Source organism: Halomonas sp. BN3-1, assembly GCF_003056325.1.
Lineage (GTDB): Bacteria > Pseudomonadota > Gammaproteobacteria > Pseudomonadales > Halomonadaceae > Halomonas > Halomonas litopenaei.
Window position 1 is genome coordinate 226,901 of the sequence record NZ_PYVV01000006.1, and the last position, 50,835, is coordinate 277,735.

Here is a 50,835-nt window from a genome sequence, read left to right on the forward strand (position 1 = left end):
GGCGTTCGACGAAAGCGCCCTGGCGCGCGACAGCATCGAGCTGGTGGTGCAGGTCAACGGCAAGCTGCGCGCGCGCCTCGAGGTGCCCGCCGACGCCGACAAGGCCGCCGTCGAAGCGCTGGCACTGGCCAACGACAACGTCCAGCGCCATACCGACGGCAAGACCCTGCGCAAGGTGATCGTGGTGCCGGGCAAGCTGGTCAACATCGTCGCCAACTGACAGCTCGCGGCGGGCGTCTCGCCCGCCGCGTCAGACTGTCGGTGATACCAGGACATGATGCCGAAGGCTGTGCCTTCGGTTTTTCCCTCACGCTGGACAAGGAGTTCCCATGCAGCGTCGTCACTTCCTTGGTCTGACCCTGGCCTCCGGCGCCGCCCTGCTGCTCGCGGGCTGCGGCTTCCACCTGCGCGGCGTCGGCGGCGAGGTGCTGTCCCTGGACAGCCTGGCGCTCGACGGTGCCGACACCCCCTTCGCCGAGCAATTGACCAAGCGTCTGGAAAGCCTCGGCACCCGCGTCGACGAGACCGCGTCGCTGCGTCTCAACCTGGGTGGCGAAGACGTCAGCATCCGTCAGGTCGGCGTGCTCGACACCGGCTCTCAGGACCAGCAACTGGTGCTGCGGATTCCCTACTCGATCCAGCGCGCAAGCGATGGCGCCTACCTGGCCGATCGCCAGGCGGTGGAGGTGCTCGAAGAGTTCTCGATCACCGACGACAACCTGCTGTCCCAGGATGAGCTGCGCACGGATGCCCTGGAAAACGCCCGCCGCGAGGCCGTACGCCAGATGATCGACCGACTGCGCGCCATCGAGGAAGTCTGATTCACCCATGAAGGTCTTTGCCGACAAGCTGCCGGACGCGCTTTCCAAGTCCGTACCCCCTGTCATCATCGTCGCCGGTGATGAGCCTCTGCAGCACATGGAGGCCTGCGATCAGGTCCGGGCACGTGCGCGCGAGTCGGGCGTCGAGGAACGTGAGGTGCTCCACGTCGAGGCCAACTTCGCCTGGGGCCGCCTCACCGAGTCCGCGGCGAGCCTGTCGCTGTTCGCCTCGCGCAAGTTGATCGAGCTGCGTCTGGGCAGCGCCAAGCCGGGCCAGGAAGGCGGCAAGGCGCTCAAGGAGTACGCCGAACAGGCACAGGGCAGCGACAACATCCTGCTGGTCAGCTGCGCTAAGCTCGACGCCCGCGAGCAGAAGAGCGCCTGGTTCAAGGCGCTCGACAAGCTGGGGCTGTTCGTTCCGGTGTGGCCGGTCGACCCTTCCCGGCTGGGTTTCTGGCTGAGGGACCGCGCCCAGCGCCACGGTCTGTCGATGTCGCTGGACGCCGCCCGGCTGCTGGGTGAACGCACCGAGGGCAACCTTCTGGCCGCCGACCAGGAACTGCAGAAGCTGGCCTTGATGCTTCCTCCCGGCGCTCAGGTATCCCCCCGTGACGTCGCCGGAGGGGTCGAGAACAGTGCCCGCTACGACGTCTTCACTCTGGTCGATGCCTGCCTGAAAGCCGAGCGCGAGCGCGTCCTGCGTATCCTCGCGGGACTGGCCGCCGAGGGTACCGAGCCACCGATCATCCTGTGGGCCCTGACCCGCGAGATTCGCACCCTGCTGTCGCTGCATCAGCACCTGGACCAGGGCCAGAGCTTCGAGCACGCCTGCAAGGCCCAGAAGCCTCCGATCTTCGACCGTCGGCGCCCCGCCTACCAGGAAGCCATCCGTCGCCTGCCACTCAAGCGTCTGCACAAGCTTCTGATGTTCGCCCAACGCCTGGACCTGTCGATCAAGGGCGCAGCGGACCTGCCGCTGGAACAGGGCATTCAGGACCTGGCGCTGACCCTCGCTGGCGGTCGTGGACTGCTGGCAGAAATGGCCTGGTCCTATCGCGTGGCGCCGTAGCCGACGATTCGTCTTCCTTGCTCTCGCGTGATGTGGCCTGGCGTCACCCCTGTGACGCCAGGATGGGATAGGTCAGCCCGGCCAATGGGGGTATGACCCCGCACTGCGGGTACTCTGCGCATAGAATAGGGCAAGCACCTGCATCATTACCCCTTGGGCGCCCAGCGCGTCTGGTCGCCAGCGACCGCGAGTGCCCCCATCATGCCCCGTGTCTTCCCGCTGGTTCTGGCCGCCGGCGTCACCTTGCTTTCGACCGCCAGCGCCCTGCTGTTGCTCGGCTACCTGAGCCAGGTGCGCCAGCCCATGGGCGTTGTCCGCGACGCCCTCATCATCGAAACGGCACGGTCTCAGGAAAATGTGGCGAGCATCGCTTCACTCAAGCAGTTTGCCGGCATCGACAACTCGCCCCGGGCTCACGAGCTCACGCAAGTGGCCGATACCCTCCAACACCGTCTGCGGACGCTGGCGGGCACCGCCACGCGGCTGCCCACCTCCCAGAGGGACAGCGTGGTCGGCTACCTGCAACGTGCCGAGCACTCGATCAACCTGATCGCTCCGTCACCTCTCTCCGACACCACCGCAGACATCGCCGACACCTTGCCGGGGCTCGCTTCGACCATCGATGAGCTGGCCATCTATCTGATGGAGACCGAGTCGCACCAGCGCAAGCTCGATCGACGCCTGGCATTGGTGGCCACCATCCTGACGGCACTGGTACTGATGGTCGGCACGGTGCTGTTTGTCGCCCTGCTGCGCCTGGAACGCCACAGCAACGCGCTGCGCTATCTGGCGATGACCGACGACCTCACCCAGCTCTACAATCGTCGCCAGTGGCTCGACCAGGCCCCCCACCTGCTGGCCCTTCGGCGCCCGGCGGATAGTCCAGTGGCGCTGATGCTGCTGGATCTGGACAACTTCAAACGCATCAATGACGGCTACGGCCACCCCACCGGCGACAAGGTATTGAAGTCCTTCGGCGAGATGCTCAAGCGCGTGGCCAGGCGCAGCGATCTAGCGGCGCGTCTGGGGGGCGACGAGTTCGCCCTGCTGATGCCCCAGGCGGACGCCCGCAACGCCGAAACCGTCGGCGAGCGAATTCGCCACGAAACCGAGCACTTCGACCTGACCCAACCGGCGGCCGGCGCCAACCTTACGGTCAGTATCGGCATCGCCGTCTCAAGCCACGCCGATGACGACTTCTCCACCCTGTACCGGCGGGCCGACCAGGCGCTCTACCAGGCCAAGCATCAAGGACGCAATTGCATCCGCCTGGGCTAGAGAAACCAACAACCTGCATGAAATTCCTGTACCACCTTCGTTATACTCCTGTTGTCGCCAACGCATCCGGCGGGCAGGATGCCACTGGATGCATGTCGCCATCACCAAGGATCGAACAATTCCCGACACCATCAACAAGGAAGCCCCCATGACTTCACGACTGCGCCGCTTGCTGTGTACTGTTCTGATGCTGTGCCTGACCCTGGGTGCCGCCAGCGCCGGGGCCGCCACCTCGGTCCCGCTGGCCTCGACCAACGACGTGCTGGCCTCCCAGCAGAGCCAGGACGCCCGAGAACGCATCCATCAGGTACTGGCCCGCGATGACGTACGCCAGCAACTCGAACTCCAGGGCGTCGATCCCGGTGAGGTCGAGGACCGCGTAGCCGCCCTGTCCGACGCCGAAGCTCAGCAGATGGCCGACCAGCTCGACCAGATGCCCGCCGGCGCCAGCGTCATTGGCGTGCTGTTCGCGGTCTTCGTCATCCTGCTGGTCACCGACATCTTGGGTCTGACCGACGTCTACCCGTTCACCCGCTAAGGACATGCGCGTGATGCGCTCATTCGTCTCGAGCGCCCGCCTGGCGGGCGCTCTTTCGTTGGTGATGTGGCTCACGGCCTGTGCCAGCGCCCCCGAACTGGACCACAGCGTCACCGCTACGCTGCCCCAACGCCAGCTCCTCGAAGACGTCCCCTTTCACCCCCAGCGTGACTACCAGTGCGGCCCGGCCACACTGGCCATGGTGCTCAACCATGCAGGGGTCGACGTCGGCGTCGATCAACTGATCCCCGAAATCTACGTGCCCAGTCGCAAGGGCAGCTTCCAGCCCGAGATGCTGGCCGCCAGTCGCCGGCACGGGCGAATCCCGTTTACTCTGGCGCCACGCTTCGCCTCGCTGCTCGAAGAGGTCGATGCCGGCCGCGCGGTGGTGGTACTGCAGAACCTGTCGCTGCCGGCCTTCCCGCTGTGGCACTTCGCGGTGGTCAACGGCTACGATCTCGAGAGCGAAGAGGTATTGCTGCGCACCGGCGTCACCCGTCAGGATGCCACCGATTTCGGGCGTTTCGACGCCACCTGGCAACGTTCCGAGCGCTGGGCCTTCGTGGCACTGACGCCAGGAGAGCTGCCGGTGACGATTGCACCTGAGGCGGCCATCCAGGCCACCTCGGACTTCGAACGGGTCCAGGGGCCAGAGCAAAGCCTGCCGGCCTGGCAAGCCCTGGTCGATCGCTTTCCCGAGGAGGCCATGGGGCACTTCGCGCTGGCCAACGCCTACCATGCGGCGGGCCAGCCTGACGCGGCCATCGACGCCTGGCGCAGCGCTGTCGCCAAGGATCCGTCGCTGGCGCCGGCCTGGTTGAACCTGGGTCTCACCCTGGCGTCCCAAGGAGATGACGAAGGGGCTCGAGAAGCGCTCAGGCGTGCGGCTTCGCTTGACGGGCCCTGGCAGCAAAGCGCCAGGGAGGCGCTGAACGAACAGCAAGGAGGAGCTCGATGAGCTACGACATCGTGTTCAAGGGCGTCTACCAGGCGCCCGAGCCCGACGACGGCGCCCGAGTACTGGTCGACCGCCTGTGGCCCAGAGGACGCAGCCGCGAGTCCCTGGCGCTTACCGAGTGGTACCGGGAGGCCTCACCCAGCAATGCCCTGCGACGCCAGTATCAGCTCGAGGAGATCAGTTCCAGGGTCTTCGAGATTCGCTATCGCGGCGAGCTACGCGACCACCCCGACCGGCTGTATCCGCTGATGCGCCTGGCCCGGCGTGGCCGCTTGACGCTGGTGACCGCGGCACGCGATGTCGACAGCACCCATCTGCCCGAGCTGCGCCAGCGCCTGCTCGAGGCATTGCACCAGGAAGATCAGGAAGACGCCCTGCCCTCCTCGCCGCCTTGCTTTGCCCACGAGAGCGGCCACTAGAGCTCAGGCACCGGATCCAGCAGGCGCCAATAGTCCGACCCCAGACAAGAAAGGTGCCCAAGGGCACCTTTCTTGTCGGTCGTACTGGCCGGCTCAGAACACCCGGTTGAGGCCATTCTGGGCGGCCACCCGGTAGGCCTCGGCCATGGTCGGATAGTTGAAGGTGGTGTTGACGAAGTACTTCAGCGTATTCGCCTCCCCTTCCTGCTGCATGATCGCCTGGCCGATATGGACGATCTCCGAGGCCTGGTCGCCGAAGCAGTGGATGCCGTAGATCTCCAGGGTATCCTGATCGAACAGGATCTTGAGCATGCCGACGGTATCGCCGGTGATCTGGGCGCGGGCGGTGTCCTTGAAGAAGGCATGGCCGACCTCGTAAGGCACCTTGGCCTCGGTCAACTCGCGCTCGGTGCGACCAAAGGAGCTGATCTCGGGGATGGTGTAGATCCCGGTGGGCACCTCGGTGACGTAGCGGAATTCCCGGTCCAGCAGCTCGTCGCAGGCGTTCAGTCCCTGATCGTAGGCGGCGCTGGCGAGGCTCGGCCAGCCGACCACGTCTCCGGCGGCGTAAATGTGGGGCAGCGCCGTGCGATAGTGCTCGTCGACCTGCAGCTGCCCGCGGCCGTTGGCGGTGAGACCGATGTTCTCGAGGCCCAGCTGGTCGGTATTGCCGGTGCGGCCGTTGGCCCACAGGAAGGCGTCGGCACGCAGCCGCTTGCCCGACTTCAGATGCACCGTGACGCCGTTCTCATCGCCCTCGACGCGATCGTACTCCTCGTTGTGGCGGATCAACACACCATGCTTGCGCAGATGGTAGGACAGCGCATCGCTGATCTCGTCATCGAGGAAGGACAAGAGGCTGCCGCGGTTGTTGATCAGATCCACCTTGAGTCCGAGCCCGGAGAAGATCGAGGCGTACTCGCAGCCGATGACGCCGGCGCCGAAGATGATCAGAGTACGCGGGGTGTGCTGCAGACCAAGAATGGTATCGGAGCAGTAAATGCGAGGGTGGCGAAAATCGATGTCCGCTGGACGATAGGGCCGTGACCCCGTGGCGATGATCACCTTGTCGGCTACCAGTTCTTCCTGGTTTTCACCACTGCCCCTTACCATCAGGGTGTGTTCGTCCTTGAAGCGTGCGATCCCGTGATACAGGTCGATGCGATTACGGGCGTAGAAGTTGGTGCGCATGGACACCTGCTGATCGATGGTCACCCGGGAGCGTTCACGCACCTTGGGGAACGAGAACCAGCGCGGCTCGCCGATATCCCGGAACATGCTGTTGGTGTTGAACGACATGATCTGGCGGACCTGATGACGCAGCGCCTTGGAAGGGATGGTGCCCCAGTGGGTGCAATTGCCGCCGACCCGCGCCTGCTTTTCGACCACCGCGACCCGCTTGCCATGCTTGGCCGCATTGATCGCTGCGCTCTCGCCGGCGGGCCCGGTGCCGATCACCACCACGTCATAGTTGTGGACTGCCATCGTGTCTTCCTTCTCCTGGAAACCGACCCGGATGTGAGATGCCGGGCACTGCTTATCATGAGGACGGCGCCTCGAGAGGCGCCGTCATGGTCAGGGGGCGTCGATGCTGCCGCTCAGCGACGAGTCGCGTCGTAGCCCAGGTCCAGTCCGCGATTCTCGTCGGATTGGCGGCGCTGACTGGTGGCACGCTTCTTCGATTCTTCCTCGCACACCTCATCCTTGCCGCCGCAGATCTCGCAGCCATCCTTCAGGCCAAGCTGGTTGAGCCCGCCGCAGGAGCCGGCGATGGGCTTGCGGCCAAGAATGACACCGATCGCCATGGCGCCGATGATCAGCAGCATGGCACCGAAAACGATAAGGTAGATGGTCATGATGGACTCCTCGCTGGATGGGGCAGGATGGCTCTGGTCACTTTCTCGCGAACACTTTGTCGCGAACACCATCGCCTGCCTTTCTCCCATTGGACAGCGGTTGGACAAGAGATATCCCTGGGCGGAACAACGAATGGCCGTCGCCATACGCCCGAGGCGTTGAAGGTACCGACTCGACAAGGTCCCGTGTCCTCCCAGGACAGTCAGCGGGGCATTCTCGAGTCGGCGCGACAATTATGCCAGATCTCCTCTCGCGGCAAAATCACAAGGCGTACAAACCAACGAGCCCCGCACGGGGCGGGGCTCGCAAGGTGCCCTTGGGCACACGGACAGGCGCGTGATCAGCCGCCGAAGTCATCCAGCATGATGTTCTCGGGCTCGACGCCGAGATCCAGCAGCATCTTGATGACGGAGGCGTTCATCATGGGCGGCCCGCACATGTAGTACTCGCAGTCCTCGGGAGCCGGATGGTCCTTGAGGTACATGTCGTAGAGCACGTTGTGGATGAACCCGGTCGGCCCTTCCCAGTTGTCTTCCGGCTGGGGGTCGGACAGCGCCAGGTGCCAGTCGAAGTTCTCATGCTCCTCGGCCAGCTTGTCGTACTCTTCGTTGTAGAAGGTCTCGCGCCAGGAGCGTGCGCCGTACCAGAAGGTCATCTTGCGCTCGCTGTTCAGACGCTTCAGCTGGTCGAAGATGTGGCTGCGCATCGGCGCCATGCCGGCACCACCACCGATGAAGACCATCTCGGCGTCGGTGTCCTTGGCGAAGAACTCACCGAAGGGCCCCATCACCGTGACCTTGTCACCCGGCTTCAGGCTGAAGACGTAGGTGGACATCAGGCCAGGCGGGTGGCTGGAGTTGGGCGGAGGTGTCGCGATCCGGATGTTGAACTTGAGAATACCCTTCTCTTCCGGATAGTTGGCCATGGAGTAGGCACGAATGACCTCTTCGGTGTTCTTGTGCGAGACGTCGAACAGACCGAATTTTTCCCAGTCGCCGCGGTACTCTTCCTCGATATCGAAGTCGGAGAACTTGATGTCGTAGGCAGGTGCCACCAGCTGCACGTAGCCGCCGGCACGGAAGGCCACTTCCTCGCCTTCCGGCAGCTTCAGGTTCAGCTCCTTGATGAAGGTGGCGACGTTGGGGTTCTCGATGACCTCGCATTCCCACTTCTTGACGCCGAACACTTCCTCGGGGACCTGGATCTTCATGTCCTGCTTGACCGGTACCTGACAGGACAGACGCCAGCCGACCTTCTTCTCGCGCAGGGTGAAGTGGCTTTCCTCGGTGGGCAGGATCGAGCCGCCGCCCTCCTCGACCCGGCACTTGCACTGGGCGCAGGAGCCGCCGCCGCCACAGGCGGAGGACAGGAAGATGCCATTGGCCGCCAGGGTGTTGAGCAGCTTGCCGCCGGCCTGGGTGGTCAGGGTGTTCTCGGGATCGTCATTGATCTCGATGGTCACATCGCCCGAGCTCACGAGCTTGGAGCGGGCCGCCAGGATCACCGCCGTCAGACTGATGACGATGATGGTGAACATGACGACGCCGAGCACGATGACTGTTGTATCAACCATGTCGGTTTCCTATTGCTAGGGTTAGGGCCTGCACCGAGGGCTAGCGCCCCCGGTGCAGGGCACTCAGAGCTGGATGCCGGAGAAGGACATGAAGCCCAGGGACATCAGACCCACGGTGATGAAGGTGATGCCCAGTCCCTGCAGGGAAGCGGGCACATCGCTGTACTTCAGTTTCTCGCGGATACCGGCCAGGGCGGTGATCGCCAGCGCCCAGCCGACACCGGCGCCCAGGCCATAGACCACGGACTCACCGAAGTTGTAGCTGCGCTCGACCATGAACAGGGTGCCACCGAGGATGGCGCAGTTCACGGTGATCAGCGGCAGGAACACGCCGAGGGCGTTGTAGAGCGCCGGCACGAACTTGTCGAGGAACATCTCGAGGATCTGCACCAGTGCGGCGATGACGCCGATGTAGGACAGCAGACCCAGGAACGACAGGTCGATGTTCTCGGCACCGGCGATGCCGGTCCAGGACAGCGCGCCTTCCGCCAGCAGATACTCGAGGATCAGGTTGTTCACCGGCACGGTGATGGTCAGTACCGCTACCACCGCGATGCCCAGACCGATGGCCGAGGATACCTTCTTGGACACGGCCATGAAGGTACACATGCCCAGGAAGAACGCCAGTGCCATGTTCTCCACGAACACCGAGGCAACGAAAAGGCTCAGATAGTGTTCCATGTTACACGGCCTCCTTCGGCTGGGTGTTTTCCTTCATCACGAACTCGTTGTCCTCGACCTGCTCCGGGTTGAGGCTGCGCAGCACCCAGATGATCAGACCGATGATGAAGAAGGCGGACGGCGGCAGCAGCAGCAGGCCGTTGGGCACGTACCAGCCACCGTTCTGCACGGTTTCCAGGATGGTCACGCCGAACAGGCTGCCGGAGCCGAACAGCTCGCGGAAGAAGCCGACGGTCATCAGGATGAAGCCGTAGCCCAGACCGTTGCCGACACCGTCGAGGAACGACAGCGTCGGGGTGTTGGTCATGGCGAAGCCTTCGGCGCGGCCCATCACGATGCAGTTGGTGATGATCAGACCGACAAATACCGACAGCTGCTTGGACATCTCATAGGCAAAGGCCTTGAGGATCTGGTCCACCACGATCACCAACGAGGCGATAATGGTCATCTGCACGATGATACGGATGGAGGACGGAATGTGATTGCGGATCAGCGAGACGAACATGCTCGAGAACGCCGTCACGAAGATCACGGCCAGACTCATGACCAGCGAGACGCTGAGGCTCGAGGTCACCGCCAGCGCCGAACAGATACCGAGGATCTGCAGGGCGATGGGGTTGTTCTTGAAGATCGGCGTCAGGATGACGCCCTTGGGAGTCGGTGCAGACATCGTCAGGCTCCTTCGCTGTCGTCAGAGGGGCTGGCGTCGGCGCTGGCCTGGCTGTCCACGCCATCGCGGAAGCGCGCCAGGTAGTGACCGAAGCCTTCCTCGCTCAGCCAGAATTGCACCAGCTTGGTCACGCCGCGGCTGGTCAGAGACGCGCCGGACAGGGCGTCGACCTCGGTGGACTCGCTGGCACCACCCTTCACCAGCTGGATGGCCGGCTCCATGGTGTCGCTCGAGGCGTAGATTTCCTTGCCTTCCCACTGCGCCTTCCAGCGCGGGTTGTCGACCTCGCCACCCAGGCCAGGTGTCTCGGCGTGGGAATAGAAGGTGATCCCGCCGATGGTATTGCCGTCACCCTGCACAGACAGGTAGCCGCGCATCAGGCCCCACAGGCCCTGGCCACGAATCGGCAGCACGATCTGCTCGGGGTTGTTCTCGTCACCGACCAGATAGATGGTGGAGTACTGCTCCTGACGGCCGAGACCGGCGATGTCCTTCTCCCCGGACAGGGTGCGCGACTGGGCCGGATCCTTGGCGGCCTGGAAGCCGTCATAGGTCTCGGGATCGACCTCATCGGTGTACTCCCCGGTGTCGAGATCGACGACCTTGGCGGTCACCGCCTGGGAGAACTCCTTGCCGACGTCCATGCCCGGTTCGTACAGGTCGGCCACGGCCAGGATGTTGGACTTGCGGTCCAGCTCCTGGTTGCGCTCCTGGCGCGCCTTGAGTCCCACCGCCGCCGTCGACACGATGATCGAGCAGACGATACACAGGGAGAAGGCGACCGTCAGGATCTTCTTGATGGAGTTGTTACCTTGTGCCATCAGGCGGTCTCCTCGGCCACGACAGCGGTGCGCTTGGCGCGACGCTTGATGTTGGCCTGAACAAAGAAGTGATCGATGAGCGGCGCGAACAGGTTGGCGAACAGGATCGCCAGCATGATGCCCTCGGGGAAGGCCGGGTTGACCACACGGATCAGTACCGTCATCACACCGATCAGGGCGCCGAAGATGAAGCGACCCGGGTTGGTCATGGATGCCGATACGGGATCGGTGGCCATGAACACCATGCCGAAGGCGAAGCCACCCACCACCAGGTGCCAGTACCAGGGCATGGCGAACATGGCGTTGGTGTCGGAGCCGATCAGGTTGAGAATGGAGCTCATCGCTACCATGCCGAGGAACACGCCGGCGACGATCCGCCACGAGGCGATCTTCATGCCGATCAGCACCACCGCCCCGATCAGGATGGCAAGTGTCGAGGTCTCACCCACGGAGCCGGGAATGAAGCCAAGGAAGGCGTCCCACCAGCTGTACTGGTCCTGCAGTGCGGCCATACCGCTCTGGTAGGCGGTAGACAGCGGCGTCGCGCCGGTGAAGCCATCGGCGGCGACCCACACGGCATCACCGGAGATCTGCGCCGGATAGGCGAAGTACAGGAAGGCACGACCGGTCAGCGCCGGGTTGAGGAAGTTCTTGCCGGTACCACCAAAGATTTCCTTGCCGATCACCACACCGAAGGTGATGCCGAGCGCCACCTGCCACAGCGGGATGGTAGCCGGCAGGATCAGGGCGTAGAGCACCGAGGTGACGAAGAAGCCTTCATTGACCTCGTGGCCGCGCTTGATCGCGAACAGCACTTCCCAGAAGCCACCGATGACGAAGGTCACCAGGTAGATCGGGAGGAAGTAGGTAGCGCCCAGCACGAAGTTGGACCACAGGCTGCCGGCATCGTGGCCACCGGCGAAGGTCAGCAGGATCATCTCGCGCCAGCCGCCCATGGAGTCGTAACCCGCGGCGATGGCCTCGTTGGCCTGCCAGCCAGCGTTCCACATGCCGAAGAACATGGCCGGGAAGGTGCAGAACCACACCGTGATCATCATGCGCTTGAGGTCGATGCCGTCACGCACGTGAGCCGTGGTCTTGGTCACGCTGGGAGGCGCATAGAAGATAGTGTCCACCGCCTCGTACAGCGGATAGAACTTCTCGTACTTGCCACCCTTGTGAAAGTGCGGCTCGAGATTGTCGAGTGTCTGTCGAATACCCATCATCAGGCCTCTTTCTCGATCATGGTGAGGTTGTCACGCAGGATGGGACCGTACTCATACTTGCCGGGGCACACGTAGGTGCACAGCGCCAGGTCTTCTTCATCCAGCTCGAGGCAGCCGAGTTCCATCGCCGACTCGATGTCGCCGACGATCAGCGAACGCAAGAGCTGCGTGGGCATGATGTCCAGCGGCATCACCTTTTCATACGCACCCACCGGCACCATGGCGCGCTCGGAGCCATTGGTCGAGGTGGTCGGCGCATAGTCGCGCAGGCCCTTCAGGCTCGACAGGTAGATACCCAGTACCGAGTGACGATTGGCACCCGGCGACAACCAGCCCATGAAGGCACGCTTGTTGCCCTCTTCCAGCAGGGTGATCTGGTTGTGGAAGCGGCCCAGGTAGCGCAGGCTGCCTTCGGCGGTGAAGCCGGAGAACACGCCTCCGCTGATGACGCGGGTGTCATCGGCAGACTTGATCTCGTGATCCAGCAGCTCGTCAGTGCTGGCACCCACACGGGTACGCACCAGACGCGGACGCTCGGCACGCGGGCCGCCAACGGCGACCACTCGGCTCAGATCCAGCTTGCCTTCACTGAACAGCTTGCCAAAGGCGATCACGTCCTGATAGCCGATGTGCCAGACGCGACGCTGCAGCGACACCGGGGACAGGAAGTGAATGTGGGTACCGACCAGGCCCGCAGGATGGGGACCGGCGAAGCTCTCGTGGTGGACGCCCTTGACCTTGGTGCCCGGAATCTGGGCATCGGTGGCGGTGCACAGGAACACCTTGCCCTCGGTCAGTCGTCCCAGCACCTTGAGGCCGTCCTCGAACGCCTCGGCCTGCTCGTTGATGACCAGCGACGGATCGGCGGCCAGCGGCTGGGTGTCGATGGCGGTGACGAAGATGTCGGTGGGTACGGCGTCGGGCGCCGGGGTACGCGAGAACGGGCGAGTGCGCAGCGCGGTCCACAGACCAGACTCCACCAGTTGGTCGACCACGGTCTGACGTTCGAGGGACTCGAGCGCATCGCGGCCATGAGCCGTGAAGGACTCGGCCTCGGCGCTGTCGTCGACCTCGATCACCACCGACAGGAGCCTGCGCTTTTCCCCGCGATTGATCGCCACTACTTCACCCGAGGCCGGCGAGGTAAAGCGCACGCCCTCGATCTTCTTGTCGGTGAACAGTAATTGGCCCAGCTTGACCTTGTCCCCCTCCTTGACCTCCATGGTCGGCTTCATGCCGATATAGTCGGTCCCCAGGAGCGCCACGTGGCGCACCGGTCGCGCATCCTCGATACGCTGCTCCGGCGCTCCCGTGATGGGGAGATCCAGGCCTTTCTTGACTTCGATCATAGACTCGCCCAGTTGATGGATCGTAGATAATGGACGGAGGTTCGGTGGAAATGAGAGGAATTCTTGTTATAAGCCACGCATCACCAGTCACGCCGAGGCGACATCGAACCACCCCGAAAAATCCCCAGCATTATAAAGACAAGCCAGTGGATTGACCACATGATCGAACGTCGCAGAACTGCGTGATTCTGCAAAACCGCTTCCATCCCAAACAGAAAAACCCCTTGCCAAACAAGGTTGGCAAGGGGTATTCGAACTACCTCAACGCGAGACTCTCGCCCCGCTCGGCACGGACTAGGCGTGACGCGGCAGCTTACAGAAGGCCACGTTGGAGATCTGCTGCAGGATACGAATCACCTGGCAGCTGTAGCCGAACTCGTTGTCGTACCACACATAGACCACCGCGTGGCGGCCCTGGGCGATGGTCGCCTTGGCGTCGACGATGCCGGCGTGACGGTTGCCGACGAAGTCGGTGGAGACCACCTCCGGCGAGTCGACGAAGTCGATCTGCTTCTGGAAGGCCGAGTCGATGGACATGCGGCGCAGGTAGTCGTTGAGCGACTCGGCGTCGGTCTCGCGCTCGAGCGACAGGTTGAGGATCGCCATCGACACATTGGGCGTCGGCACGCGGATGGCGTTGCCGGTCAGCTTGCCACCCAGCTCCGGCAGTGCCTTGGAAACCGCCTTGGCGGCACCGGTCTCGGTCAGCACCATGTTCAGCGGTGCGCTGCGTCCGCGACGGTCACCCTTGTGGTAGTTGTCGATCAGGTTCTGATCGTTGGTGTAGGAGTGAACGGTCTCGACGTGGCCATGCTCGATGCCGTATTCGTCGTTCATCACCTTCAATACCGGCACGATGGCGTTGGTGGTGCAGGACGCCGCGGAGATGATGCGATCATCCTGGGTGATGTCGCCATGATTGATGCCATAGACGATGTTTTTCAGGTCGCCCTTGCCCGGGGCGGTCAGCAGCGCCTTGGACACGCCCTTGCACTCCAGGTGCTGACCGAGGCCAGCCTCGTCGCGCCAGATACCGGTGTTGTCGACCACCACGGCGTTGTTGATGCCGTAGGCGGTGTAGTCGACATCGCTCGGCGAATCGGCGTAGATGACCTGGATCACGTTGCCGTTGGCGGTCAGGGTGCGGGTCTCCGGGCACACGCTGATGGTGCCGTCGAAGGGACCGTGAACGCTGTCACGACGCAGCAGGCTGGCGCGCTTTTCCAGATCCTTGGCGATATCGCCACGACCGCGCACCACGATGGCCTTGAGGCGCAGCAGGTTGCCGCCACCGGCCTTCTCGATCAGCACGCGGGCCAGGATCCGGCCGATCCGGCCGAAGCCGTAGAGCACAACGTCCTTGGGCTCGCCATTGCCGGCGTCAGGATCGTGACAGTCGACGATCTCGGCCAGCTGCTCGCGCATGAACGCCAGCGCATCGCCACCGCCCTGCTTCTTGAATGCCACACCCAGCTTGCCCACATCGACGTGAGCCGGCCCCAGATTCAGCTGGGTCATCGCCTGCACCAGCGGGAAGGTATCCTGCACCGACAACTCGGTACCTTCGATCTTCCTGACGAAACGATGGTCCTTGAGGATGCGGATGACGCTGCGGTTGAACAGCGAACGTCCGAACATGGTGGTGACCACGTTATTGCGACGATACAGGCTGCCGATCAGCGGGATCATCTGCTCGGCCACGGCCTGGTTGTCGTGCCATTGCTGGAAGACGATATCGGGTTGCTGGCTCACGAGAGACCTCTAAGTCTGATGGGGAAACGAGCGTATTATCAGCCCCCCCCTTGAAAGGGGCAATGACTGTATGGTCGCACCTCCTGTAGGCCCGTTACACAAATCGCGGTTTGACTACATGAGCGAGATCGGGCTGGTATGATGCCTGCTCGACCTCTGAACGCCAGCGAAACGACATCCTCTATGCCTACCTTTTCGCCGCTCGATCCGCCGCATCCCCAGGGCGCCCGTGACACCCTGTACCTCACCACGCCCGCCGGCAGCGCCAGCGCCCTGGCGCTTTCGCGCCTGGCTGCCGACGCGCCACTGCTGGTGATTACCCAGGATACCGCCGAGGCACTGAGGCTCGAGAACGAACTGGCCTTCTATGCCGACGTGCCGGTACTGCCCTTCCCCGACTGGGAGACGCTGCCCTACGACAGCTTTTCGCCCCATCAGGACATCGTCTCGTCGCGGCTGCGCACCCTCCGGCATCTGCAGGATGGTGTGCACGGCATCGTGCTGGTACCGATCAATACCCTGATGCAGCGTCTGCCGCCCGTGGACTATATCGCCGGACGGGTGCTGACCCTGGAGGTCGGCGCCACCCTGCAACGGGAGACCTTCCGCGAACAGCTGTCACGGGCGGGCTACCGGGCGGTGGAGACCGTCTTCGAGCCGGGTGAATACGCCCTGCGTGGCGCCCTGATCGATCTCTTTCCCATGGGCAGCGACCATCCGCTTCGCATCGACCTGTTCGACGACGAGATCGACACCCTCAGGAGCTTCGACCCCGACACCCAGCGCAGCCTAGACAAGGTCGAGCGGATCGACCTGCTGCCGGCGCACGAGTATTCGCTGTCACGCTCGGCCATCGCCTGCTTTCGTGAAGGCTTCGAGACCCTGTTCGACGTCGACCCACGCCAGTGCCCGCTTTATGTCGATGCGCTGAAGGGCATCCCCTCACCCGGACTCGAGCAGTATCTGCCGTTGTTCTTCGAGGCCACCGCTTCACTGTTCGACCATCTGCCCGCGGACACCCGCGTCGCCCTGATGTCCGGCTGCCGCGAAGCCGCCGAGCACCACTGGCAGGCGATCACCAGCCGCTACGAAAATCTCGGCGTCGATCCGACCCGCCCCCTGCTGCCGCCCCACCGTGCCTTCATCCCGGAAGCGGAACTGTTCGGGCTGATCAAGACCCACCCCAGGGTCGAGCTGACAGCAGACAGCGAGCATCCCCACGCCCATCCCTCGGATGCCAGCGACGCCCCCCAGGTGGCGATCAATGCCAGGGCAAAGGATCCGCTGGCGGCGCTCAGGGGCTTTCTGAACGAGCACGCAGAGCGCCGGGTGCTGTTCGTGGCCGAGTCCCGTGGGCGTCGGGAAGCGCTGGAGGAGACCCTGGCCCCCGCTACCGGTGCACTGGACGCCGCGGACGGATTTTCCGACTTCCTCGCCGGCAGCTCTCGCCTGGCCATCGCCGAGGGGCAGCTCTCCAGCGGCCTGTCGCTCGGCTCCCCCGCGGTCAGTGTGATCACCGAGACGGAACTGTTCGGCGAGATCGTGCGCCAGACCCGCCGCCAGGCCAAGGCCACCGACGACAACGAACTCGCCGTACGCCATCTTTCCGAACTCAAGGTCGGCGCCCCGGTGGTCCACCAGTCCCATGGCGTCGGCCGCTACCGCGGGCTGGAAACGCTGGAAGCCGGCGGCCAGGCGGCCGAATTCGTCAGCCTCGAGTACGCCGACGGCGCCAAGCTCTACGTGCCGGTGGACAGCCTGCACCTTATTTCCCGCTACGCCGGTGCCGACGATGAACTGGCACCGCTGCATCGACTGGGCTCGGAACAGTGGGAAAAGGCCAAGCGCAAGGCCGCCGAGAAGATCCGCGATACCGCCGCCGAGCTGCTCGACATCTATGCCCGCCGCGAGGCCCGTGAAGGCTTCGCCTGTGCCGCCCCGGATGAGGAGTACGCTCGCTTCGTCGCCAACTTCCCGTTCGAGGAGACGCCGGATCAGCGGGTCACCATCCAGGCGGTGATCCAGGACATGACCGCACCGCGCCCGATGGACCGTGTCGTCTGCGGCGACGTCGGCTTCGGCAAGACCGAGGTCGCCATGCGTGCCGCCTTTCTTGCGGTACAGTCCGGTCGCCAGGTGGTGGTGCTGGTGCCGACCACCCTGCTCGCCCGCCAGCATTTCGAGAACTTCCGTGACCGCTTCGCCGACACCGCGGTGGATATCGAGCTGCTGTCCCGCTTCACCAGCAGCGGCAGTCAGACAGACACCCTCAAGCGCGTTCGCGAGGGCAAGGTCGATATCGTCATCGGCACCCACAAGCTGCTGTCACGGAAGCTCGACTTTCCGGAATTGGGACTGGTCATCATCGATGAAGAACATCGCTTCGGCGTGTCCCAGAAGGAAAGGCTCAAGACGCTGCGTGCCGAGGTCGACGTACTGACCATGACCGCCACACCGATCCCGCGCACGCTCAACATGGCCATGAGCGGTATCCGCGACCTGTCGATCATCGCCACCCCACCGGCCAGACGCCTGTCGGTGAAGACCTTCGTCCAGCAGCGGGAAGAAGCTGTGATAAAGGAGGCGATCCTGCGCGAGATCCTGCGTGGCGGCCAGGTCTACTACCTGCACAACGAGGTCAAGACCATCGAGAGCGCCGCCGAGAAGGTCCGCGAACTGGTGCCCGACGCCCGCGTCGCGGTGGCCCATGGGCAGCTGCCCGAGCGCTCGCTGGAACGGGTGATGTCCGACTTCTATCACAAGCGCTTCAACGTGCTGGTGTGCTCGACCATCATCGAGACCGGCATCGACGTGCCCAGCGCCAACACCATCATCATCGAGCGTGCCGACAAGTTCGGACTGGCCCAGCTCCACCAGCTGCGCGGCCGGGTAGGCCGCAGCCACCACCAGGCCTACGCCTACCTGCTGGCGCCGCCGCCTCGCTCGATCACCCGAGACGCGGTCAAGCGCCTCGAGGCGATCGGCCAGGCCGAGGACCTGGGCGCTGGTTTCACCCTGGCCAGCCACGACATGGAAATCCGCGGCGCCGGCGAACTGCTGGGCGACGAACAGAGCGGCCAGATGGAAGCGGTGGGCTACAGCCTCTATATGGAGATGCTCGACCGGGCGGTGAAGGCCATCCGTGAAGGCCGCACCCCGAATATCGAGGCACCGCTGCAGGAAGGCGTCGAGATCAGCCTAAATCTGCCAGCGCTGATTCCCGACGACTATCTCCCCGATGTCCAGCAGCGTCTGGTGATGTACAAGCGCATCGCCAACGCCGACAACGAGGCCGAGCTCAAGGAACTGCGTGTGGAGATGATCGATCGCTTCGGACTGCTGCCCGCCCCGGTCAAGACGCTGCTGCGCCAGACCCGCCTCAGGCAGCGTGCCGAAAGGCTCGGTATCGTGCGCCTGGAAGCGGGCGCCGAGCGCGGGCGCGTGCTGTTCGGCGGCCAGACCGCGGTGGATCCACTGACGCTGGTGGGGCTGATCCAGGGGGCGCCGGAACGCTATCGACTGGAGGGCGCCGAGACCCTGCGCTTCCAGGCCGACATGGCCGTCGAGGAGACCCGCTTCGAGGCCGTCGAGGCGCTGCTGGACCAACTCAATCGAAAGACTCAGGCGGCCTGAGCCATCCCTTGCAAGGGACTGGCGCAACGCCGCATTAGCGGGCAATCTATGTACATAGGACACCGCAAATTCCGGCCGGGTTATCCCCGGCTTTCACCCATTATCGAGACTGCTGCAATGACTTCGACTTCACTTCGCCGGCCACTCGTCCGCCTCGCCACCCTGTGTGGCGTTGTGGGCGCGCTGGCGGCACCTCTGGCGGCGGCCGACGACCTGCCCCGGGGCCACTACCTGCTGCCCGAAGAAGGCGACCTGATCGGTGAGGTCTACACCGTCGAAGCCGACGAGGAAGACACCCTCATTGATATCGGACACGAGCACGGCATCGGCTTCAACGCCATCACCCGAGCCAACCCCGACATCAGCATCTGGTATCCCGGCGAGGGTACCGAAGTGACCATCCCGGCCCAGTTCATCCTGCCCGATGCACCGCGCAACGGCATCGTGGTCAACGTGGCCGAGATGCGCCTCTACTACTACCCGCCGGCCAAGGAAGGCGAGCCGCGTACCGTGCAGACCTACCCGATCGCCGTGGGCCGCATGGACTGGAAGACGCCGCTGGGCTCCACCACCATCACCCAGATGGTCAAGAATCCGTCCTGGTATCCTCCTGCCTCCATTCGCCGCGAACACGCCGAGGCCGGCGACCCCTTGCCCGGCGTGGTGCCGCCCGGACCCGACAACCCCATGGGCACGCGCAAGATGCGCCTGGGCATCCCCGGCTACCTGATCCACGGCACTAACAAGCCCGAGGGCGTCGGCATGCGCGTCACCCACGGCTGCATCCGCATGCTGCCCGACGATGTCGAGAATCTGTTCGATCAAGTCGCGGTGGGCACTCCTGTCCGACTGGTCAACGAACCGCTCAAGCTCGGCTGGTCCGACGAGCACCTCTATGTCCAGGCCTACCCCTACCTCGACGAGGAAGAAGGCGCGCCGATCGAGGACATGACCGCCGCTATCGAGGAGGTCGAGGCCGCCGTCAAGGACAAGGACTACGACGTCGACTTTGCGCGCCTGCGTAGCGCCATGGAGACGCCCAGCGGCCTTCCGGTCGCCATGCAGACCACCACCCCGGCAGAACCCAAGCCGCTGCCTGGCAGCCTCTATGACCATATCGAGTTGATCGCCGACGAGCCTGCCCTGCTGGGACAGGTCAGCCACGAAGGCTGAACCGGCGACCACAGGCATCACATCAAGCACGTGACGTGCACGGCGCCCCGACAGGGGCGCCTTTTTTTGGCGCCATCATTTCCAGCGGAGGCCTTGTCGGCATGGTGGCGACACCATGATCCAGCTCAAACGACGCATCCGCAGCAGTCAGTGGTCAGGCAGAGGAGAGGCAGCCGTCAGGCAGAGGAGAGGCAGCCGTCAGGCAGAGGAGAGGCAGCCGTCAGGAGACAAGCGACAGGACAGGCAGCCAGACAGGCAGCCATCAGATGAAGGAACAGGCAGCGGTCAGACGATTGACTGGCAGCTCCCGCCCACCATCAATCGTCATGCAATGATCACACGCCACAAACGACTGAGGCCCCACCTTTCGGTGGGGCCTCAGCCTATCGTTTCATGACCTGGACGACCTGATTTCGATGAAACCCTGACGTCCTGTCGGTCAATCCCGCGAACGGGATGCGAAACGATTACTTGCGCATGGAGCGCTCGAACATGCGGTTCATCTCTTCGCGGTTCTGCTGAGACAGCTGCAGGGCCGCTTGAGCGTCACGCTGTGCCTGGTTGGCAGTGTTCTGAGCCTGAGTGGCGATGCTGCGAGCTTCTGCAGCGTCGGCCTGAGCGGACTCAGCGGTCATGCGGACTTCTTCCAGAGCGCTGGAAGAAGCACAGCCAGCCAGAACGGCCAGAGAAGCGGCGGCGGCGGTCAGCTTCAGGGTAGTCTTCAGAGTCATGGTGTTCTCCTTGAGTCTTCCTTGGTACTGCGTTGGTGACAGTAACATACCCGATCAGGGTATGTATCCATCAGGCTTCCTGCAAAGGCAGGCCTTTCTTGCAGCGACTTGTGCTGCTAAGCACAGGAGTCAAACGCTGTTTTATAATACACAACGGCGCTTGTCCATAGTCTTGAACGTCCCTTGCGCCCCTAAAGACTAGCGGATGACGACGCGAGTGCCAACATCAATCAAGCCGGAAAGTTCCCGAATTTCATGATTGGTCACGGCGACACATCCGTTGGTCCAGTCAAAGTTGCGATGGATGTCCATGTCTCCATCGCCGACTCCGTGTATGCCGATATAACCGCCCAGGATCGTCTGCTGGGGCGGGCTACGATGCCGGCGATAGTAGTCGAAATAGTCGTCGTAATCCTGCTGACTGTACAGCCCCGTCTCCAGCGCCATCCTGGCGTGGGTGGGCGTCGGATAGTCCAGGCCGATGAAGATGTCGAACTTGCTGTCGAAGTTGAAGCGATTGACGTGGAACTCGCCTCTTGGCGTGGTCTTGTCGCCCATGACCCGCTGGGACTTGGCGCCCCCTCTACCGACCGAAATCGGTGAGTATCGAGCCAGCTCCACCCCCCCGCGATACACCGTCAGGCGAGACTCCTGGTTATCGATCAGGACCCAGATCTCGCTGGAGGAGTCCGGGACAATGGCACGGCGAAGCTGGTCCTCCACCATGTCCATGCTGGCACTGACACCCAGAGGGAGTAGCAGCATGGCACCAAGTATCATTTGGATGAAACGGCGACGTTGACTCTGGGCGAACATGGATAAACTCACTGTGAATAAACGAAAACATCTGTGACGCAGTGTAATCCCGATTCTGCGGAACTTCACGCGGAACCTGGCCGATTTCACGGCAGGCAAACGAGCTCTGTCGCAGCTATCAAACGACGGCGCACAGAAGCGTCGCCGGCCGACGACACTCTGCCTTTACCATTCCTCACTGGTCTGGCGTAAGGCGGCGATCTCGACCTTGGCCGCCTCGAGGCAATGCTGCAATTCCTGCCCCAGATCCGCCTGCCGGTCCACGGCAATTACCCCGGACAATGCCGGCGAGCGAGGTCGACTCGCACCTTCATCGCCATGCAGCGCCTCGAGATGACCGATGACACGGTATAGCCAACTGCTGCCGTCGCGGGCCAGCTCACGTAGCCGATGAACCTCGGCCACGGCGGGTGGGTCATCACCCAGCAACAGGCTTCGCCAGTCATGTTCCGCCAGATGAGCGTGCTCGCAGACGTCGCGCAGCAGGGCGTCGATCGCCAGCTCGAACAACGCCAGGGCGCCTTCCTCGCTGGCCCTCTTTCTGGCGCCCTGGTGCTCGTCATCACCCGGCGCCACGTCCAGCAGCAACTGCGCCTGATACAACAACTGATTGGTGCGGGCCCGCGGTGTCACTTGCGCTTGTCCTCCACCACCCACTTGTTACCGTCCCAGCTCGCCTTCCAGCCACTGGCCTTGCCATTGTCGCCGTCGGTCATCACGAACTGCTCCTTGAGCTTGCGCGAGAAACGAATCTGAGCCGGGCGCCCATCCGGGTCCTGGTCCGGCGCATCGAGCAGGTAGTGGTACTTCTCCGGCAGCTCGGCGGCGTGAGGCTTCAGTTCCTTGACCAGAGGCGGACGGGTCTCCCGGTTCTTCGGGAACTTGCTGGCGGCCAGGAACAGCCCGCTGGCGCCATCGCGCAGCACGTAGTGGTCTTCCACCTTCTGGCAGGCCAGTTCCGGCATGGGAATCGGATCCATCTTGGGCGGAGCTACTTCACCGTTGCGCAACAGCTTGCGGGTATTCTTGCAGCTGTCACTGGTGCAGCCGAAGTACTTGCCGAAGCGCCCGGACTTGAGCTGCATCTCGGAGCCGCACTTGTCACACTCGATGACCGGGCCGTCGTAGCCCTTGATGCGGAACTTGCCCTGTTCGATCTTGTAGCCGTCACAGTCGGGGCTGTTACCGCAGATATGCAGCTTGCGCCCTTCATCGATCAGGTAGCTGTCCATGGCGGTGGAACACACCGGACAGCGTTCCTTGGCGCGCAGGGCATCGGTCTCGGCTTCTTCGCCGGCATCGGCGGCGACAGCTTCTTCACCCGGCAGCAGGTCGATGGTGGTCTTGCAGCGCTCCTTGGGCGGCAGGTTGTAGCCGCTGCAGCCGAGGAAGACACCAGTCGAGGCGGTACGAATCTGCATCTTGCGCCCGCAGGTGGGGCAGTCGATATCGGTGGGTACCGGCTGATTTGGCCGCATCCCCTCGTCGCTCTCGGCCTTGGCCAGCTCCCCGCGAAACTCCTGATAGAAAGCGTCGAGCAGCTCACGCCAGCTACGCTCGCCCTCGGCGATCTCGTCGAGGCTATCCTCCATGCGCGCGGTGAAGGAGTAGTCCATCAGGTCGGGGAACGACTCCTTGAGTCGCTCGGTGACGATGTCGCCCAGCTTCTCGGCGTAGAACCGTCGGTTCTCGAGCTTGACGTAACCACGATCCTGGATGGTGGAGATGATGGCGGCGTAGGTCGAGGGGCGACCGATGCCGCGCTTCTCCAGCTCCTTGACCAGGCTGGCTTCGGTGTAACGGGCCGGCGGCTTGGTGAAGTGCTGCCTGGGGTCCAGCGCGTCGAGGTGCATCGGGGTGCCCTCGCCCAGATCCGGCAGCGCCTGATCCTCTTCCTTGCGCCCCATGGGGGTCATCACTCGGGTGTAGCCATCGAACTTGAGCACCCGGCCCTTGGCCTTGAGCTCGTAGCCGTCCACCACCACGCTCAGGGTCGACGACAGGTATTCCGCCGGGGTCATCTGGCAGGCGACAAACTGCCGCCAGATCAGTTCGTACAAGCGCTCGGCATCCCGCTCCATGCCCGCCAGGTCGGTCGAGCGACGGGACACCTCGGACGGCCGGATGGCTTCGTGAGCCTCCTGGGCGCCTTCCTTGCTGGAATAGCGGTTAGGGGCTTCGGGCAGGTAGCGATCGCCGAACTCCTCACCGATATAGTCACGCACGCTCTCTACTGCCTCGCGGGACAGGTTGGTCGAGTCGGTACGCATATAGGTGATGTAGCCCGCCTCGTAGAGCCGCTGGGCCAGGGTCATGGTCTTCTTCACCGAGAACCCCAGCCGGCCACTGGCGGCCTGCTGCAGCGTCGAGGTGATGAAGGGGGCGTTGGGCTTGGACCGGGTCGGCTTGTCTTCCCGCGAGGTGATCGCAAGACTGGCCTTGCGCAGCGCAGCGATGCGCTCGAGGGTCTCGCTCTCGCTGGTGGGCCTGAACGTCTTGCCATCCTGACGTACCAGCTCGAAGCGGATGGCCTCGCCGTCCGGCGTCACCAGGTCGGCATGAACGTCCCAGAATTCCTCGGGCACGAAGGCGCGAATCTCGCTTTCGCGCTCGCTGATCAGGCGCATGGCCACCGACTGGACACGACCGGCCGAGAGCCCGCGGGCTACCTTGGCCCACAGCAGCGGCGACAGCATGAAGCCCACCACACGATCGAGGAAGCGGCGAGCCTGCTGGGCCTCGACCCTGGGCATGTTCAGCTGACCGGGGTCGGTGAAGGCTTCCTGGATGGCATTCTTGGTGATCTCGTTGAACACCACCCGGCGATAGCGTTGCTCGTCCCCACCGATGGTCTCGCGAAGGTGCCAGGCGATGGCTTCCCCTTCGCGGTCCAGATCGGTCGCGAGATAGACGGTGTCGGCTTTCTCCGCCAGCTTCTTGAGCTCGGCCACGACCTTTTCCTTGCCCGGCAGGATCTCGTAGTTGGCCTGCCAGCCATGGTCAGGGTCGATACCCATGCGTCGTATCAGCTGGCTATGCGCCTTCTGCTGCTTGTAGACCGCCTTTTCCTCAGCCGACATCTTGCGCGTCGCGGCCGCCTGGCGAGCCCGCTCCTTGGGATCGGAAGCCGCCTTGCCAGAGCCGCTGGTCGGAAGATCACGGATGTGACCCACGCTCGACTTCACGATGAACTCGTTGCCGAGGTACTTGTTGATCGTCTTCGCCTTGGCGGGCGACTCGACGATGACCAGAGACTTGCCCATAGTACTCCACAGTAGTCAGGGCGCCGCGCTCCTTGGCGAACGCCAGTATGTGCCACTCCCGCCGATGGTGGACGGGAAAAATGCGCTTACCCTAACCCAGCGCCGAACGTCGCGCCAGTCACATCGGTTCGAGCCCCAGGCAGGCTAGACGCATGCCCAGCCGTTTCCCCACGACTGACGCCCTGGCGTCCACCTGACATCGCCAAGAGACTAGCCCTTACCTCGACGGCCGACAAGCCGCCCCTCAGAACCGACTTGCCCCTGCACGAAGCAGGGGCAAGCGGAATGGTCGATGTCTCACACTCGATCATCGAAGGCGGTCAGGCGCTTGACTAGCGCTTGCGCCGCTGCCCTCGGGGCGATCCAGTGCTGCGCCGACGGGTCGCTGCAGGCGCCTTCTCGGCGTCATTGCCTCCCTCGCGAGAGGCTGGCGTGGCGGCCTGGGCAGCCTTGGGCTCGGCCTCAGCCACAGGCTTGGTCTCGACCTCAGGCTTGGCCTCAGGTTTGGCCTCAGTTTTAGCGTCAGCCGCCGGCTTGGCCTCGGACTTGGTCTCGGGCTTGGCCTCAGGTTTAGTTTCAGCCGCCGGCTTGGACTCGGGCTTGGTCTCGGGCTTGGCCTCGGTTTTAGCGTCAACCGCAGGCTTGGGCTCGGGCTTCGCCTCAGGTTTAGTTTCAGGCTTCGCTTCGGCAGCCGGCTTCGCCTCGGTCCTCGCCTGGGCCTTTGCCGCAGGCGCATCAGCAGGCTCGGCGTCGGCCTTGGGCGCGGCCTGGGCCTGCCCTTCGACGCGGGAAGCTTCGCTTGCAGATTGACGAGTGCCGCGCTTGGCTGACGTGCCGCTAGCCGGCGACGTCTTGGCGCTGCTGTTACCACTGGCCCCACCACTGCGGCGGGCCGTACGACGCGTTGCCGGACGGGCCTTGCCAAACAGCGCCTTGATACGCTCGAAACGAGCGGCGGCGTGCTCGCTGAGCTCACCGCTGGCCGCCAGTACATGCTCGATATGCTCGATATGGCCGTCGATCGTCTTGGCATCGAGCCCCTTGAGCAGCTCGGGAATGGCCTCCAGCGCAGCCTCACGATCCTGCTTCAGGATAAAAAACTGATCGCGCATCAGATGCTTGAAGTCTTCCAGCCGCAGCTCCGGCTCAAGCTCGCTGCGTGACGCCTGCAGGCGGCGGAAATTGCGGCCATCGGTAGCAGGAGCACCACCCAGCACGAAGATCACCGAGCGCATCACGGCCTCGTGGGCGCCGCCTTGCGCCACCTGCTCGCGCACCTCCTGCTGGCGACGCTGGATAAAGCGACGACGCTCCGGCTCGGAGCCAGGCACCTGACGCTCACCCTCCACGGCGCCTTTCAGCCCCACCAGCGACTGCAACAGCGGCTGACCGTAGAGGTCAAGGAAGGCCTTCTCGAGGGCGCGATCGCGCAGTACCCGCCAGGCATCCAGACTCCGCGAGATCAGGCTCGACCCGATGTCCTCATACACTCGGAAGATGTTGTCATCACCGAGTTCATGACGATGCTTGCGCACCGACTCCGCCATCACCGGCAACGACGACATCATCGGATTACGATCGGACAGCAGGCGATAGCCCATGCGATTGGGGTGCATCTTGCGCATCCAGCGAGCCGACTCGGGTGTCGACACGGCACGAATCCAGGGTTGCAGGAACTGACGATAGAGCCCCAGATTGATCTCCGAGACCCTGGCCACCGTGGCGAAACGCAGCTCGTCCTCGGGGCTATGCTTGACCACCTGATTCAGGTCGTCGAGGTCCCGGGTAGAGAACTCCAGCAGGTAGTCCCGCTCGATCAATTCGGCGTCGGGCCGCTCGCTGGCCTTGGACACGGTGGTCTCGTAGAGCCCCGGCGGCAGCACGTCGATGTAGTCCATGTTGGCGGTGAACTCGGCGTGTTCCTTGCGCGAGACGCTGCCGGAAACGAAGATGCCGAGGTGGCCGGTCTTGTCATGGACGCAGTAGACGATGGTCTGCTCGTTGGCGATGATGTCGTCGACGCCGTCGTAGAGATCACGCACCCAGCCAAGCGCCTGAGGCGGCGGCGTGATGTCATCACCTTGTGAGCAGAACACCACCACCGGGGAGCGCACGTTGCGAAGATCGATACGGCGCCCGTCGGACGTCACAAGCTGGGCCGTGGACAGGCGATTGCCGACAAACAGGTTGTCGACGATGTACTGGATCTCTTCTCCACCCAGCACCACATGGCCGCCCCACCAGCGCTCGAACTGAAGATAGCGATCGGCTTCGGTATCGACATGGGCGTACAGGTTGTACTGCTTGTCCCACCAGGTGTTGGCCGGATTGAGGCGTTCGAAGTTCTGCACCAGCCAGGCCCCGTCGAACAGGCCATCGCCCATGTCCGAGAGCATATGGGTGGCCCAGCTGCCGCCGGTCATGCCGCCGGTATAGCGCATCGGCGCCTTGCCGCGCTCCCCGGCCCAGTAGGACAGCGGTGCACCGGCGATCAGGATCGGTCCGAACAGCTCGGGCTCGAGCGCTGCCGCCATCATGATCTGCCAGCCCGCCTGACAGTTGCCCACGACCATCGGTTTTTCGCTATCGGGATGCAGCTCCGCGACGTGGCGCAGGAAGGTGACCTCGGCTTCAACCACGTCCTCGACCCGCTGCCCCGGGACGGGATAGGGCATGAAGGCGATGAAGTAGCAGGGATGGCCGGCGCGCAGTGCGATACCGATCTCGCTGTCGGGCTTGAAGCCACCGATACCCGGGCCATGCCCGGCGCGCGGGTCGACCACCACGAAGGGGCGTGCCAGTTCATCGGTCTCTACACCCTCGGGCGGGTGCACGCGCAAAAGCTCATAGTTGACGGGGCGAGGCAGGGTCTCGCCTTCCATCACGATGTCGGTATCGAAGCCAAGTACGGTGGGGCGGGTCTTCTCGATATGTTCGAGGTATTCGTTGCCGCGCTGGCGCATGACATCCCAGTAGAGGATGCTGCGCTCGACGCTGTCACGCCAGTAGTCGGCCGCGGCACGGCCGAAGCCGAAGGGGTCGAACAGTGGAGCAAAGGGTTCCGCCAGCGCGAACAGGGGCGCGGTGGCGCTTGGCATCAACGCATTCATATAGGCTCCCAGGGTTGCGTGATGCGCAGCAGGCGATCCTTGCGTCTGCGCACTTGTTGCAGTGCAATATAGCGCAATAATGCAGGTACTGCGAAGCCCCCTCCTTTCGGAGCTGCACATCGTGTAGGAGATTCACTGTAGAGCGGGTACGCTCAAAAACACAACGCCCGGCAATGCCGGGCGTTGTGGGTAGCTGAAATACCGCTTTCGCTCTACTTCACTTCGATACCGTGTGCCTGCTGATCGGCATGGTAGGACGAGCGCACCAACGGGCCGGAAGCCACGTGGGTGAAGCCCATGGCGCGCCCCTGCTCGGCGAACCAGTCGAACGTGGACGGCGGCACCCAGCGATCCACCGGCAGGTGATTGCGAGACGGCTGCATGTACTGCCCCAGGGTCAGCATGTCCACGTCGTGGGCACGCAGGTCGCGCATCACCTCGATGACCTGCTCGTCGGTCTCGCCGACACCCAGCATCAAGCCAGACTTGGTCATCACTTCGGGACGGCGCGCCTTGTAGCCCTTGAGCAGGTCCAGCGACCACTGATAGTCGGCCCCCGGCCGCACCTTGCGATACAGACTCGGCACCGTCTCCAGGTTGTGGTTGAAGACGTCGGGCGGCGTGGTCTCGAGGATGTCCAGCGCCACCTCCATGCGACCACGAAAGTCCGGCACCAGTACCTCGATCTCGATGCTCGGGCTATCACGACGAATCTCGCGGATGCAGTCGACGAAGTGCTGGGCACCGCCGTCACGCAGATCGTCACGGTCGACGGAGGTCACCACCACATAGTTCAGGCGCATCTCGGCGATGGCCTCGGCCAGTTCGCGCGGCTCGCGCTCGTTCAGGGCGTTGGGACGCCCGTGAGCCACATCACAGAACGGGCAGCGGCGGGTACAGATATCGCCCATGATCATGAAGGTGGCGGTACCGCCGTTGAAGCACTCGCCCAGGTTGGGGCATGAGGCTTCCTCGCAGACGGTGTGCAGGCCATGACGTCGCAGGGTCTCCTTGATACGGGTGACTTCCTTGGACACCGGCATGCGTACCCTGAGCCAGTCCGGCTTGCGCGGAATCTCCTCCGTGGGGATCACCTTGACCGGGATCCGCGCCACCTTGTCGGCGCCGCGAAGCTTCACTCCCCTTTCGCTGCGGGCGTTCTTCTTGGCCTTGGCGGCGGCGGCCGCCGCCTGGATGGCGGAACTGTCTGTCATTTCACTGTCCTGTGAGGATCGCTCGGGAGACACGTTGCTGTGACGGCCTTCGGCGTGCCCTGTGCGATCAGTCAAAATTGTGGGCGTCGAGCACTCCCGGCAAGCCGGGGCGCTCGATCAGTTCGCGTTGTCCCAGTCGCGTCGCCAGCGTGCGCAATAGCCGACGCGCTTCGGCTTCCATGTCCAGCCTCGAAGAGACCAGATCGGCCAGCCGGGTCATCTCGAGTCCAGCGTAGCCACATGGGTTGATAAACGAAAATGGCGTGAGATCGACCTCGAGATTGACCGCGATGCCATGAAAACTGGCACCCCGTCGAATCCTCAACCCCAGTGAGGCAATCTTGCGTTCACCGACGTACACGCCAGGCGCGTCAGGCCGGGCGCTTGCCTCGATGCCATGCTCGCCCAGGGCATCGACCACGCTGTCTTCCAGCGCACTGACGAGGTCTCGGACCCCCAGTCTGGCACGCTTGACATCGATCAGCGGGTACAGCACAAGCTGACCCGGGCCGTGGTAGGTCACCTGCCCGCCGCGATCGGTCTCCACCACCGGAATCTCGCCCGGCATCAACAGGTGCTCGGGCTTGCCTGCCTGGCCCTGGGTGAACACCGGCGGGTGCTGGACCACCCAGATCTGGTCAGGCGTATCGCCATCTCGGGTGTCGGTCAGTTCGCGCATCGCCTGCCACACTGGCCGATAGGGCTTGAGCCCCAGATGATAGACGTCGATCGCCTCCATCACACCACCATGTGCACGCGGCCTGTGGCCTTGAGTTCGTCGAACAGCGCCTTGAGCTGGGCTTCACCGGTGGCGCGCATGGTCAACCGCACCGACTGGAAGCGCCCGTTGCGACTGTCGACCACCTCGAGGCTGCTGCCCTCGAAGGTAGGATCATGGCGATGCACGATCTGGCTGACGGTGGCGGCGAAGTCCTCGGCAGCATCTCCGACCACCTTGATCGGATAGTCGCAGGGAAAGGTGATGGTGACATCCGCCGGATCCGGCCCTGCCTGGGTGCGCAGATCGCGAAAGGTCCTGTCGTTCATCCGATGCCCCTTACAATGGATACCCGAGTATTCTACTCAACCTTGGCATCACGACCAAGGACGCCGGCCGAGGCGACTCACCTCGGCCGGCGTCACGGCGACCACAGGGCGCGCATTGACGCCAGGGCCGCACCACAGGGACGATCAGTCGAACCAGCCGCCGACCAGGTCGCTGAAGAAGCGCTGGACCTTGTCGATCATGCGCTTGAACAGCCCACCCTGCTCTACCGCTTCCAGCGCCACCAGGTCACGCTCGCCGACCACCTCGTCCCCGAGGCGCACCTCCATGGTGCCGACCCGCTGGCCGGCGGCGATGGGCGCGGTCAAGCCACTGTCGATGTCCAGGCGCGCGGTGAGCTCGTCATTTCGGTTGCGCGGCACGGTCATGTAGACGCCATTGTCGACGCCCACCTTGAGCTCGTTGGTGCTGCCTTCCCACACCCGCGGCGTGTTGAGTACGGCGCCACGGTCATAAAGCTTCAGTGTCTCGTAGTAGCGGAAGCCATAGCTCAGAAGCTTCTGGGTTTCCTGGGCGCGGGCTTCTTCGGAGCTGGTCCCCATCACCACCGAGATCAAGCGCATGTCATCACGCTGGCCCGAGGACACCAGGCAGTAGCCGGCCTCTTCGGTCCAGCCGGTCTTGAGGCCGTCGACGCTGGGGTCGCGCCACAACAGACGGTTGCGGTTGGCCTGTTCGATGCCGTTGTAGGTGAAGTGCTTCTGGCTGTAGATGGCGTAGTGTTCCGGGTAGTCCAGAATGATGTGCCTGGCCAGACGCATCAGGTCCCGTGCCGAGGAGTAGTGATTCTCCGACGGCAGCCCGGTGGCGTTCTCGTAGTGGGTGTTCTCCATGCCCAGCTGGGTGGCGTGCTGGTTCATCAGGTCGGCAAAGGGGTCCTCGCCGCCGGCCAGATACTCGGACATGGCGACGCTGGCGTCATTGCCGGAGACGATGACGATACCGTGGAGCAGTTCCTCGACGGAGACACGAGTACCGACCTCGACAAACATCTTCGAGCCGCCGGTACGCCAGGCCTTCTCGCTGATCGGCACCATGTCGTCGGGTTGGATGTTGCCCCGATCAAGCTCACGTTCGACCAGGTACGCCGTCATCAGCTTGGTCAGGCTGGCCGGCGGCAGGCGCTGGTCAGAATTGTGCTCGGCCAGGACTCGTCCGCTGTTGGCGTCGATCAGGATCCACGACTTGGCCGCCAGCTGAGGCGGTGCCGGGATCATGACCTGGGGCTCTGGCACGTCCGGTGTCGGCGAGTCGGGCTGCTGAGCACTCGTCAGGGGCGCCACCAGGGCCGCACATACAAAGGCCACGGGCAACCAGCGGCGAGTAAAGGATGACTTAGCGATCATGGTGAAATGTCTCGTTACAACAATCAGGGAAAGCGGTGATCAGGGCCACCGCACAATGCTTCCAACAGCCGGCCTCACTGGAACCACCGGCATCGACCGGCCGGACGATCAGCGAGGCGTCGGCTGCACTTCGTCGACACCTAGCGAGCATCGACGACAAAGGTCTGCGCGAATCCCGCCTGGCGCAAGCGTTCGCGGACCGGCTCCGCCTGCCCGCGGCTCGCCAGCGGCCCGACCTGCACCTTGTGCAGACCGGCGGCGCTGGCCACACGCACCTGCTGATTCAACCGCGTCTCCAGATCCGCCTTGAGGTCTTGCGCGCTGTCCGCCGATCCCAGGGCTGCCACTTGAATATAGATGCCGGGAGTCCCGGCCGCGGGCGCCTGCGGGGCGCTCTGGCCTGCTGCCGGCGACGCGGCGGACGGCGCGCTGGGCGCCGCATTGGGTGCAGCACGGGCTGTAGTACTGGCTGTGGTACTGGCCGTAGTTCTGGTCCCAGTACTGGCCGCAGCGCTGACTGGCGCGGCGCGCACACCCCCGCTGACCGAGTCGCTCGACGCACCCGCGCCGCGACTGGCCTGCCACTGATCGGGATCGATCACGCTGACCCGCACCCGGCCCGTGCCATGGTCGAGAATATCGAGCCGCGCGGCCGCTGCGTAGGACAGATCGATCTCGCGGTCGTCGTGGAAGGGGCCGCGATCGTTGACTCGCACGATCACCGACCGCCCGTTGTCCAGGTTGGTCACCCGGGCGAAGGTCGGCAACGGCAGCGACTTGTGCGCCGCCGTCATCTTGTACATGTCATAGATCTCGCCGTTGGAGGTCGCGTAGCCGTGGAACTTCTGACCGTACCAGGAAGCGGTACCCTCGCGCTGATAACCGCTCGGGTCATCCAGCACATGGTAGGTCTTGCCCCACACCTCATAGGTCGAGCGGTTGCCGGCGCGTGAGCGTGGCTCGTCGCGCGGCACCGCGTCCGGCACCTGACTGACGTCCGGCGGCGTCTCGGGATAGGCGTCGCCGCTCATGGCATAGCGCCCACCCGCCGTCGCCCGCGAATCCTGAGGCGTCGCGGCCGCCTGCTGAGTGGTCTCCGGGGCGGTCCCGCCACCGCCGGCACAACCGGTCAGGGCCACCAGCAGCGACAGGGTCGGCAACAAGGGCGCGCGCAGGGTCATGAACTCACCTCCGTGTCCAGGGCATGCCACCACTGGGGCTTTCCCAGCGAGCGCACCTCGGCGATGGCCTCCGACAGTTCCGTGACCGCCATGGCGTAGAGGTGGCTGTGGTTATAGCGGGTGATCACGTAGAAGTTGGCCCCACCCAGGCGGTAGTGGGTGCTGCCGTCTTCCATGTCCAAAGCCAGCGGCACCACCTTGGCATCCCCCGGCAGCGGCTCCACCGGCTGGATGCCCTGGGCTTCCAGTTCGGCAACGCGGGCGTAGGGCGGATCGGTGCGGTTGAAGCGAATCGAGGACGGCACCGAGCTGGGGCCTTCGGCCTCCCAGTACAGGGTGCCACCCGCCTGCCAGCGGTGCTCGGCGAAATAGTTGGCCACACTGCCGATGGCATCCACCGGATCGGTCCACAGGTTGCGCTGGCCGTCGTCGTTGAAGTCGACCGCGTAGGCCTGGTAGCTGGTGGGAATAAACTGGGGATAGCCCATGGCACCGGCGTAGGAGCCCTTCAAGGCTCCGGGATCGACGTTCTGCTGGTAGGCAATGTCGAGAAAGGCCTCGAGCTCCCCCTCGAAGAACTCACCGCGCCGGGGATGATGAAAGGCCAGCGTGGACAGCGAATCGAGCACCCGATGATCACCGGTGATACGCCCGTAGCGGGTCTCGACGCCGATAATCGCAGCGATCACCTCCGGTGGCACACCATAACGCGCTTCAGCGCGATCGAAGGCGTCACGATGGGCCTCGATAAAGGCCGCGCCCTCGTTGATGCGCTCTTCACCGAGGAAGATGCCACGATAGCGCTCCCAGGTCAGGTGATGCTCGGCGGCACCGCTCATGGCCTCGAGCACCGACGGCTGGAACTCTGCCCTGGCCATGGCGCGCTCCAGCCACTGGCGCGAGACGCCCTGGCGCTCGAGCCGATCCATCATCGCGTCGACCTCCGGCGAGGCGAAATCCTGCGCCTGGGCCGCCAGCGACAGCGAGGCCAGAAGCCCACACAACGCCGCGCCGAGGCCTTTCCTTCCCTGGACCAGGGGTACTGTCATCGATCTTCTCCCTTGGGGAACCCGCAGGCGCCGCCGCCCCTGCAAAGCCGGCAAGCGCTTCGCTCGCCGGCCCCACCGTGGCCACTGTCGCCGCCTCTCTCCGGGCCCCCGTTAGCCTGGTCGCCAGCCCCTAGCGTGGCAGCAACCGGCGATGTGCATTGACCGCCATGAGAATACCGAAACCGGCCATCAAGGTCACGCTGGACGTCCCCCCGTAGCTCACCAGGGGCAGCGGTACGCCGACCACCGGCAGGATGCCGCTGACCATGCCGATATTGACGAAGACGTAGATAAAGAAGGTCAGCATGATGCCGCCTCCCAGCAATCTGCCGAAGGTATCCTGGGCGGCACCCGCCAGCCACAGTCCACGCGCGACGATCAGCAGGTACAGCAGCAGGAAAGCAAGCATGCCGACCAGCCCGAATTCCTCGCCCAGCACGGCCACGATAAAGTCGGTGTGCCGCTCCGGCAGGAACTCGAGCTGCGACTGGGTGCCCTCGAGCCAGCCCTTGCCCCAGACGCCCCCGCTGCCGATGGCGGTGGTCGACTGGATAATGTTCCAGCCGGCGCCCAGCGGGTCGCTTTCGGGATCGAGAAAGGTCAGCACGCGCTGACGCTGATAGTTGTGCATGTTCATCCACAACAGCGGCAGCGCTGCCCCCGCCAGCGCCACCATGACACCGATAAAGCGCCAGGACAGCCCCGCCAGCAGGATCACGAAGACCGCCGCTGCCGCCACCAGCAGCGAGGTGCCAAGGTCCGGCTGGCGCGCGATCAGGCCCACCGGCAGAGCGATCAGCAGCGCGCAACCGGCCAGCGCGCGCCAATTGGGTGGCAGCTCGTGGCGACTGAGCCAGGCCGCCACCATCATCGGCATGGCGATCTTCATCATCTCGGAAGGCTGAAAGCGCACCACGCCGGGAATCACCAGCCAGCGCTGAGCGCCCATGCCGACGTCACCGAGGATCTCCACCGCCACCAGCATCACCAGGCCGGCCAGATAGGCCGGCAACGCCCAGCGCATCAGCGTCGCCGGTGAAAACTGCGCCAGCACCAGCATGACCGCCCAGGCCACACCGAAGCGAATCGCCTGGGCGGTGACCACGTGAACGTTCTCGCCACTGGCGCTGTAGAGCACCGCCAGGCCACTGCACATAAGCACCAGCAGCATGCCGAGCAACCAGGGATCGACGTGCATCCGTTGCCAGAACGAGGTGCGTCGGGCGATACCGCTGGCAGGGGGACGCACCGGGTGGCCGCGCAACGAGCGCACAAAATCGATGGCCATCAGTCTTCCTCCTCGGCGGCGGTCTCGTCGGTGCGCGGACGACCGGCGTTGTGGTCGAGAATCCAGGCATCGGCCATGGCCCGAGCCAGCCCCGCGGCGTGGGTCGACCCGCCACCGGCGTTCTCGACGATGACCGAAATGGCGATTTGAGGGTCCTCCACCGGCGCAAAGGCCATGAACAGCGCATGGTCGCGCAGACGCTCACGCAGTTCGGCGGCGTTGTACTTCTGGTTCTGCCCCAGCGAGAACACCTGGGCGGTACCCGACTTGCCGGCCATGCGATACTGAAGGCCTGCCCCGGTGCGCCGTGCCGTGCCCTCGCGCCCGGACAGCACCTTTTCCATGCCGTTGAAGACCCGGGTCCAGTAGTTCTCGGGGGCCTCGATATCCGGCGGCGTGTCGGGCAGATCCACCGGCACCGGCTGGTCGCCGATGCGCTTGGCCAGCCGCGGGCGCACCCAGTGGCCGCGATTGGCGAGCACGGCGGTCGCGGCCGCCAACTGCAGCGGCGTGATCTGCAGATACCCCTGGCCGATACCCACCGACAGCGTCTCGCCGGGATACCAGGGCTGATTGAAGCGTGCCTTCTTCCAGTCTCTGGATGGCAGCAGACCATCCCCCTGCCCAGCCACGTCGGCAGCGACCCGGGTGCCGAAGCCAAAGGCCCCCAGGTTCTCGTCGATACGATCGATGCCGAGCTCGTGGGCCAATGAATAGAAATAGGTGTTGTTGGACACCGCCAGGGCGCGCTCGAGATTCACCCGTCCATGCCCCCAGCGCAGCCAGTTGCGGTAGCGCCGGTCGTCATTGGGCAGCTGATAGTAGCCCGGGTCGTAGATGACCTCGTCCGGGGTAACGGCCCCTTCGATCAACCCGGCCATAGCCATGAACGGCTTGATCGTAGACCCCGCCGGATAGCTGCCCCGGGTCGCCCGGTCGAACAGCGGCAGATCGATATCGCTCTGCAGCCCGCGGTAGGACTTGACGTCGATACCGGTGACAAACTGGTTGGTGTCGAACCCAGGCACCGAGGCCATCGCCAGAATTTCGCCGGTCTGGGGCGCGATGGCGACGATGGCGCCACGCCGGCCATCGAGCAGATCCACAGCGAGCTGCTGCATGTCCATGTCCAGGGTCAGGGTCAGGTCCTGACCCGGCTCGGGGTCGGTGTGCCCCAGCTCACGCAGCACCCGCCCCCGGGCGTTGGTCTCGACCTTTCTCAGCCCCGCACGACCGTGCAACTGATCCTCGTAGAAGCGTTCCACCCCGGTCTTGCCGATAAAGTGGGTACCGGCGTAGTTGCCCGGATCCAGGCTCTCGAGCTCTTCGGCGTTGATCCTGCCCACGTAGCCAAGCGCATGGGACATGATCTCGGCGTCGGGATAGAAGCGCAGCAGCTGGGCCTGCACCTCCACTCCCGGCAAGCGGTGGCGATTGACCGCAAGCCTGGCGATCTGCGACTCGGTCAGATCACTCATCAACAGCGCCGGCTGGTAGGGACGCTGACGCTGGCGTGAACGCACCTTGAAGGCGTCCACCTCTTCGTCCGGCAGATCCAGCAGCTCGACCAGCAGCTCCAGGGTGGCATCGAGATCATCGACCCGCTCACGCACCAGGGTCAGGTTGTAGGTGGGACGATTTTCGGCCAGCAATTGGCCGTTGCGGTCGTAGATCAGCCCGCGGGTCGGGGGCAGCGGCTCCACCCTCACCCGGTTCTTCTCGGATCGGGTGCTGTAGACCTCGTGCTGGACGATCTGCAGATAGCACAACCGCCCCACCAGCAGGCCGGACAGCAGTACCACGACCACCCCGGCAAGCGTCGCACGCACACGAAAGATGCGCAGCGCGTTCTCGGGGTTCTTGAGGGTTTCGCGACGCTTACGCATGCGAGAGGCAATCCTTGTCTGACGCAGGAGCCATCATCGGTGGTAGGGGTGTCCCACCATCAGGGTCCAGGCACGGTAGAGCTGCTCGGCCAGCACCAGCCGCACCAGTGGATGGGGAAGGGTCAAGGGTGACAGCGACCAGCGCTGGTGGGCGCGGGCCGACAGCGTCGGGGCCAGGCCATCCGGGCCGCCCACCAGCAGCACCACATCACGCCCGGCATGACGCCACTGATCGGCCTCATCGGCCAGCCGCTCGGTGGTCCAGGGCTTGCCGAGCACCTCCAGCGCCACCAGATGCTCATCGCCCTTGAGGCGTGCCTCGATGCGCTCGGCTTCCTGGGCCACGGCGCGCGCGGTATCCGCGTTCTTGCCGCGATGGCCCGGGGCGATCTCTTCGACCTCCAGGCGAAAATCCCGCGGCAGACGCTTGCGGTACTCTTCGACACCGTCGGTCACCCAGCCTGGCATGCGTGTTCCCACCGCCAACAGGCGGACCTTCATGCCTTGGCCTCTTCCTCTGATGCCGGTGCATCGCTGGGAAGGTCCGACCACAGTCGCTCCAGGTCGTACAGCGCACGGGTGTCCGGCATCATCACGTGGACCACCACGCCGCCGAGATCGACCAGCACCCAGTCCGACCCGTTTTCACCCTCGACGCCCAACGGCTGAACGCCATTGTCCTTGGCGTTGGTAATGACGCTGTTGGCCAGCGCCGACACATGTCGTGTCGAGGTCCCGCTCGCCACCACCATCCAATCGGTCACACTGGTCAGCCGAGACACGTCGAGCACCTCGACGTCCTTGGCCTTGATATCGTCAAGCGACTCGATCACGAGCGCCTTCAATGCTTCAATCTGCATAGCCCCTCATCACTGGGTAGTCATCGACCTCCCATTGTACCTGTTGGGAAGCCGAGTGGCAGCGCCAATCCAGCGCCTGATCGAATTTCTCGGACCGCCTAGCCCTGGCTGCCGCGCTCAGACCGCGCGGTACAGGCGTTGTGCCTGGATACGCTCTTCGACTGCCGGGGGCAGCAGGTAGCGCACGCTCTTTCCCTGCATCAGGCTGTGCCTGACGAAGGTGGCCGAGATCGCCATCCGCGACGGCAGCGACAGGCGCAGCAGTCGGCCCTGGGGCTTGGCCATCAGGGCATCGCCATGCTCGACCTCACGCCCCTCGATCAGCGCCTGAAGCGCTTCGGGCAAGGGCGCTTCGTGATCGGGGCGTTCGACCACCACCAGATGGGCAAGCGCGAAGATCCTTTCCGGGTTGTGCCAGTTCGCCAGCTTGAGAAAGGCGTCGTGACCAAGGGCCATGACGATGCGCGCCTCGTGGCCGTAGCGCTCACGCAGGGACTCGAGCGTCTGCACGCTGAACGACGGGCCCTCCCGTTCCAGCTCGCAGGGGTCCGCCGCCAGCCCCGGGGTATCGCCGATCCCCAGGCGCAACAGCTCGAGCCGTTTTTCGGCGGTGACCTGGGGCCGATCGCGCAACGGAGGCTGAGCCGCGGGGATCATGTGCACGCCATCGAGCGACAGCGCAGCGCGAAGCTCAAGCGCGGTGCGCAGATGGCCTAGATGGACGGGATCGAAGGTGCCGCCAAGCATGCCGATGTGCGCAGGACGACCCTCGACGTCAAAGCGAACGGCGCCACTCACTGTCGAATCTGGCCATCGCCGAAGACCACATACTTGCGCGTGGTCAGCCCTTCGAGCCCCACCGGCCCCCGGGCATGCAGTCGGTCGGTGGAGATGCCGATCTCCGCACCGAGCCCGTATTCGAAGCCATCGGCAAACCGGGTCGAGGCGTTGACCATGACCGAACTCGAGTCGACCTCTGCCAGAAAGCGGCGTGCCAGGCTGTAGTTCTCGGTGACGATGGACTCGGTGTGACGCGAGCTGTAGCGCTCGATATGCGCCATGGCCTCGTCGATGTCATCGACTACCCTGACCGACAGCACCGGCGCAAGGTACTCGGTGGCCCAGTCCTCGTCACTCGCCGTGAGCCAGTGATCGACGATCGCCCGGGCGCGGGCACACCCCCTCACCTCGACGCCCTTTTCCGCGTAGTCAGCGGCCAGGGTCGGCAGCAGGGCCTGCGCCACCTGTGCATTCACCAACAGCGTTTCCATGGCGTTGCACACGCCGTAGCGATGGGTCTTGGCGTTGACCGCGATGGCACGGGCCTTGTCCAGGTCGGCGGCGGCGTCCACGTAGACGTGACAGATGCCGTCCAGATGCTTGATCACCGGCACCCTGGCCTCACGCGAAATACGCTCGATCAACGACTTGCCACCACGGGGAATGATCACATCGACAAATTCGTCCATGCTGATCAAGCGACCCACGGCGGCGCGGTCGGTGGTCGCCACCAGTTGCACGGCGCCCTGAGGCAGTCCGGCTTCGGCCAGCCCAGAGGCGATGCAGCGGGCCAGCGCCTGGTTGGACGCGCTGGCCTCGGAGCCCCCACGCAGAATGCAGGCATTGCCCGATTTCAGGCACAGGCTTGCGGCTTCCATGGTGACGTTGGGGCGAGATTCGTAGATGATACCGATGACACCCAGGGGCACGCGCATCATGCCGACCTGGATACCGCTGGGCCGAGTGCTCAGGCCATCGATCTCACCGACAGGGTCGGGCAAGGCAGCGACCTGGGTCAGGCCCTCGATCATGGCGTCGATGCGGCCGTCATCCAGGGCAAGGCGATCGAGCAGAGCCTCGTCGAGCCCCTTGTCGCGACCGCGCGCCAGATCCTGCCGATTGGCCGACAGGATCTCTTGACGAGACGCGTCCAGCGCCTGAGCCATCGCCTTGAGCGCCTGGTTCTTGCGCGCGGGTGGCAGGCGACGCATATCGGTGGCAGCAACACGGGCCGCCTGGCCCATGGCGGTCATGTAGGCGTCGATATCGGCGACGCACTCGGCGGTGGCATTGGCGGATGAGTCGGACACGGTGAAACGAGTCTCCTGGTAGAACGAGGTCTCCGGTCAAAGAAAGAAAGCTTGCACCGGGATGACAACGCGGACGTGATGCGGATCGTGAACCACAGAAAGGATCATATTAAGACAGCATGCGGAACAAGTACAAAGTCGGCCTGTTCAAGCTGAACCTGTTCGCCGCGGCCGCACTGCTGGCCCTTTGCGCGGCGACATCGGCGCGGGCGCTGGACACCACGCTGCTTGGTCTGGCCGCGCTATGGCTCGGGATCACCGGCATCGTCATCGAGTTCAGCCACCGCCGCCATGCCTACCGCGCCTGGCTGGTGGTGGCCAGCGTGCTGCTTGCCGCCCTGGTGATGCTCTCGCCCGACGCCAACGGTGCCTGGCTGTGGGCCTGGCCTTTCCTGTTGATCCTGCCCCAACCCCAGTGGATGCTGATACTCAACGCCAGCCTTGCCGGGATAAGCTGGTGGAGCCTGATCACCCAGATGAGCCTTCATCATTGGGGCCTGGCAGGCGCGCTCTTGCTGTGCCTGTGCTTTCTTGCGATCGGACGTGCGCTGCCGGGCGGACATTCGCAACGCCTGATGCGCAGGAGAGCCCGTCTGGCGCCCGGACTGCCGCTGTGGTCAGCCAGCCAGCTGGAACGCGACCTGGCTCGGGAAAACAGCCGCGCCACCCGTGACGGCGTCCACGCCGAACTGGTGGTGATCCAGATCCATGGACGTTCTCTGTGGCGGGTCGCCCAGGACATCTGCACACGCATCAAGCGGTTCGAGAACGCCTATCGGCTCAACGGACGTACCGTCGCCGTGATGCTGACCAGTCGAGACGCCGTGCAGGCCAGGCAACGACGCCAGGAACTGCTGGAAGACATCGCCGTGCCGCTCACAGTACGCACCGTATCGATTGCCAATCTGGACAACCTGCCCATGGTGCTGGCGGCCCTGGACAAGCAGTGCCCTGTCACCCAGGTGGTGGAGGACGACGCATGATCGAGCCACCCCAGTGGGTCCGTTCCTGGCGCGTCTGTGCCGATGTCATGGGGACCTTGCTGCTGGCGTCACTGGCCCTGTGGCACTATCTGCTGGGGCAATACGAGAGCATCCTGCTGCCGGCGTCCCTGAGTTGCCTGATGGCCGTGATCACGGTCTTCGATACCAGAAGAGCCTCGCGCGTCTCGAACTATCTGCTGCTGCTGTGCGGCTGCCTGGCCCTTTATGACCAGACGGTGCTGCAGGCATCGTTCGACGCCTTCTGGATCAGCGTACCTATCACCCTGATCCTGCTGGTACTGCCCTTCGGCCCTGCTCTGGTGCTGGCGCTGGCCGTCATGCCGATCTGGCTCATGGTGGTCGGCCAGTCTTCGCCAAGCCTCGATCAAATCAAGTTTCTGCTGACCTTCCTTGCGGTCACCTCCCTGGCCGGCTGGGAATACCTGCGTCAGCGCGACCTGAACCGGGCCACCGACCCCAGCGACGTCGACTGCGATGCGATCAATCGCGCCACCCTGCACGAGCGCCTGAACGGGGAGTTCGAGCGCGCCCAGCACCTGGACCAGCGGCTGGCGGTGGTGATCCTGCACCTGCCACAACTGGAAATCGCCAGTGAGCAGTACGGCTCTCGCACTCAGCTAACGCAACTCGACCAACTGTGCCAGGCGGTACGCCTTCACTGCCGTGACCACGATATTCTGGGACGGGAATCCCATGACACCTTCTGGCTGGTACTGCCCAACACCACCGAAAGTGGTGCCATGCTGGTGATCAAGCGACTGGAACAGGCGCTGTCCGAGGTTCGCCTGTCGGACATCGGCCCCTTGACCCTACGCTCACGGCTCTGCGCCCTGAACGCCAAGGAACCCTGGCAGCATTTCGAGCAGCGACTGGCTCGCCGCAGCGAGGCACTGGCCGTCACTCCCCTCCCACCCGGTCGCTCCTGACCACCCTGTCTGTGGCAGAATGCCGAAACATCACGACGGCCCAACGCAAAGGAGAACAGGGTGGGAAATGCCGGGGACTGGTTGATTCAGTGGGCGCCTTCGCCCGGACTGTTGCTGCTGCTGATCTTTACCATCGCGCTGGTGGAGTCGCTTGCCCTGATCGGCGTGGTGGTGCCCGGCGTCGTTCTGATCACCGCCGGCGCCTCCCTGGCCGGCCACTACGACATCGCGGTTGGCTGGGTCATCGCCTGTGCCTTTGCCGGTGCCGTGGTGGGAGACGGCGCCAGCTACGCCATCGGCTATCGCTACCGTGAACAGGTCACCGCCATGTGGCCGCTGTCGCATCACCCGGAGTGGCTGGCCCGGGGTGCACGATTCTTCCAGCGTCATGGTCCTCTTTCAGTGCTGCTGGGGCGATTCGTCGGACCGGTCCGCCCCATCGTGCCGCTGGTGGCGGGCATTCTGCGCATGCCGCCGACGACCTTCACCTGGGCCAATCTTGGCTCCGCCCTGCTGTGGGCACCGGCCTACATCCTGCCCGGTTATCTGCTGGGTCGAACCTGGCAACAGTGGCTGGCATTGCCGGACGACCTGCACCCCTGGCTGACAGCGCTCGGCGTCACCGTGGCGGTGCTGGCGCTGCTGTTCTCGCTGGTCCGCCACCACGCCTCGCCTCAGGGCCTGCTGTACCGTAGCTTCGCCTGGTTCAGCCATCACCTGCCCGGCGGGAGGCGCCTGTGGCAGGCCCTGGCCCCCCACCACGAGGAAGAGCCTCCCCTGGCCAGTTGGCTGTTGCTCCTGGGTGCACTGACCGCGCTGAGCGCCTGGACGCTGGTCGTGCTCCAGGCAGACGGACCGCTGATGATGGATACGCGGCTTCACGCCTTGATCGGCGGGCTCGAGCTACCCGGACTTCTGGCGCTGTCCGAGACACTGGCCGAGGCGGGAGATACCCTCGGCGTGGCGGCATTGGCACTGCCCTGGCTGGTGTGGCTGGCCAGCCGCCGTCACTGGGCGGCACTGGGCCACGTGAGCGCTGGACTGATTGCCATCGCCACGCTCAACACCCTGGGCAAGGAGGTGATCGGCCGCCTTCGTCCGGATGCCCCTGACTATCTCGCCCACTCTCTGTCCTATCCCAGCGCCCACACCTCGACGGCGGTGGTCCTGTACGGCATGGCGGCCGCCTTTATCGCCCAGACGCTGCCACGCCGCCAACGCTTCTGGCCCTACTGGGTGGCGATCGCCATCGTCGTGCCCATGGCATTGTCACGTATCGTGCTGGGCGTGCACTGGCTGAGCGATCTCGTCGGGGGTGCCCTGCTTGGCCTGGTGGTCTGCGCCATGGTTCAACTGGCCTGGCTCAGGCGGGACCGGACGGCCCTGACGCCGTGTCCATTACCGGCACTGCTGCTTGCCTCGCTGGCCCTGGTCAGCGCACGCATCCTGTGGCTGCCGCCGGTATAGGAAGGTGACACGCCCCCGAACCGACACCTCTGGCAAGGCGGGCCCGGGGCCTTGTCCAGACAGCGATGAGTGCCGGCACTTTCCAGCCAGGCCCTAGCCCAGCGCCAGCCACAGGCCCACACCAATCATCAAGGTCCCGGCGATGCGGTTGAGCAACCGTACACTGCCCCCACGTGCGAGCAGGTGACGCAGACTCTTGCCGCCGCTGGCGTACAGCAGAAGGCAGGTGAACTCGAGACTCAGGATCACCAGAATCAACCCCGCCAACTGGGTCAGCACCGGCCGCGCCGGATCGATAAAGGGCGGCAGCAATGCCACGAAAAAGGCCCAGCCCTTGGGGTTGGCGACCGCAGTGACAAAGCCCTGCATGGCCAGCTCCCGTCGCTTCGGCGGCGCGGTATCCTCAAGATTGTCAGGGATCGCCATGCGCCCCCGTGAGCGCCACATCAGCCACCCCAGATAGACCAGGTAGGCCCCTCCCAGCCACTTGAACAAGGCAAACAGCGCCGGCAGCTTGAGCATCAGTGCCGCCACCCCCGCACCGGCGGAGAAGGCCACCAGCCCCACGCCAACCAGCTCCCCCAGCATCATCCACAGCGCCCGCTTCACCCCCTGGGTCATGCCCAGCACCATGGCCAGGGTCATGCACATGCCTGGCGTCAGCGAGACCAGAAAGAAGGTCGGAACGAACACAGAGAGAACGGACAGACTGGGCATGGATTTCCTTATCCCGAGCAGCGCTGGAGAGGTGTCTGACGGCGCGAGGTGATGATGGTGCCAGGTGATGATGGTGTCCTGTGATGACGATGCCAGCTACGCACTCAGTCGCCGACGGTGGACCCGGAGGACCCCTCGCCCCACCTTGGCATAAGCTGATGATCGATACCCAGCTGATTGAGGATGCGCGCCACGATGAAGTCGATCAGATCATCGATGCTCTGCGGCTGGTGGTAGAAGCCGGGTGCTGCGGGCAACACCACCGCCCCCATACGGGTCAGACTGAGCATGTGCTCCAGGTGAATCGCCGAGAATGGCGTCTCCCGGGGCACCAGCACCAGGCGGCGGCGTTCCTTTAGCGCCACATCGGCGGCGCGCTCGATCAGATTGTTGCTGGCGCCACAGGCCACCGCCGACAGTGTTCCCGTCGAGCACGGGCAGATCACCATGGCACTGCTGGCGCCGGAGCCCGACGCCACCGGGGCCATCCAGTCCTCACGGCCAAAGCAGCGGATCTGGCCCTCGGCCGCCGAGAACCGCTCGCTGAGCGCCTCGGCCAGCAGCGCCGGGCGTGGCGGCAACGACACCTCGGTCTCGGTGGCGATGACTAGATGGGCGGCCTTGGAGATCATCACCCACACCTCGTGTCCCGCCGACACCAGCGCCTCGATCAGCCTGAGTCCGTACTGGGCGCCGGAGGCGCCGGTCAGGGCCACGGTCACCGGGGGGTTGAAGCCTTCAGCCATGAGCGGCCTCCAGCGCCTTGAGCAGGCGCTCATGGATGCCGCCGAAGCCGCCGTTGGACATCACCACGATACGATCATAAGGGCGCGCCTGTGCCACCAGATCGGCGACCAGCGCATCGATGTCACCACGACGGTGCGCCGGTATCGGCGAGGCCTCGACCAGCGCCTCCACCGACCAGTCCAGCCCCTCGGGCTGGTACCACCAGACCTGGTCGGCCTGGGCCACGCTGTCCGCCAGGCGATCGCGCAGGGTACCCAGACGCATGGTGTTGGAACGCGGCTCGATCACCGCCAGCAGGCGACCGCGCTGGGTCGAAGCGCGCAGCCCGGACAGCGTCGCCGCGATGGCGGTGGGATGATGGGCAAAGTCGTCGATCACCTGGACGCCGCCGACCTCGCCGCGCACCTCCTGGCGACGCTTGGGCGTCTCGAAACGCGACAGCGCAGCGGCGCCGCGCGCCAGATCCACGCCGAACACGCTGGCGGCGGCCAGGGCGGCCAGGGCATTGCGGGCGTTGTAGTCACCGGTCAACCCCCAGTCGACCACTGCGTCCTCGTCGACCCCGTCCGGCCGCCGCTGGATCACCCTGAAACGACTGGCATCGTCACGCTCTAGCTCGATGCGCCAGGCCGAGTCCTGCTGCTGCCCCATGCGCGACACCGGTGTCCATGCGCCCTGGGCCAGCACCCGGTCCAGCGCCGGCGCGTCGTCCGCCACCAGCAACTGGCCACGCCCGGGCACCGTACGTACCAGGTGATGAAACTGGCGTTCGATGGCAGCCAGGTCGGGAAAGATGTCCGCGTGGTCATACTCGAGGTTGTTGAGGATGGCGACCAGCGGGCGGTAGTGCACGAACTTGGAGCGCTTGTCGAAGAAGGCGGTGTCGTACTCGTCGGCCTCCACCACAAAGGGCGCCTGCTCGCCGCCCAGTCGCGCCGATACGCCAAAGTTCCTCGGCACCCCGCCGATCAGAAAGCCAGGGGCCAGCCCAGCGCTTTCGAGCAGCCAGGCGGTCAGGCTGGCCGTGGTGGTCTTGCCGTGGGTGCCCGCCACCGCGATCACCGGGCGCCCCGGCAGCACGTGCTCGGCCAGCCACTGGGCACCGGACACGTAGGGCAGGCCACGATCGAGCACCGCCTCGACTTCAGGGTTGCCCCGCGACAGGGCGTTGCCGATCACCACCAGGTCCGGTGTCGTCGTCAGATTGTCGGCGGCGTAACCGCGCATCAGGGCGATGCCGGCCGTTTCCAGCTGGGTGCTCATGGGGGGATAGACGCTGGCATCCGAGCCGCTGACCTGGTGGCCAAGCTCCCGCGCCAACAGCGCCAGGCTGCCCATGAAGGTGCCGCAGATACCGACGATATGAAGATGCATGGCGCCTCCGGTGCGCTGCTGCTGCCCCGTCCCCGAGTCGACGCGCACGGCGCCCCCGGCAGACAACGGCACTCAAGGTTGGCGGCAGCCTAGCATGCCCCGACAAAGGCCTCCAGAGGCGGCGTCACGCCCTCGTCGCTGTTGCCGATCGCCCACTGTTTTACTTCGACGTCGGCGCTCGGCTGCGCCGGGGCATGCCGGTCGGATGCAGGCACCAGGCCGATGGGCTAGAATCGCCGACCATGTTCCGGCGCTGTCCCGGCGATGGTTGCCACGCGATGGCTTGCCACACGATGGCTTTAGTCCGCGAAGGCTTTAGTCCGCGAAGCCCTTCCCGACGAAGGCCTGGCCGACCGCGACGCGCCCACCGATCCTTTCCCTTCGCCACGCCGCGTGGGGACGTTGTTCGTTTCACCGTATTCACGATCCAGAACCAGGAGCCCCACGCCCCATGGCCCAGCACAACGCCTTCTACGCCCAGTCCGGCGGCGTCACCGCCGTGATCAACGCCAGCGCCTGCGGCGTCATCGAGACCTGCCGCCAGAACAGTGATCGCATCGGCAAGGTCTACGCCGGCCACAACGGTATCATCGGCGCCCTGACCGAGGACCTGATCGACGTAAGCCAGGAGTCCGATGACACCATCGCCGCCCTGCGCCACACGCCCGGCGGTGCCTTCGGTTCCTGTCGCTACAAGCTCAAGGACATCGAGAGCCATCGCACCCAGTACGAGCGCCTGATCGAGGTGTTCAAGGCTCACGATATCCGCTACTTCTTCTACAACGGCGGCGGCGACAGCGCCGACACCTGCCTCAAGGTCTCGCAGCTGTCCGAGAAGATGGGCTACCCGCTGACCGCCATCCACGTGCCCAAGACCGTGGACAACGACCTGCCGATCACCGACAACAGCCCCGGTTTCGGCAGCGTGGCCAAGTACATCGCCACCTCGACCCTCGAGGCCTCCATGGACATCGCCTCCATGTGCGCCACCTCCACCAAGGTGTTCGTGCTCGAGGTCATGGGTCGCCACGCCGGCTGGATCGCCGGCGCCGGTGGCCTGGCCGGCCAGGGCGAGGGTGAGCCACCCCACCTGGTGATCTTCCCCGAGATTCCCTTCGACCGTCGCCAGGTGATGGAGCGTGTGGAATACGCGGTCAAGAACTACGGCTACTGCGTGATCGTGGTTTCCGAGGGCGCACGCTACGAGGACGGCACCTTCCTCGCCGACTCGGGTAACACCGACGCCTTCGGACACCGCCAGCTCGGCGGCGTGGCCCCGACCCTGGCCGGCATGGTCAAGCAGGACCTGGGCTACAAGTACCACTGGGCGGTTGCCGACTACCTGCAGCGCGCCGCGCGCCACCTTGGCGCCAAGACCGACGTCGAGCAGGCCTACGCGGTCGGCGTCAAGGCGGTGGAACTGGCGCTCGAGGGGCACAACGCCCAGATGCCGGCGATCAAGCGCGTCAGCGACAACCCCTACCGCTGGGAGATCGAGGCGGCACCGCTGGCCGATGTGGCCAACCGTGAGAAGTTCATGCCGCGCGAGTACATCCGCGAGGATGGCTTCGGCATCAGCGACGCCGGCCGTGCCTACCTGGCACCGCTGATCCAGGGCGAGGACTTCCCTCCCTTCGAGAACGGCCTGCCGAAGATGGCGCGCCTCAAGCTCGCGCGGGTGGAAAAGCGTCTGCCGGCATTCAGCCTGTAACTCAGTCTGTAGCATAGACGCACCACAGCTCGCTGCGGCCCGGCGCTGCATCACGCACGCCCCGCGACCGAGACGCAGCCGACGCGACGCTGGCATTAAAAAAGCCCCGAGGCCTGGCCTCGGGGCTTTTCGTTTGACGCCGCAGGATGTGTCAGGAAGACCGGCTGGCCCCGCCACGGATCACCAAAGCCCCAGGCCTTCTCCGATACACCGACGAGCGCAGGCACTTTTCAGACAAGCCCTAGGCGCTGTCCGAAAAGTCGACGAGCGAAGGTTAGACAAGGCAAAAATCGGTGAGACAGCGCAGTTTACAGGGTGTAAATGAGCATTTTGACCGGGCTGGCGCACCAGCCGATTTTTAACGCCGTATTACCGAGTGCAGGCACTTTTCAGACAAGCCCTAGCGTAGCCACCAGGACAGGATCAACAACACCAGCAACAACCCGGCGATGGCCTGCCACAGGTTGGCGGGTTCCTTCCAGGCACGGATCGAACGACTGGGGGCTTCAGACACCTGCTGGCGACCGGGCCGCACGCTATAGAGAAATTCCGACAGGCGCCGAAAACGCAGCGATCGCTGCGGGTCCAGGGCGCGTTTTAAGGCCTCGTCGAGCTCCGCGCTGACGTCTGGCCGGTAATGACGCACGCTGCGATAGCTCAGCTGCTCGAGATCGGTATGACTGCGCAGCTGATGGGTCGGCACCGCGTAGGGCAGACGTCCGCTGATCAACCAGTACACCGTGGAGGCCAGGGCGTACTGGTCACTGCGCCGGCCGACCTCGTCATCAAGGGCATACTCAGGCGCACTGTGTTCATTGAGCCCCACCTGGGCCACCAGCCGGCGGGAGCGGCGGTGCCCGTCGACATCGCGCAGATGGCAGGCGCTGAAGTCGGTCAGTACCACGCGCCCCTGATCATCGATCAAGACGTTGTCTGGATGGACCTGCTGGTGAATCAGGTCACGGTGATGCAACGCCTGCAGCGCCTTGCCCAGCTGCAGCGCGATGTCGAGTCGTTGACCGAGACTGGCACGCGGATAGCGCGCGACCCACTCGCTCAAGGTCATGCCATCGACGTAACGCATCAGGTAATAGAGATGACGGCGGGACCGGGAAGGCTCGACCACGCTGACCACGAAGGGCGAGTGAACCCTCTCCACCACCCACTGTTGCAGCAGGAAGTGCTCCAGGTAGGCGTTTCGATTCGACAGCTCAGGACTTGGCGCCTTGAGCACACAGACCCGCTCGGTATCCACATCGCGCACCCGGTAGACCCGTGAGTGGGCGGTGCGTGACATCACCGCTTCCACCACCAGTCCGTCGATCTGGTCACCCACCGCAAGCTCGGGGGGAATCGGCAGATCCCCGTACAGCCGACTGGGAGCGTCGCTGGCCGCATCAGGCAGTTCATCCACCCTGACCAGTTGAAAGCAGAAGGGGTCACTGCCGTAGCCCCGCTCACGAGCCCTGGAGCTTGCCGCCTCGGCCAGGCGCTCACAGGCCGCGTCCAGGTCACTGGCATCTTCGCGAATCAGCCGCACATAGTCGGAGGGCATCAGGGTCCCACGCACCCCCTGGGTGGTGAACAGAAAGATGTCCCCCTGCTTCAGCGGCCACTCCGAATAGTCGATGTCGATGCCGACATCCATGCCCAGCGCCCTGGCCGGGTAGCGATAGCCCCCCAGGTCGGTGACGTGGTCGCGGCTCAACTGCTCGAACTCGGCTCCCCGAAGCCGAAACACTAGGGTGTCACCTACATGAAAGAGGTGCGCACAACGGTCCTTGAACACCACCGTCGACAACGACGACACATAGCTGCCGTCCTCCATCTGGCGGGTCATGCCATGACACCAAGCGTTGAGCGCACGCATCACTCGCTGGGCCGACGCCTTGATGGTCCAGTGCGCCGGAGTCGCGTAGTAGTCGTTGAGAAATCCACGCACGCTGAGATCTCCCGCCTGCTTGGCCAGGGCATGGCCTGAGGCTGAATCGCTGATCAGCGCGCAGGCGCCCTTGGGCTCGCCCTCTTCCGGCAGGCGCACCGACATCGAACTGCGCTGCCGATGGCGTTCGGGCGCCACAAAGGCTTGCCCATAACTCAGAGCGAGACGTGCGGTGGCCAAGATCACCTCCTGTGACTCCAGCGTTGATGACGCGACAAGACGTGGGCCAGGGGGCCGACGCCTTCACCGGCGGTATGATACACACCGAATCCCTGATATGCCTGACAAGTCGCCTTTGGCTTTGTTTACTGTGCTTTAGTGGCACCTCACCCCGGCGTCTCGTCCCATGGTTGTCTTGCGCGCCTTGTTGCAGCGCGTCAAGATACGCCCACCATATTGGTAATCCCGTCACGGGGTTCGTATAATCCGACGGATTTTTTTCCGCCGCCCAGGCGGACATCCGCCCAACGAAGGACGCGAGCATGAACTTCGACAACATCCCCGCCGGCAAGGAACTCCCCAACGACCTCTTCGTCGCCATCGAGATTCCCGCCAATCACGCCCCGGTGAAGTACGAAATTGACAAGGACATGGGTGCCCTGCTCGTCGACCGCTTCATGGCGACGCCGATGTTCTACCCGGCCAACTACGGCTTCATTCCGCACACCCTGGCAGACGACGGCGACCCCCTGGACGCCCTGGTGGTCACCCCCTACCCCGTCGCACCCGGCAGTGTCATCCGCGCCCGTCCGGTGGGCATCCTCAACATGACCGACGAAGCCGGCGAAGACGCCAAGCTGGTGTGCGTCCCGCACCCCAAGCTGTCCAGCCTCTACGACGATGTTCAGGAGGTCACCGATCTGCCCGAGCTGCTGCGTCAGCAGATCGCCCACTTCTTCGAGAACTACAAGGATCTCGAGAAGGGCAAGTGGGTCAAGGTGGAATCCTGGGAAGGTGTCGAGGCCGCCCGCAAGGCCATCGAAAAGTCCGCCGCCGCCTACACCAAGGCCTGAGCCTCGGCGCAGACGCGCCAGCGACGGTTGCTTCCCCAGGCCACGCCTGGTCCTGGGGAAGCGTCAAAAAAAGCCGCCCGGATTCGGGCGGCTTTAATGAGATGGTCAGCCTGACCTCGAAGCCCAGCAGGCTATGCTTGCTGGGCTTCTTCTTTTCAGAGGACCACGCTCATGACCGCTCCCGCCATCATCGGTATCGACCTGGGCAAACGCAGC

General features: G+C 64.4%; 44 protein-coding genes (1 of these 44 running past the window's edge). 14 read left to right on the forward strand and 30 right to left on the reverse strand.

The window, feature by feature from the left end; all coding sequences use genetic code 11:
• From leuS to C9F12_RS10670, 7 genes are all read left to right on the forward strand, one after another.
• On the forward strand, positions 1-220 hold the end of the coding sequence (gene leuS, locus C9F12_RS10640; RefSeq protein WP_108448856.1) for a leucine--tRNA ligase. It extends 2,357 nt beyond the left edge of the window; only the last 220 of its 2,577 coding nucleotides appear in the window; its start codon lies off the left edge, out of view; its stop codon occupies positions 218-220.
• A gap of 109 nt (positions 221-329) precedes the next feature.
• Positions 330-821 carry an LPS assembly lipoprotein LptE gene (gene lptE, locus C9F12_RS10645; RefSeq protein WP_108132826.1) on the forward strand — a complete coding sequence of 164 codons (492 nt, stop codon included), beginning with the start codon at positions 330-332 and terminating at the stop codon, positions 819-821.
• A gap of 7 nt (positions 822-828) precedes the next feature.
• Positions 829-1,890 carry a DNA polymerase III subunit delta gene (gene holA / locus C9F12_RS10650; protein ID WP_045992656.1) on the forward strand — a complete coding sequence of 354 codons (1,062 nt, stop codon included), beginning with the start codon at positions 829-831 and terminating at the stop codon, positions 1,888-1,890.
• A gap of 201 nt (positions 1,891-2,091) precedes the next feature.
• Complete coding sequence (locus C9F12_RS10655) at positions 2,092-3,168, forward strand: GGDEF domain-containing protein (RefSeq protein ID WP_108448857.1); 1,077 nt, start codon at positions 2,092-2,094, stop codon at positions 3,166-3,168.
• Between the two features lie 148 nt (positions 3,169-3,316).
• On the forward strand, positions 3,317-3,706 hold the full coding sequence (locus C9F12_RS10660; protein ID WP_045992681.1) for a PA2779 family protein: 390 nt from the start codon (positions 3,317-3,319) through the stop codon (positions 3,704-3,706).
• 13 nt (positions 3,707-3,719) lie between these two features.
• A complete protein-coding gene (locus tag C9F12_RS10665; RefSeq protein ID WP_240184229.1) occupies positions 3,720-4,664 on the forward strand; it encodes a PA2778 family cysteine peptidase in 945 nt (314 codons plus the stop codon).
• Positions 4,661-5,083 (forward strand): DUF488 family protein, encoded by a 423-nt coding sequence (locus tag C9F12_RS10670; protein WP_108132829.1) that lies wholly within the window; start codon positions 4,661-4,663, stop codon positions 5,081-5,083. Before C9F12_RS10665 ends, C9F12_RS10670 begins: the two co-directional genes overlap by 4 nt.
• A 93-nt stretch (positions 5,084-5,176) precedes the next feature.
• On the opposite strand, the gene sthA is transcribed toward C9F12_RS10670, so the two are convergent.
• The 9 genes from sthA to C9F12_RS10715 all read right to left on the reverse strand — a co-directional run bounded on the left by sthA (position 5,177) and on the right by C9F12_RS10715 (position 15,012).
• Positions 5,177-6,568 (reverse strand): Si-specific NAD(P)(+) transhydrogenase, encoded by a 1,392-nt coding sequence (sthA, locus tag C9F12_RS10675; protein WP_108448859.1) that lies wholly within the window; start codon positions 6,566-6,568, stop codon positions 5,177-5,179.
• A 113-nt stretch (positions 6,569-6,681) separates the two neighbouring features.
• A complete protein-coding gene (gene nqrM, locus C9F12_RS10680) occupies positions 6,682-6,939 on the reverse strand; it encodes a (Na+)-NQR maturation NqrM (RefSeq protein WP_045992660.1) in 258 nt (85 codons plus the stop codon).
• A gap of 341 nt (positions 6,940-7,280) precedes the next feature.
• Positions 7,281-8,513, reverse strand: a complete 1,233-nt coding sequence (nqrF, locus tag C9F12_RS10685; protein ID WP_045992661.1) for an NADH:ubiquinone reductase (Na(+)-transporting) subunit F — start codon at positions 8,511-8,513, stop codon at positions 7,281-7,283.
• 63 nt (positions 8,514-8,576) lie between these two features.
• The gene (gene nqrE / locus C9F12_RS10690; RefSeq protein WP_045992662.1) at positions 8,577-9,194 is read right to left on the reverse strand and encodes an NADH:ubiquinone reductase (Na(+)-transporting) subunit E; all 618 of its coding nucleotides are present in this window, start codon (positions 9,192-9,194) and stop codon (positions 8,577-8,579) included.
• A gap of 1 nt (position 9,195) precedes the next feature.
• On the reverse strand, positions 9,196-9,864 hold the full coding sequence (locus C9F12_RS10695) for an NADH:ubiquinone reductase (Na(+)-transporting) subunit D (RefSeq protein WP_045992663.1): 669 nt from the start codon (positions 9,862-9,864) through the stop codon (positions 9,196-9,198).
• A 2-nt stretch (positions 9,865-9,866) separates the two neighbouring features.
• The gene (locus C9F12_RS10700; RefSeq protein WP_045992664.1) at positions 9,867-10,685 is read right to left on the reverse strand and encodes a Na(+)-translocating NADH-quinone reductase subunit C; all 819 of its coding nucleotides are present in this window, start codon (positions 10,683-10,685) and stop codon (positions 9,867-9,869) included.
• A complete protein-coding gene (locus C9F12_RS10705; protein ID WP_045992665.1) occupies positions 10,685-11,911 on the reverse strand; it encodes an NADH:ubiquinone reductase (Na(+)-transporting) subunit B in 1,227 nt (408 codons plus the stop codon). Before C9F12_RS10705 ends, C9F12_RS10700 begins: the two co-directional genes overlap by 1 nt.
• Positions 11,911-13,260: a Na(+)-translocating NADH-quinone reductase subunit A gene (locus C9F12_RS10710; protein WP_045992666.1), complete on the reverse strand. Its 1,350-nt coding sequence runs from the start codon at positions 13,258-13,260 to the stop codon at positions 11,911-11,913. Before C9F12_RS10710 ends, C9F12_RS10705 begins: the two co-directional genes overlap by 1 nt.
• A gap of 294 nt (positions 13,261-13,554) precedes the next feature.
• Positions 13,555-15,012 (reverse strand): glyceraldehyde-3-phosphate dehydrogenase, encoded by a 1,458-nt coding sequence (locus tag C9F12_RS10715; protein ID WP_045992667.1) that lies wholly within the window; start codon positions 15,010-15,012, stop codon positions 13,555-13,557.
• A gap of 183 nt (positions 15,013-15,195) precedes the next feature.
• Here C9F12_RS10715 and mfd point away from each other — a divergent pair, with 183 nt between their 5' ends.
• Positions 15,196-18,645 (forward strand): transcription-repair coupling factor, encoded by a 3,450-nt coding sequence (mfd, locus tag C9F12_RS10720; protein ID WP_108448860.1) that lies wholly within the window; start codon positions 15,196-15,198, stop codon positions 18,643-18,645.
• A gap of 117 nt (positions 18,646-18,762) precedes the next feature.
• Positions 18,763-19,818 carry a L,D-transpeptidase family protein gene (locus tag C9F12_RS10725; RefSeq protein WP_045992669.1) on the forward strand — a complete coding sequence of 352 codons (1,056 nt, stop codon included), beginning with the start codon at positions 18,763-18,765 and terminating at the stop codon, positions 19,816-19,818.
• A gap of 467 nt (positions 19,819-20,285) precedes the next feature.
• Here the strand turns inward: C9F12_RS10725 and C9F12_RS10730 are convergent, their stop codons facing one another.
• From C9F12_RS10730 to C9F12_RS10810, 17 genes are all read right to left on the reverse strand, one after another.
• Entirely contained in the window at positions 20,286-20,549 is a 264-nt protein-coding gene (locus C9F12_RS10730) for an Lpp/OprI family alanine-zipper lipoprotein (RefSeq protein ID WP_045992670.1), read from the reverse strand.
• A gap of 198 nt (positions 20,550-20,747) precedes the next feature.
• On the reverse strand, positions 20,748-21,314 hold the full coding sequence (locus tag C9F12_RS10735) for a L,D-transpeptidase (protein ID WP_231498647.1): 567 nt from the start codon (positions 21,312-21,314) through the stop codon (positions 20,748-20,750).
• 216 nt (positions 21,315-21,530) lie between these two features.
• A complete protein-coding gene (locus C9F12_RS10740) occupies positions 21,531-21,998 on the reverse strand; it encodes a DUF6586 family protein (RefSeq protein WP_045992672.1) in 468 nt (155 codons plus the stop codon).
• A complete protein-coding gene (gene topA / locus C9F12_RS10745) occupies positions 21,995-24,628 on the reverse strand; it encodes a type I DNA topoisomerase (RefSeq protein WP_045992673.1) in 2,634 nt (877 codons plus the stop codon). Before topA ends, C9F12_RS10740 begins: the two co-directional genes overlap by 4 nt.
• 332 nt (positions 24,629-24,960) lie before the next feature.
• On the reverse strand, positions 24,961-27,726 hold the full coding sequence (locus C9F12_RS10750) for a DUF3141 domain-containing protein (protein WP_239452543.1): 2,766 nt from the start codon (positions 27,724-27,726) through the stop codon (positions 24,961-24,963).
• A gap of 224 nt (positions 27,727-27,950) precedes the next feature.
• A complete protein-coding gene (lipA, locus tag C9F12_RS10755) occupies positions 27,951-28,952 on the reverse strand; it encodes a lipoyl synthase (protein ID WP_045992674.1) in 1,002 nt (333 codons plus the stop codon).
• Between the two features lie 67 nt (positions 28,953-29,019).
• Positions 29,020-29,691, reverse strand: coding sequence for a lipoyl(octanoyl) transferase LipB (gene lipB / locus C9F12_RS10760; protein WP_045992675.1), 672 nt, complete (start codon positions 29,689-29,691; stop codon positions 29,020-29,022).
• Complete coding sequence (locus C9F12_RS10765; protein ID WP_045992676.1) at positions 29,691-29,999, reverse strand: DUF493 domain-containing protein; 309 nt, start codon at positions 29,997-29,999, stop codon at positions 29,691-29,693. Before C9F12_RS10765 ends, lipB begins: the two co-directional genes overlap by 1 nt.
• 144 nt (positions 30,000-30,143) lie before the next feature.
• Positions 30,144-31,364: a D-alanyl-D-alanine carboxypeptidase family protein gene (locus C9F12_RS10770; RefSeq protein ID WP_083970391.1), complete on the reverse strand. Its 1,221-nt coding sequence runs from the start codon at positions 31,362-31,364 to the stop codon at positions 30,144-30,146.
• 140 nt (positions 31,365-31,504) lie between these two features.
• On the reverse strand, positions 31,505-32,575 hold the full coding sequence (locus C9F12_RS10775; protein WP_240184230.1) for a septal ring lytic transglycosylase RlpA family protein: 1,071 nt from the start codon (positions 32,573-32,575) through the stop codon (positions 31,505-31,507).
• Entirely contained in the window at positions 32,542-33,594 is a 1,053-nt protein-coding gene (gene mltB / locus C9F12_RS10780; RefSeq protein WP_045992678.1) for a lytic murein transglycosylase B, read from the reverse strand. Before mltB ends, C9F12_RS10775 begins: the two co-directional genes overlap by 34 nt.
• A 130-nt stretch (positions 33,595-33,724) precedes the next feature.
• A complete protein-coding gene (rodA, locus tag C9F12_RS10785) occupies positions 33,725-34,882 on the reverse strand; it encodes a rod shape-determining protein RodA (protein WP_108132837.1) in 1,158 nt (385 codons plus the stop codon).
• Positions 34,882-36,768: a penicillin-binding protein 2 gene (gene mrdA / locus C9F12_RS10790; protein WP_108448861.1), complete on the reverse strand. Its 1,887-nt coding sequence runs from the start codon at positions 36,766-36,768 to the stop codon at positions 34,882-34,884. The genes rodA and mrdA overlap by 1 nt, the downstream gene beginning before the upstream one ends.
• A 33-nt stretch (positions 36,769-36,801) precedes the next feature.
• Positions 36,802-37,269: a 23S rRNA (pseudouridine(1915)-N(3))-methyltransferase RlmH gene (gene rlmH, locus C9F12_RS10795; RefSeq protein ID WP_108132839.1), complete on the reverse strand. Its 468-nt coding sequence runs from the start codon at positions 37,267-37,269 to the stop codon at positions 36,802-36,804.
• Positions 37,266-37,628 (reverse strand): ribosome silencing factor, encoded by a 363-nt coding sequence (rsfS, locus tag C9F12_RS10800; protein WP_108132840.1) that lies wholly within the window; start codon positions 37,626-37,628, stop codon positions 37,266-37,268. Before rsfS ends, rlmH begins: the two co-directional genes overlap by 4 nt.
• 117 nt (positions 37,629-37,745) lie before the next feature.
• Entirely contained in the window at positions 37,746-38,375 is a 630-nt protein-coding gene (gene nadD, locus C9F12_RS10805) for a nicotinate-nucleotide adenylyltransferase (RefSeq protein ID WP_108448871.1), read from the reverse strand.
• Between the two features lie 47 nt (positions 38,376-38,422).
• Complete coding sequence (locus C9F12_RS10810) at positions 38,423-39,661, reverse strand: glutamate-5-semialdehyde dehydrogenase (RefSeq protein WP_083970559.1); 1,239 nt, start codon at positions 39,659-39,661, stop codon at positions 38,423-38,425.
• Between the two features lie 176 nt (positions 39,662-39,837).
• Here C9F12_RS10810 and C9F12_RS10815 point away from each other — a divergent pair, with 176 nt between their 5' ends.
• Genes C9F12_RS10815 through C9F12_RS10825 form a run of 3 tightly spaced genes read left to right on the forward strand, consistent with a single transcriptional unit; the run spans position 39,838 to position 43,115 of the window.
• Positions 39,838-40,701, forward strand: coding sequence for a hypothetical protein (locus C9F12_RS10815; RefSeq protein ID WP_108448862.1), 864 nt, complete (start codon positions 39,838-39,840; stop codon positions 40,699-40,701).
• The gene (locus C9F12_RS10820; protein ID WP_045994177.1) at positions 40,698-41,648 is read left to right on the forward strand and encodes a diguanylate cyclase; all 951 of its coding nucleotides are present in this window, start codon (positions 40,698-40,700) and stop codon (positions 41,646-41,648) included. Before C9F12_RS10815 ends, C9F12_RS10820 begins: the two co-directional genes overlap by 4 nt.
• 60 nt (positions 41,649-41,708) lie before the next feature.
• Positions 41,709-43,115, forward strand: coding sequence for a bifunctional DedA family/phosphatase PAP2 family protein (locus tag C9F12_RS10825; protein ID WP_045994176.1), 1,407 nt, complete (start codon positions 41,709-41,711; stop codon positions 43,113-43,115).
• Between the two features lie 93 nt (positions 43,116-43,208).
• On the opposite strand, the gene C9F12_RS10830 is transcribed toward C9F12_RS10825, so the two are convergent.
• The 3 genes from C9F12_RS10830 to mpl all read right to left on the reverse strand — a co-directional run bounded on the left by C9F12_RS10830 (position 43,209) and on the right by mpl (position 45,953).
• Positions 43,209-43,832 carry a LysE family translocator gene (locus C9F12_RS10830; protein WP_045994175.1) on the reverse strand — a complete coding sequence of 208 codons (624 nt, stop codon included), beginning with the start codon at positions 43,830-43,832 and terminating at the stop codon, positions 43,209-43,211.
• A gap of 104 nt (positions 43,833-43,936) precedes the next feature.
• On the reverse strand, positions 43,937-44,578 hold the full coding sequence (locus tag C9F12_RS10835) for a flavin prenyltransferase UbiX (RefSeq protein WP_045994174.1): 642 nt from the start codon (positions 44,576-44,578) through the stop codon (positions 43,937-43,939).
• A complete protein-coding gene (mpl, locus tag C9F12_RS10840) occupies positions 44,571-45,953 on the reverse strand; it encodes a UDP-N-acetylmuramate:L-alanyl-gamma-D-glutamyl-meso-diaminopimelate ligase (RefSeq protein WP_045994173.1) in 1,383 nt (460 codons plus the stop codon). The genes C9F12_RS10835 and mpl overlap by 8 nt, the downstream gene beginning before the upstream one ends.
• A gap of 451 nt (positions 45,954-46,404) precedes the next feature.
• Between mpl and C9F12_RS10845 the strand changes: the two genes are divergently transcribed.
• On the forward strand, positions 46,405-47,664 hold the full coding sequence (locus C9F12_RS10845; RefSeq protein WP_045994172.1) for a 6-phosphofructokinase: 1,260 nt from the start codon (positions 46,405-46,407) through the stop codon (positions 47,662-47,664).
• Between the two features lie 400 nt (positions 47,665-48,064).
• Here the strand turns inward: C9F12_RS10845 and C9F12_RS10850 are convergent, their stop codons facing one another.
• On the reverse strand, positions 48,065-49,786 hold the full coding sequence (locus C9F12_RS10850; RefSeq protein ID WP_045993353.1) for a bifunctional protein-serine/threonine kinase/phosphatase: 1,722 nt from the start codon (positions 49,784-49,786) through the stop codon (positions 48,065-48,067).
• A 302-nt stretch (positions 49,787-50,088) separates the two neighbouring features.
• Between C9F12_RS10850 and ppa the strand changes: the two genes are divergently transcribed.
• A complete protein-coding gene (ppa, locus tag C9F12_RS10855) occupies positions 50,089-50,619 on the forward strand; it encodes an inorganic diphosphatase (protein ID WP_045993354.1) in 531 nt (176 codons plus the stop codon).
• The last annotated feature ends 216 nt before the right edge of the window (positions 50,620-50,835 follow it).

What these genes read in the sequence shown, in the direction of transcription:
- C9F12_RS10700 (WP_045992664.1), bottom strand. Translation starts at nt 10,685, where the DNA reads ATGGCACAAGGTAACAACTCCATCAAGAAGATCCTGACGGTCGCCTTC.
- C9F12_RS10665 (WP_240184229.1), top strand. Translation starts at nt 3,720, where the DNA reads ATGCGCTCATTCGTCTCGAGCGCCCGCCTGGCGGGCGCTCTTTCGTTG.
- rlmH (WP_108132839.1), bottom strand. Translation starts at nt 37,269, where the DNA reads ATGAAGGTCCGCCTGTTGGCGGTGGGAACACGCATGCCAGGCTGGGTG.
- C9F12_RS10815 (WP_108448862.1), top strand. Translation starts at nt 39,838, where the DNA reads ATGCGGAACAAGTACAAAGTCGGCCTGTTCAAGCTGAACCTGTTCGCC.
- C9F12_RS10750 (WP_239452543.1), bottom strand. Translation starts at nt 27,726, where the DNA reads ATGCCAAGCGCCACCGCGCCCCTGTTCGCGCTGGCGGAACCCTTTGCT.
- nqrF (WP_045992661.1), bottom strand. Translation starts at nt 8,513, where the DNA reads ATGGTTGATACAACAGTCATCGTGCTCGGCGTCGTCATGTTCACCATC.
- C9F12_RS10705 (WP_045992665.1), bottom strand. Translation starts at nt 11,911, where the DNA reads ATGATGGGTATTCGACAGACACTCGACAATCTCGAGCCGCACTTTCAC.
- topA (WP_045992673.1), bottom strand. Translation starts at nt 24,628, where the DNA reads ATGGGCAAGTCTCTGGTCATCGTCGAGTCGCCCGCCAAGGCGAAGACG.
- mfd (WP_108448860.1), top strand. Translation starts at nt 15,196, where the DNA reads ATGCCTACCTTTTCGCCGCTCGATCCGCCGCATCCCCAGGGCGCCCGT.
- ppa (WP_045993354.1), top strand. Translation starts at nt 50,089, where the DNA reads ATGAACTTCGACAACATCCCCGCCGGCAAGGAACTCCCCAACGACCTC.
- nadD (WP_108448871.1), bottom strand. Translation starts at nt 38,375, where the DNA reads ATGCTTGGCGGCACCTTCGATCCCGTCCATCTAGGCCATCTGCGCACC.
- C9F12_RS10655 (WP_108448857.1), top strand. Translation starts at nt 2,092, where the DNA reads ATGCCCCGTGTCTTCCCGCTGGTTCTGGCCGCCGGCGTCACCTTGCTT.
- mrdA (WP_108448861.1), bottom strand. Translation starts at nt 36,768, where the DNA reads ATGCGTAAGCGTCGCGAAACCCTCAAGAACCCCGAGAACGCGCTGCGC.
- mltB (WP_045992678.1), bottom strand. Translation starts at nt 33,594, where the DNA reads ATGACAGTACCCCTGGTCCAGGGAAGGAAAGGCCTCGGCGCGGCGTTG.
- lptE (WP_108132826.1), top strand. Translation starts at nt 330, where the DNA reads ATGCAGCGTCGTCACTTCCTTGGTCTGACCCTGGCCTCCGGCGCCGCC.
- mpl (WP_045994173.1), bottom strand. Translation starts at nt 45,953, where the DNA reads ATGCATCTTCATATCGTCGGTATCTGCGGCACCTTCATGGGCAGCCTG.
- C9F12_RS10820 (WP_045994177.1), top strand. Translation starts at nt 40,698, where the DNA reads ATGATCGAGCCACCCCAGTGGGTCCGTTCCTGGCGCGTCTGTGCCGAT.
- holA (WP_045992656.1), top strand. Translation starts at nt 829, where the DNA reads ATGAAGGTCTTTGCCGACAAGCTGCCGGACGCGCTTTCCAAGTCCGTA.
- sthA (WP_108448859.1), bottom strand. Translation starts at nt 6,568, where the DNA reads ATGGCAGTCCACAACTATGACGTGGTGGTGATCGGCACCGGGCCCGCC.
- nqrM (WP_045992660.1), bottom strand. Translation starts at nt 6,939, where the DNA reads ATGACCATCTACCTTATCGTTTTCGGTGCCATGCTGCTGATCATCGGC.
- C9F12_RS10725 (WP_045992669.1), top strand. Translation starts at nt 18,763, where the DNA reads ATGACTTCGACTTCACTTCGCCGGCCACTCGTCCGCCTCGCCACCCTG.
- C9F12_RS10660 (WP_045992681.1), top strand. Translation starts at nt 3,317, where the DNA reads ATGACTTCACGACTGCGCCGCTTGCTGTGTACTGTTCTGATGCTGTGC.
- C9F12_RS10670 (WP_108132829.1), top strand. Translation starts at nt 4,661, where the DNA reads ATGAGCTACGACATCGTGTTCAAGGGCGTCTACCAGGCGCCCGAGCCC.
- C9F12_RS10765 (WP_045992676.1), bottom strand. Translation starts at nt 29,999, where the DNA reads ATGAACGACAGGACCTTTCGCGATCTGCGCACCCAGGCAGGGCCGGAT.
- rodA (WP_108132837.1), bottom strand. Translation starts at nt 34,882, where the DNA reads ATGGCCATCGATTTTGTGCGCTCGTTGCGCGGCCACCCGGTGCGTCCC.
- C9F12_RS10735 (WP_231498647.1), bottom strand. Translation starts at nt 21,314, where the DNA reads ATGCTGCTACTCCCTCTGGGTGTCAGTGCCAGCATGGACATGGTGGAG.
- C9F12_RS10710 (WP_045992666.1), bottom strand. Translation starts at nt 13,260, where the DNA reads ATGATCGAAGTCAAGAAAGGCCTGGATCTCCCCATCACGGGAGCGCCG.
- C9F12_RS10810 (WP_083970559.1), bottom strand. Translation starts at nt 39,661, where the DNA reads ATGACCGCCATGGGCCAGGCGGCCCGTGTTGCTGCCACCGATATGCGT.
- C9F12_RS10845 (WP_045994172.1), top strand. Translation starts at nt 46,405, where the DNA reads ATGGCCCAGCACAACGCCTTCTACGCCCAGTCCGGCGGCGTCACCGCC.
- C9F12_RS10730 (WP_045992670.1), bottom strand. Translation starts at nt 20,549, where the DNA reads ATGACTCTGAAGACTACCCTGAAGCTGACCGCCGCCGCCGCTTCTCTG.
- rsfS (WP_108132840.1), bottom strand. Translation starts at nt 37,628, where the DNA reads ATGCAGATTGAAGCATTGAAGGCGCTCGTGATCGAGTCGCTTGACGAT.
- nqrE (WP_045992662.1), bottom strand. Translation starts at nt 9,194, where the DNA reads ATGGAACACTATCTGAGCCTTTTCGTTGCCTCGGTGTTCGTGGAGAAC.
- C9F12_RS10695 (WP_045992663.1), bottom strand. Translation starts at nt 9,864, where the DNA reads ATGTCTGCACCGACTCCCAAGGGCGTCATCCTGACGCCGATCTTCAAG.
- C9F12_RS10830 (WP_045994175.1), bottom strand. Translation starts at nt 43,832, where the DNA reads ATGCCCAGTCTGTCCGTTCTCTCTGTGTTCGTTCCGACCTTCTTTCTG.
- C9F12_RS10835 (WP_045994174.1), bottom strand. Translation starts at nt 44,578, where the DNA reads ATGGCTGAAGGCTTCAACCCCCCGGTGACCGTGGCCCTGACCGGCGCC.
- C9F12_RS10770 (WP_083970391.1), bottom strand. Translation starts at nt 31,364, where the DNA reads ATGATCGCTAAGTCATCCTTTACTCGCCGCTGGTTGCCCGTGGCCTTT.
- lipA (WP_045992674.1), bottom strand. Translation starts at nt 28,952, where the DNA reads ATGACAGACAGTTCCGCCATCCAGGCGGCGGCCGCCGCCGCCAAGGCC.
- lipB (WP_045992675.1), bottom strand. Translation starts at nt 29,691, where the DNA reads ATGGAGGCGATCGACGTCTATCATCTGGGGCTCAAGCCCTATCGGCCA.